Source organism: Kitasatospora sp. MAA19, assembly GCF_029894125.1.
GTDB lineage: Bacteria > Actinomycetota > Actinomycetes > Streptomycetales > Streptomycetaceae > Kitasatospora.
Genome location: NZ_JARXYZ010000016.1, coordinates 114,615 through 170,124 on the forward strand (window position 1 = coordinate 114,615; position 55,510 = coordinate 170,124).

The window sequence follows — 55,510 nt, forward strand, 5'->3', positions numbered from 1 at the left end:
TGGCGACCTCGGCGTAGTGCGCGCGGACGGACGCGTGGTCGGCCCGGTAGGCGTTCGGCGGCAGCAGCAGCACGGACCCGGCACCGGCCTCGGCGGCGTTCTCGGCCCAGCGGCGGGACTCGGCACTGCCGTAGGCGGCCACGCCGGGCATGACCCGGGAGCCGTCACCGGCCGCCTCGACGGCCACCTCGACGACGCGGGCGCGCTCCTCGGCGGTGAGCGTCTGGTACTCGCCCAGCGAGCCGTTGGGGACGACGCCGTCGCAGCCGGACTCGATCAGCCAGCGGACGTGCTCGGCGTACGCGTCGTAGTCGACGGAGAGGTCCGGGCGCAGCGGGATCGTGGTGGCGACCATGATGCCGCGCCAGGGCCGGGTGGTGTCGCGCGGGGTGTTGGACACGATGAGCTCCTTGGTGAGGTGTGACATTTTATTAGAGGGGAGGGGCCGGAGACAAGAGTCCCCGGCCCACAGGTTCGAAAACCGGCCCTAGGGCCGGACAGGCCCTAGCCCTCGCCGGACGGCCCGGCCGCCAGCTGCGAGAGCGGCACCGGGCAGGCCAGCGGCCGCCGGTCCGGCCCAGGCTCACCCGGACCGGCCAGGCAGGCCACGGCCGGACCGCACATCCGGCCCTGACACCAGCCCATCCCGGCCCGGGTGAGCAGCTTGACGGTGCGCGGATCGCCCGCGCCCAGCTCGTCCACGGCCTCCCGGATCCTCGCGACCGGCACCTCCTCGCACCGGCAGACGTCGGTGTCCGGCCGCAGCCAGCCCGTCCAGCCGGGGCCGGGCCGGTGGGCCGCGGCCATCAGCTCGGCGAACTTCCGCAGCCGGGTCCGGCGGCGCAGCAGCGCGGGCTTCGGCACCCGGTCGGCCACGGCGTGCGCGGCCAGTTCGCCCTCGACGATCGCGAGATCCGCGCCGCCGACGCCGTTGGTCTCCCCCGCCGACCACAGGCCGGGCACGGTGGTGCGCAGCCGGGCGTCGACCCGGAGTCCGACCGCGCCGTCCGGTGCGGTCCGGGTGGCCGCGCCGAGTTCGGTCGCCAGGTCGATCTGCGGCAGCAGTCCGTGGCCCACGGCGACGGCGTCACAGTCGATCCGGCGCTCCGTGCCGGGCACCGGCCGCCACTCGGCGTCCAGCCGGGCCACCGTGACGGCGGTGACCCGCTCGGTCCCGTGCGCCTCGACGACGGCGCTGCGCGGACGCAGCCGGACGCCGTGCCGCAGCAGCACGCCCCCGTGCCCGGCGCCCTCGACGAGCTTGGCGGGGACGGCCGCCAGTACGCCCGGGCGCCGGGCGTAGCCGAGGTAGTCGGTGGCCTCGACCACCGCGGGCACCTCGGCCCCGGCGGTGACCAGCGAGGACGCCGCCGCGAGCAGCAGCGGCCCGCTGCCGGCCACCACGATCCGCCGCCCGGGCAGCACCAGCCCGGCCTTGAGCATGGCCTGTGCGCCGCCCGCGGTGACCACCCCGGGCAGGGTCCAGCCGGGGAACGGCAGCTGCCGCTCGTACGCGCCGGTGGCGAGCAGCACGGAGCGGGCCGGGACGGTGGTCCGGTCGGCGGCCTCCGGCCCGCGCGTCACGTGCACGGCGAAGCCGTCGGCGGTCCGCTCCAGCGCCCACACCTGGTGCCCGCCGCGGAAGCGGACCCGCTCGGCCCGCTCGTGCGCGGCGAGCCGGTCGGCCAGTCCGGTGTAGACGGACCAGCCGTGGTGGAGCCGGTCCGGGCGGGCCGCGCCGAGGCCGGGCGCGGGGTGGCGGTAGTACTGCCCGCCGGTGTCGCGGCCGCCGTCCAGCAGGACGCAGCGCAGCCCGAGGTCGGCGGCGGTGACGGCGGCGGCGAGCCCGGCCGGGCCGGCACCGACCACCGCGAGGTCGTACCGGGCGGACTGCGGCGCTTCCACGGGCTCAGACGGCGAGGTCGGCACGGCCGTTGCCCTCCTGGGTGGTCACGGTGGTGCCGGGCTCGGCGGGGAGCAGGCAGGTGCGCTGGTTGGGGCGGCCGTCGACGGTGGCCAGGCAGTCGAAGCAGGCGCCGATGCCGCAGAACACGCCGCGCGGCCGGCCGCCGACCCGGGTGGTGCGCCAGGCGAGCACGCCGTCGGCCCAGAGCGCGGCGGCGATCGACTGTCCGGGCAGGGCCGGGACGGGTCGGCCGTCGAACTCGATGTGGTGGGCGGGGCCGGGCTCGGCCCCGACCAGCTCGGCGGGGGTGCGGCGCATCAGCGGCCTCTCCGTTCCGGGGGTGGTCGACAGGGGGGTGCGGGGGGTCGGACGCAGGTCGAGGAGCCGGTTCAGGCGTCCGTACCGGTGTCCGCCGGGAAGCGGTCCGCGCGGAACGGCGCGAGGTCGAGTTCCGGCCGCTTGCCGGTCAGCTGCTCGCTGATCAGCAGGCCGGTCGCCGGGGCCAGCCCGATGCCGGCGCCCTCGTGCCCGCAGGCGTGGTGGAGCCCGGGCACCCGGGGGTCCTCGCCGATCGCCGGCAGGTGGTCCGGCAGGTACGGGCGAAAGCCCCGGTAGGTGCGCATCACGGTGACGTCCGCGAGCACCGGGAACAGCGCCGCGGCCTGTGCGGCGAGCCGCCGCAGCGCCTCCTGGGAGAGGGTCCGGTCGAAGCCGACCCGCTCGCGACTGGCGCCGATCAGCACCGGCCCGCCGGGGGTGCCCTCGACCACGGCGGAGGTCTGCAGCCCGGCCGAGCCGCTGGCGACGTCGGCCACGTAGTCGGCGGCGTAGACCTTGTGCCGGACGATCCGCGGCAGCGGCTCGGTGACCAGGACGAAGCCGCGGCGGGGCATCACCGGCAGGTGCGCCCCGGCCAGCCGGGCCAGTTCGCCGCCCCAGGTGCCGGCCGCGTTGACCACGGCGGGGGCGTCCAGCCGGCGGCGGTCGGTCCGCACGCCGCGCACGGCGCCGTCCGGCCCCCGGAGCACGGCGGTGACGGTCTCGCCGGTGATCAGCTCGGCGCCCATCCGGCGGGCCTCGCGCAGCAGGTGGGCGGCGGCGAGGGCGGGCTGGACCTGGGCGTCCTGCGGGTAGTGGAAGCCGCCGGCCAGACCGGGGGCGAGGTGCGGCTCCAGGTCGCGCAGCCGCTCGGCGGGGACCTCCTCGGCGGTGACGCCGACGGCGGCCTGCCCGGCGGCGAAGGCCCGCAGCGCGTCCTGCCCGGCCGCGGTGGCGGAGACCACCACGCCGCCCTTGGGCTCGTACTCCATGGCCGCGCCGAAGCGCTCGGCGAGCTCGCGCCAGAGCCGGGTGCTGAGCAGCGCGAGGTCGAGCTCGGGCCCGGGCTCCTTGTCGGAGACCAGCAGGTTGCCCTCACCGGCGCCGGTGGTGCCGCCGGCCACCGGCCCGCGGTCGACGACGGCGACGGTGAGCCCGGCGCGGGCCGCGTAGTAGGCGCAGGCGGCGCCGACCACGCCGGCGCCGACCACGACGACGTCCAGGGGAGGTCTCTGGGTCTTCAGCACGTCGGTAATATGTCACATGCCATCCACCCTGCCAAGACCATCCGGCCGAATCCCGAACCGGACCGGAACAGCGCAAAAGCCCCGGCCCGCCGCGTCGGGCGGCGGGCCGGGGCCCCGGGCGTGTGGCACACGCCCTCACGATGCGCTACCGGCTCAGGTGATGTCGTCGATCTGCTCGTGGCGGGCGGCCGGCACCGGGGCTCCGGCCGCCGGCGCGGTCGAGGCCTCGACCATCTCGGCACCGGCCACCGGCTGCACCGAGAGGTCCAGCTGCGAGGCCTCCTCGTCGCTCAGCCCGGCATCGGGGTTCCGGCGGAGCTTGCGCTTGTCGTTGAACAACGCGATGGCCACCGCGATGAAGTAGAGCGCCCAGATCGGCGCGGCCAGGACGAGCATGCTCACCGGATCGGCACTCGGCGTCGCGAAGGCCGCGAAGACCGTGATGCCCATGACCATGCCGCGCCACCAGCCGAGCAGCCGCTTGCCGGTGACCATGCCGACCATGTTCAGCATCACGAGCAGCAGCGGGAACTCGAAGGCCAGGCCGAAGACCAGCACCATCCGGGTGGCGATGTCGAGGTAGTCCTCGGGCGGCAGGATCGGCGTGGTGTGGTTCGGGGTGAACGAGATCAGCACGTCGACGGTGGTCGGCAGGACCAGGATGGCGCAGCCCACACCGGCCAGGAAGAGCGGTGCCCCGGCGGCCATGAAGATGACCGCGTACTTCTTCTCGTGCTTGTGCAGACCGGGCGCCACGAAGGCCCAGACCTGGTAGAGCCAGATCGGCACGGTCGCGACCACACCGGCCGTCAGCGACACCTTGAGCATCCAGGTGAAACCGGCGGTCAGACCGATGTTGGAGACCTGGGCGCACTTGCCGTGGTACTGGTCGGCGGTGTCCGGCGTGCAGTGCGGCAGCGGCGTGAGCAGGAAGTCCTCGATCTTCTTGTGGTAGATCGCCGCGATGATCGTGATCACCACGATCGCCAGGACCGACTTGACCACGCGGTTGCGAAGTTCCCGCAGGTGGTCGGCGAGGGCCATCCGCCCCTCAGGATCCTTGGACGCCTTCGACGCCTTGGAGAGCTTGCTCAACCCCGGTCCTCAACTCGTGCGTCGAGGCCCGCCGGTCGACGGGCCTCCGTGGTCGCGTTCGTCACGTGCGCCGCGCTCAGTGCGGGCGGTCGCCGTCGGGCGCGGACGGCCCGGCGGTGGGCTCGGCCACCGGACGGGCCGTGCCCGACGCGCCCGGAGCGGCCTGGATGGTCCTGGCCGCGGTCGTCGCCGGACCACCGTCGACCTGCGCCGCCGGGGGCGGCGTCGCGGCGTCGCCCTCCTCGGCGCCGTCCGAGCGCATCGCCCTGGCCTCGCTCTTCAGGATCCGCATCGACTTCCCGAGCGAACGCGCCAGATCGGGCAGCCGCTTCGCGCCGAACAGCAGGACGGCGAAAACCACGACCACCACGATCGCGGTCATCGAGATACGCATGCGCGACCACCTTCACTCATGGCGACCCGTCGGGCCGCCCGCCGCGGATGGTAACCGCTGCGGATGACGCCACGACGACGGCCTCCCTAACAGGACAGCGACCCCCGTTCGCCGTGAAGCAGTGCAGGAGCCACCTGAGAGCGTAACCCGCCCGGGCCTCCCGGCAGCAGCCCCGTCCCACCGACGGCCCCACTGTGCTACCGGACCGGCCCTACCGGCCGGGCACGGCCGAGGCCAGGTCCCCCGCCGCCTCGGCCAGCGCCCGCGAGGCCGCGTCCACGCCCTTGGCCAGCGCCCGCACGTCCAGCCAGAGCCGGATCGCGAGCGCCCCGAGGACCAGCAGGCCCGCGGTGGCGAGCAGGACGGCGGCGACGAGCATCCAGGACATGCGCCCCACCCTATACGGGCCCACCTGCGGCTCCGGCCGGGTGCGCTACCCCTCGGCCGGGACGAGCCGCATGGTGCGGACCCCGGCACCGGTGAGCGCCGCGACGATCTTCTCCCCGGCCGGCTTGCGCACCGCCGCCCCGCAGAGCGGACAGCCGAAGCTGTAGTACGCCTGGGCCGGGGTACGACCGAGGGTCAGCCGGAACTCCTCGGCCGGGAGCTCGACCTTCTCCCGGCACTCGGAGCAGTACACCTTGAATCTGGTCCCGGGCTCCACCGATCAGACCTGCCGCTCCCCGCCGACCGTCGGCTCGCCGTAGGCGGCCAGCGCCTCCAGGGCGGCCGCGCGGGCCTGTCCGGCCAGCTCGGGCGGCGAGACGATCCGGCCGTCCCGGCCCAGCCGCAGCGCCAGCGGGCGCAGCTGGGAGGGGTCGGCGCTGCGCAGGGTGATCCGCAGTCCGCCGTCGGGCAGTTCCTCGGCCCGGTCGTGGGTGTAGTACTCGGCCACCCAGCGCCCACCGGAGGAGACCTCGACGACCACCTCGGGGTCGTCCGCGGACGGGTTGACCAGCCCGCCGCTCAGGTCGCGCGGCTCGCGCCGGGGCGGGTCGGCCGGGACGTCCAGCACCCGGATCTCGGCGACCCGGTCCAGCCGGAACATCCGGTGGTCCTCGGAGGTGCGGCACCAGGCCTCGAGGTAGGTGTGGCCCTCGGTGAGCAGCCGGATCGGGTCGACCTCGCGCTCGGTCATCCCGCCGCGCCCGTGCGAGTAGTAGCGCAGCCACAGCCGGCGCCCCTCGCTGAGCGCGCGGTCGATGTCCGCGAACACGTGGCCCTCCGCCTCGAAGGTCACGCCGACCCGGGCGCTGCCGGCGGCGCTCTCTCCGGCCGCGTTCTCGATCTTGACGACGGCCCGGGTGAGCGCCTCGCGGTCGCCCGCCCGCAGGCCGGGCAGGCCGGCCACCGCACGGGCGGCGACCAGCAGCGCGGTGGCCTCGTCGGCGGCCAGGCGCAGCGGCTGGGCCACGTCGTCGACGTTGTGCCACCAGATCCGCTCGCCGTCGGTGTCGATGTCGAGCAGGTCGCCGCCGCGGAAGCTGGTGCCGCACATCGGCAGCACGTTGAGGTCCCCGATCAGCTCGCGCTCGGAGATCCCGAAGGCGCGGGCCACCTCGGCCACCTCGGCGCCGGGGCGCTCGCGCAGGTAAGTGACCAGCGACAGCATCCGCCTGGTCTGGTCGATCGCGTTGCTCACGCCCGCACTCCTTCACTCAGCCCGGCGACGGCCCGCAGCCGGTCGATCACGTCGGCCCGCAGCTCCTCGGGGCCGAGCACCAGCACGTCCGGCCCGAACTCCGCGAGGTCGGCGCCCAGCCCGTTGCCGTACGGGATCTCCAGTTCGTCCCAGTCCTCGTCCACCCGCGAGCTGCTCAGCGCCTTGGTGCGCAGCGGGAAGCCCGCCCCCCGGCGGACCCGGACGGAGGCGGTGGCGGTGGCGCCCTCACCGGCGAACTTCGCGACGGTGGCGCGGACGTCCACGTGCTCGGGCACGGTGCCGAGGAACGCGCCGGACTTGGCCCGGACCTTGCCGATGATCCGGCTGAGCCGGAACACCCGGGCGTCGCCGCGGTCGCGGTCCCACCCCGCCAGGTACCAGTGCCCGCGCCAGCACTCCAGTGCCCACGGCTCGACGCTGCGCAGTTCGACGGCGGCGGCGCCGGCCTTGCGGTACTCGAAGCCGACCGCTCGGCGGTCCCGGGCGGCGGTGAGCAGCGGCTCGAACGCGGCCTCCCGGGCGGGGATGCGCGGCTCCAGGGCGGTCCGGCCCTCGGGCTCGGCGAACGGCACCCCGGCCGCGCGCAGCTTCTGCAGCGCGCCGCTGGCCGCGCCGGACATCTTGGCCTGCTGCCAGACCCGGGCGGCCAGGGTCAGCGCGGCCGCCTCCTCGGCGTCCAGCGCGATCTCGGGCAGCCGGTTGCGGTCGGCGCGGGCCAGGTAGCCGAGTTCGCCGTCCAGGGCGTTCTCGTCCACGTCGATCACCAGGCCGAGTTCCCGCAGGTCGTCCTTGTCCCGCTCGAACATCCGGTTGAAGGCGTCCTCGCTGCTGTTCTGCCAGGCTTCGCGATACGCCTCGATGGATTCCCGCAGCTCCTTCTTGGAGAGCGGACGCCTGGTGTTCATCAGGCACAGGGCGAGATTCATCAGCCGCTCTGCCTTGGCGATCGCCATCGCTGACCCTTCCGGTGTGCCGCGCCGTGCGCGGGGTGCGCCGCCGGGTAGTCGTCACCCGGCGGGACCGACCGTACCGGTAGCGGTACGCACTGCAAAAGCGGCGTCCGGCACCTGCTCCTCAGGACACGACCGTGGGCCGAACCCCCGACGGGGTTCGGCCCACGACAGCAGGCTCAGACGCCCAGCAGGTCGACCACGAAGATCAGGGTCGAGCCCGCCGGGATGAGCGGGGTCGGCGACTGGTTGCCGTAGCCCAGGTGCGGCGGGATGACCAGCTCGCGGCGGCCGCCGACCTTCATGCCGGCGACGCCCTGGTCCCAGCCCTTGATGACCCGGCCCGCGCCCAGCGGGAACGCGAACTCGTTCGGGGTCCGGTTCCAGCTGGCGTCGAACTCCTCGCCGGTCTCGAAGGTCACGCCGACGTAGCGGACCTTGACGTTCTGACCCGGCTTGGCCTCGGCCCCGTCACCGACGACGATGTCGCGGATCTGCAGCTCCGCCGGAGCGTCACCGCCCGGGAAGTCGATCTCAGGCTTCTCGTTGAGGCTCACAGTCCCTCTTCTCGTGCTTCTCGTATTCGCTTGCGGTCACGACCAAGCGGCGGACGCCCGCACCCCGGTCCGTTCCCGGACCACGGTACGGGCGCCCGCCGCCCGTACGGGTCCGGCCACGCGGCCGGACCCGAAGGTCACACGCACACCATTGTCACCCGAAAGTGGATCAGCCCTGACCGGCGTCCAGGATGTCCACCACGAACACCAGCGGCGCGCCCGGCGGGATGTCGCCCTGGCCCTTGTCGCCGTAGGCCAGCGCGGCCGGGATCACCAGCTCCACCCGGCTGCCGACGGTCTGGCCCACCAGGCCCTGGTCCCAGCCCTGGATGACCTGACCGCCGCCGACCGGGAAGGAGAACGCCTGGCCCTTGCTGAGCGAGGAGTCGAACACCTTGCCGTCCTTGAACAGCGCGCCGGTGTACTGGACGACGACCTTCTCGCCCTTCTCCACCTTCGGCCCGGTGCCCTGGATCAGGACGTGCGTCTTCAGCTCGGTCGGGTCCTTCGCGCCGGCCACCGGGGTGATCTCGGCCGGCTTCTTGCCGTTGTCCTTGACCTGCGGGAAGTCCGCCGGCGGCGGCGTGACGGTGCCGCTCACCACCGCGTCGGGCGCGCTGGAGTTGCGGATGTCGATCACGAAGATCAGGTCGTCCTTGGCCCCGATCGACATGTCGGCCTTGCCCTGGGAGCCGAACGCGGCGGCCGGCGGGGCCACCACGAGGATCCGGCTGCCGGCCTTCTTCCCGACCACGGCCTGGTCCAGCGCCGGGATCAGCGCGTCCGTGCCGGCCTGGAAGATCTGCGGCTTGCCGTTGTTGTCGTACGAGCTCGGGATGTCCTTGCCGGTGTTCCAGTCCTTGGCGGTGTAGTCCACCGAGGTCCAGGAGTTCTTGTCCACCTTGGGGCCGGTGCCCTCGGACAGCACCTTGACCACGAAGGTGCCGTCGGACGCCTCGCCCGGCACCTGGATCTCGGCCTTCTTGCCGAAGTCGCCGGCGACCGTCGGCAGCACCTTGGCGCTGTCCTTGATCGGCGGCACCGGGTCGGCGGTCGGGGTGGGCGGCGCGGACTTGGCCGCATCCGGCTTCGCGGCGGTGTCCGACGTGGAGCCGTCCTTGTTCACCAGGTACAGCGTCACGGCGCTGCCGGCCAGCAGTACGGCCAGCACCGTGCCGAGGATCACGCCCAGCCGGCCCACCCCTGGCGGGTTCTCGTCGTACCCGGCCTCCGAGGTGTCGCCCCGGCGCACGGTGGAGGCGAAGATCTGCGGGGTGTCGTCGGTCTTGGTCCCGCCCGTGGCACGCGGCTGCTCGCCGGGCTGCGCCCAGCCGGCCTGCTGCTTCAGGATCGACGGCGGGACGACGATCGACTCACCGTCCCCCGGAAGCGGGCCGCCGGGGCGCGAGGCGGCCGGGTCACCCGCAGAGCTGTCGTTCGCCGCGGTACCGGCCCCGCCCGGGCTCGGCGTCTTCTCAGTCATGACTCCCCATCCATCTCGCCACGAGGTCTTCCAGATCTGCGACCGGCGTGCTGAGCGCCGGTCTGCCGTCGCACCATCCGCCCCGGCCTTGGCGCCGGGCGGCGCCTGCCACAGTGCGAGGGCAGTATGACAGCTCAGGATGAGGGCGGACGCTTCGTTGTACGAGCGTCCGCCCAAGCGTACGGAATCCCCCGGGCGACTTCCTAGACCGCTTCCAGAATGTCGATCACGAAGACCAGCGTGGAGTTGGGCGGCACCGAGCCCTGCGCCTGGTCCTTGTAGCCGAGCCCGGGCGGCACCACGAGCTGGACCCGGCTGCCGACGGTCTGGCCGACCAGCCCCTTGTCCCAGCCCTCGATCACGCTGCCGGTGCCGATCTGCACCGCCTGCGCGCCGCCGTGCGTCCAGGAGGCGTCGAACTGCTGGCCGTTGTTCCAGAGCACCCCGGTGTACTGCACCACCAGGGTCTGCCCGGTCTTGACCTGCTTGCCCTCGCCCTTGATGAGCACCGCCTGCTGGAGGTCGGTGGGCGCGGCCTGCCCGGCCGGGACGGTGATCGTCACCGGGGCCTTGCCGTTGTCCTTGACCTGCGGCAGGTTCGCCGGCGGCTGGGTCATGGCGCCGCTCAGCGTGGAGTCCTGCGGCAGGCTCTCCATGATGTCCAGGACGAACACCACGGTGTCGCCCTTGCTGACGCCGAGCTGGGTGCTGCCCTGCTCGCCGAAGGCCGCCGCCGGCGGGGCCACCACCAGCAGCCGGCTGCCGACCTTCTTGCCGATCACGCTCTGGTCCAGCGCCGGCACCAGCTGCCCGCTGCCCGCCTGGTAGAGCTGCGGCTTCCCGCTCGGGTCGTACGAGCTGGGCAGGTCCTTGCCGGTGGTCCAGTCCTTCGCCGTGTAGTTGACCGTCACCCAGTCGCCCTTGTTGACCGCCGGCCGGTCGCCCTCGCTGACGGTGTTCACCACGAACTGGCCGCTGGGCTGGCCCTCGGGGAGGGTGATGGTGGCCTTGCTGCCGAACCCGCCCTCCGAGAGCGTGGGCATCGGCGACGCCTCGCCGACCGGCGCGGGCACCGTCGGAGGCGCGCTCGGCGCGGACGGAGTCGCCGGGCCGGCCGCCTTGGGCGAACTGCTGCAGGCGACCGCCAGCAGCAGCGGCAGGGTGAGAAGCAAACCGGCGGTGCGGCGCACGGGGGTCCTAACTGTCGTTCGAGGTCGGCTCTCCTGACTCGACGGACAGCGTATGCCCGGACGGTGTCCGGCCCCGGTAGACACCACCGGGGCCGGACACCGCCTTGATCACAAACCCGAGGTCGCCGCGGATCACATCCCGGCGATGAGCTTCTCCACCCGCTCGTCCACCGAGCGGAACGGGTCCTTGCAGAGCACCGTCCGCTGCGCCTGGTCGTTCAGCTTCAGGTGCACCCAGTCCACCGTGAAGTCCCGGCGCTGTTCCTGCGCCCGCCGGATGAAGTCCCCGCGCAGCCGGGCCCGGGTGGTCTGCGGCGGGATCGACTTGGCCTCGAAGGTCTTGAGGTCGGTGGTCACCCGCTGCGCCTGGCCCTTGCCCTGGAGCAGGTAGAACAGCCCGCGCCGGCGGTGGATGTCGTGGTACGCGAGGTCGATCTGGGCCACCCGGGGGTTGGACATGCTCATCTGGTGCTTCTCGCGGTAGCGCTCGATGAGCTTGTACTTCATGATCCAGTCGATCTCGGTGGCCACCCCGTCCAGGTTCTCGGTGCGGACGGCCTCCAGGGTCCGGCCCCACAGGTCGAGCACCCGGGCGATGGTGCCGGTGTTGATGCCCTTGCGGTCGGCGAACTCCAACGCCTTGGTGTAGTACTCCTCCTGGATGTCCAGCGCGCTGGCCTCGCGCCCGTTGGCGAGCCGCACCTGGTGGGTGCCGGTGAGGTCGTGGCTGACCTCGCGGATCGCCCGGATCGGGTTCTCCAGGGTGAGGTCGCGCATCACCACGCCGGCCTCGATCAGCCGCAGCACCAGGTCGGTGGCGCCGACCTTGAGCAGCGTCGTGGTCTCGGACATGTTGGAGTCGCCGACGATGACGTGCAGCCGGCGGTAGCGCTCGGCGTCCGCGTGCGGCTCGTCGCGGGTGTTGATGATCGGGCGCGAGCGGGTGGTGGCGGAGCTGACGCCCTCCCAGATGTGCTCGGCGCGCTGGCTGACGCAGTAGACCGCGCCGCGCGGGGTCTGCAGCACCTTGCCGGCGCCGCAGATCAACTGCCGGGTCACCAGGAAGGGGATCAGCACGTCCGCCAGCCGGGAGAACTCCCCGTGCCGGGCCACCAGGTAGTTCTCGTGGCAGCCGTAGGAGTTGCCGGCCGAGTCGGTGTTGTTCTTGAACAGGTAGACGTCGCCCGCGATGCCCTCCTCGTGCAGCCGCCGCTCGGCGTCCACCAAGAGCCCTTCGAGGATGCGCTCGCCCGCCTTGTCGTGCGTCACCAGCTCGATCACGTCGTCGCACTCGGGGGTGGCGTACTCGGGGTGGGAGCCGACGTCGAGGTACAGCCTGGCGCCGTTGCGCAGGAAGACGTTGCTGCTGCGGCCCCAGGAGACGACGCGGCGGAACAGGTACCGCGCCACCTCGTCCGGCGACAGCCGCCGCTGCCCGCGGAACGTGCAGGTCACGCCGTACTCGTTCTCCAGCCCGAAAATCCGGCGGTCCATGAGCACTCCTATCTGGTCGGAGCTGTCCGAAACCGCCTCCACGACGACTGGGCCGCCGCAGGGGCACCGGAGCCCCGTACGGCCTCCGTCCGGCCGCCGTACGGGACTCCGCAGGCACTGCTACTCCGGCGCGGTGTCCGCCGGGTTGTCCTCGTCGTCCGTCTCGGCGGACTGGTCTCCGTCGAGCAGCCGGGCGAGCTGGTTTCCCAGGATGCGCTTGAACTTGCGCTGCTGGAAGCGCTGGCGGTCGAGGACCGCGACCTCCAGTTGCTCCGGGGTGAGGGTGCGCGGGCTGCCGCCGTTGGGGTCGCGGGCGAGCGAGTCCACGGCGGCCCGGACCACCTCGGTGAGGCTCATCCCGGCGCGGTGGCGCTGGCCCAGGTAGTTGCCGATCGAGTCGGCGTTGCCGCCGACCACGACGTAGTTCTTCTCGTCGACGATCGAGCCGTCCGGGGTGAGGCGGTAGATCTGGTCCTCGTCCGTGGTGCGGCCGACCTCGGCCACGATCAGCTCGACCTCGTAGGGCTTCTCGCCGACCGAGGAGAAGATGGTGCCGAGGGTCTGGGCGTAGACGTTGGCCAGGCCCCGGGCGGTGACGTCGGCCCGGTCGTAGGAGTAGCCGCGCAGGTCGGCGTAGCGGACGCCGCCGATGCGCAGGTTCTCGAACTCGTTGTAGCGGCCGACCGCCGCGAAGGCGATCTTGTCGTAGATCTCGGAGACCTTGTGGAGCGCTCTGGAGGTGTTCTCGGCGACGAAGACGATGCCGTCGGCGTAGGTGAGCACGACCACGCTGCGGCCGCGCGCGATGCCCTTGCGGGCGTACTCCGCGCGGTCCGCCATGGCCTGCTGGGGCGAGACGTAGAACGGTGTCGACACCGGCGGTCGTCCCTTTCCTGTGAGGTGACGGCTAGAGCAGCGGGGCCTGCGGGCCGTTGGGGTGGGAGAGACGCCGGTCGGTGATCGCGACCGCGATCTCGGCGACCTCCGCGTCGGTGAGCCGGCGGAAGCCGTCCTCGGTGATCAGCGAGACGATCGGGAAGATCTTGCGGGCGAGGTCCGGGCCGCCGGTGGCGGAGTCGTCGTCGGCCGCGTCGTAGAGCGCCTGGACGACCAGGGTCGAGGCCTGTTCGGCCGTCAGGTCGTCGCGGTAGAGCTTCTTCATCGAGCCGCGGGCGAACACCGAACCCGAACCGGTGGCGGCGAAGCCGCGCTCCTCGGAACGCCCGCCGGTGACGTCGTAGTTGAAGATCCGGCCGCGGCCGAGGTCCAGGTCGTAGCCGGCGAACATCGGGACGACCGCGAGGCCCTGCATCGCCATGCCCAGGTTGCCCCGGATCATGCTGGTGAGCCGGTTGGCCTTGCCCTCCAGGGAGAGCACGGCGCCCTCGATCTTCTCGTAGTGCTCCAGCTCCAGCTGGAACAGCCGGACCATCTCGACCGCGAGGCCGGCGGTGCCGGCGATGCCGACCGCGCTGTACTCGTCGGCCGGGAACACCTTCTCGATGTCGCGCTGGGCGATCACGTTGCCCATCGTCGCCCGGCGGTCACCGGCGATCACCACACCGCCGTCGAACACCGCGGCCACGATGGTGGTCCCGTGCGGGGCCTCGACCACGGCACCCTCGGGGAACCCGCGGTGGCCGGGGATCAGCTCCGGCCTGTGCTCGGCGAGGAAGTCCAGGAACGAGGAGGACCCCGGGGTCAGGAAGGCAGCCGGTAGACGCCCGGTGCCACGAGTGTTGGCTTCCACACGATTCCTTCCAGGTAGCTTGAAGCTCGCGCTGCCCGCACCCTACCCGTCCGACGATCACTGTCCACGTGTGGAGGGGGCCGGTGCCGGGCGACCGGGTGGCCCTCGCCACCCAGCCGCCCTCGACGGTCGCGACCGTGAATTCCCGAATACCGGTGACGGGCTATTGCCCGCCCTTCTGCACGAATCCCCGGACGAAATCCTCGGCATTCGACTCCAAGACCTCGTCGATTTCGTCCAGCACCGCGTCGACGTCGTCGCCCAGCTTTTCCTGGCGCTCCTTGAGGTCGTCGGAATTCTGGGTTTCCGCGGCCTGCTCCTCGACCTCCTCGGAGGACCGGTTTGCCCGCTGCTGGCCGCCGCCGGTGTCCTTGCTCGCCATTTCCCTCACCCCGCTCGATTCGTCTGGCACGGTTTGGTCGTTGCTTGCTGCATCGACCCTATACACAAGGTGCGACTACCGCTCCCCGTTTGCCGGTGGCGCTTCCTGTCCAACACCCGCTGCCACCCCGGATGATTCCCATTCGGCGGACGTTCACCCATGGTGATCGAAAAGTTACCCGCCGGAGAGGACCCGGAGCAGGTCCTCCGCGGTGCGGCAGCGGTCCAGCAGCTCCTTGACGTGGTTGCGGGTGCCGCGCAGCGGCTCCAGCGTGGGCACCCGCTGCAAGGAGTCCCGGCCCGGCAGGTCGAAGATCACCGAGTCCCAGGAGGCCGCCGCGACGTGGTCGGCGTACTGCTCCAGACAGCGCCCGCGGAAGTACGCCCTGGTGTCCTCCGGGGGCTTGGAGACGGCCCGCTCGACCTCCTCCTCGGTCACCAGCCGCTCGAACCGGCCACGGGCCACCAGGCGGTTGTAGAGGCCCTTCTCGGGCCGTACGTCGCTGTACTGGAGGTCGACCAGGTGCAGCCTCGGGTTCTCCCACCCCAGGGCGTCCCGGCTGCGGTAGCCCTCCAGGATCTCCCGCTTGGCGATCCAGTCCAGCTGTTTGGAGAGCGACATCGGATCGCGCTCCAGCCGGCCGAGGACGTCCTCCCAGCGGGCCAGCACGTCCGTCGTCTGCTCGTCCGCGTCGTTGCCGAAGCGGTCCTCGACGTACTTGCGGGCCAGCTCGAAGTACTCCAGCTGGAGTTGGACGGCGGTGAGCTTGCGCCCGTTGCGCAGGGTGATCAGGTGCTTGAGCGTGGGGTCGTGGGAGACCCGGTGCAGGGTGCGCACCGGCTGGTCGACGGCGAGGTCGGCGGCGATGAAGGAGTCCTCGATCATCGACAGGACCAGTGAGGTGGTGCCCAGCTTGAGGTAGGTGGAGATCTCGGAGAGGTTGGCGTCCCCGATGATCACGTGCAGCCGGCGGTACTTCTCCGCGTCGGCGTGCGGCTCGTCCCGGGTGTTGATGATCGGGCGCTTGAGCGTGGTCTCCAGGCCGACCTCGACCTCGAAGTAGTCGGCCCGCTGGCTGATCTGGAAGCCGTGCGCCGAGCCGTCCTGGCCGATGCCGACCCGGCCGGCGCCGGTGACCACCTGGCGGGAGACGAAGAACGGGGTGAGGTGGCGGACGATGTCGGCGAACGGCGTCGCCCGCTTCATCAGGTAGTTCTCGTGGGTGCCGTACGAGGCGCCCTTGTTGTCGGTGTTGTTCTTGTACAGGTGGATGTTCTGCCCGTTGGGCAGCTCCAGCGCGCGCTGCGCCGCGGCCGCCATGATCCGTTCCCCGGCCTTGTCCCAGAGCACGGCGTCGCGCGGGTTGGTGACCTCCGGCGAGCTGTACTCGGGGTGCGCGTGGTCCACGTAGAACCGGGCCCCGTTGGTGAGGATGATGTTGGCCAGGCCGATGTCCTCGTCGGTCAGCTGGCTGGCGTCCGCCACCTCACGCGCCAGGTCGAAGCCCCGGGCGTCACGCAGCGGGTTCTCCTCCTCGAAGTCCCAGCGGGCCCGCCGCGCCCGGTGCATCGCCGCCGCGTACGCGTTGACGATCTGGGACGAGGTGAGCATGGCGTTGGCGTTGGGGTGCCCGGGCACGGAGATCCCGTACTCGGTCTCGATGCCCATCACGCGCCGTACGGTCATGCGGCCCTCCTTGCCCGGTGCGCCGCCCCCCACGGGCGGAGCACGCCGACGTACCGCTGAAACAACACCGACGCCGGCGGTCTGCCCGCGGACGGTGGGTCGAGCCTAGAACCCGGCGCCGACGGGCGGGCCCCGAGACGCGCCGTCCGGCTGCGGGGCCGCGAGGCGCCACAGCCGGACGGGGTGCGTGCTGTTCCGGGGACCGCCGGGCGGCCCGGTCACCGCGTGCTTACAGGTACTGCCCCGTGTTGGCGACAGTGTCGATCGAGCGGCCGGACTCGGCGCCCTGCTTGCCGGTGACCAGCGTGCGGATGAAGACGATCCGCTCGCCCTTCTTGCCGGAGATGCGGGCCCAGTCGTCCGGGTTGGTGGTGTTCGGCAGGTCCTCGTTCTCCTTGAACTCGTCCACGCAGGCGGCGAGCAGGTGGGAGACGCGGAGTCCGCGCTGACCGTGGTCGAGGAAGTCCTTGATGGCCATCTTCTTCGCGCGGTCGACGATGTTCTGGATCATCGCGCCGGAGTTGAAGTCCTTGAAGTACAGGACCTCCTTGTCACCGTTGGCGTAGGTGACCTCCAGGAAGCGGTTCTCCTCGGTCTCGGTGTACATCCGCTCCACGACCGCCTGGATCATCGCCTCCACCGTCGCCTCGACGGAGCTGCCGTGCTCCTTGAGGTCGTCCGGGTGGAAGGGCAACGAGTCCTTGAGGTACTTGGAGAAGATGTCCTTCGCGGCCTCGGCGTCCGGGCGCTCGATCTTGATCTTGACGTCCAGGCGGCCGGGCCGCAGGATCGCCGGGTCGATCATGTCCTCGCGGTTCGAGGCGCCGATGACGATGACGTTCTCCAGGCCCTCCACGCCGTCGATCTCGGCGAGCAGCTGCGGGACGATGGTGTTCTCCACGTCCGAGCTGACGCCGGAACCGCGGGTGCGGAACAGCGACTCCATCTCGTCGAAGAAGACGATGACGGGCGTGCCCTCGCTCGCCTTCTCCCGGGCCCGCTGGAAGACCAGGCGGATCTGCCGCTCGGTCTCGCCCACGTACTTGTTGAGCAGCTCGGGGCCCTTGATGTTGAGGAAGTAGCTCTTCCCCTGGGGGCGTCCGGTGACCTCGGCGACCTTCTTGGCCAGCGAGTTGGCGACCGCCTTGGCGATCAGCGTCTTGCCGCAGCCGGGCGGGCCGTAGAGCAGCACGCCCTTGGGCGGGCGCAGCTCGTACTCCTTGAAGAGGTCGGCGTGCAGGTACGGCAGCTCGACCGCGTCGCGGATCAGCTCGATCTGGTTGCTCAGACCGCCGATCTGCCGGTAGTCGATGTCCGGGACCTCTTCGAGGACCAGCTCCTCGACCTCGGACTTCGGGACCACCTCGTACACGTAGCCGGAGCGGGGCTCCAGCAGCAGGGCGTCCCCCGCCCGGATGGTGAGCTCACGCAGCGGTTCGGCGAGGCGCACCACCCGCTCCTCGTCGGTGTGGCCGACGACCAGGGCGCGCTCGCCGTCCTCCAGGATCTCCTTGAGGGTGACGATCTCGCCGATGCGCTCGAAGGCCATCGCGTCCACGATGTTGAGGGCCTCGTTGAGCATCACCTCCTGGCCGCGCCGCAGTTCGTCGAGGGCGACGTTGGGGCTGACGTTCACGCGGAGCTTGCGCCCCCCGGTGAAGATGTCGGCGGTGCCGTCCTCGTTGGCCTCGAGGAAGGTGCCGAAACCGGCCGGGGGCTGTGCCAGCCGGTCCACTTCCTCCTTGAGGGCCACGATCTGGTCGCGGGCCTCACGCAGGGTGGAGGCGAGCCGTTCGTTCTGGGCGGTCACACCGGCCAGGTTGGTCTGGAGCTCGACGATCCGCTCTTCGAGGATCCTCGAATTGCGCGGCGAGTCGGCGAGCTTGCGGCGCAACACGGCGATTTCCTGCTCAAGGTACGAGACCTGAGCGGTCTCGTCGGAACCACGAGCGGGCCTGCCGGTGCTGCGGTTGTAGTCGTCATCGTGGGCTGCCACGGTCCTCACCTCCTCCGGGGAGCTGGACGCTTCCAGACCCTACCTGGGACCAGGGGTCCGTAAACCCCTAGATCAAGAAAGATGGAACGGGCGTGTCCGATCTTCGCCCCAGCGTGCTTCCCCTCTGCTAAGGGGATACCCACCGCGCACCACCCAAAGCGGACCAGATGTATCGTCGAGCGAAGTGATATCCGATCGCGACCGCGCAGCCAGGTCCGATCGTTGTACGAATGGCGGGATTGCCCCAGGAATAGGGCGACCCGGGACAGAAACGGCAGGGACCATGTCGGTAACCGAGCAGACGGCCACGACGGCCGAGCAGCTGGAGGTGTGGATCGACCAGGATCTGTGCACCGGCGACGGCATCTGCGCGCAGTACGCGCCCGAGGTCTTCGAGCTGGACATCGACGGCCTCGCCTACGTGAAGGGGCCGGACGACGAGCTGCGCCAGCAGCCCGGGGAGACCGCCCCGGTGCCGCTGACGATCCTTCAGGACGTGGTGGACTCGGCGAAGGAGTGCCCCGGCGACTGCATCCACGTGCGCCGGGTCTCCGACCGGGTCGAGGTGTACGGGCCGGACGCGGACTGACGCGTCCTCCCGTCAGGTCTGGCTGACCGGGGCGGCGGTCTGGGATCGTTCCCAGCCGCCGCCCTTGCGCGTCCAGGTGAGATCGAGTGAGATGTCGGGACGGAACCGCGGCACGTCCTCGCTCGAATACCCCTGCGCGTGGCCGGTGATGGCGCCGTCGGAGCGCAGCGCGAGCCGTCCGACGGTGAGGTTCTCCCGCTCGGAGAGCAGCGTGGTCAGCACCACCGGGTGGGCGCCGGGCCCGAATCCGAGCAGGTAGACGGCGTCCGGTGGGGTGCCGGTCTCGGCCGCGCAGTGCGCGGCGACCACCGTGCCGGGCCGTCCGTCGCCCAGGTCGGCGGGCATGCCGATGACCGTCTCGATCGGGAACGGGCCACATTCCAAAGGAAGTTGGGCCTTGGCCGGGTCGGGGGCGGCGCTCGCGGCGAGGGCCTTGGGAGTACTGCGGACGGGCACCGGGGTGCCGGTGGCCGGCGCGGCCGCGAGGGCGGCGGCCACCACCGCGCCGCAGCCGGCCAGGGCGAGGGCCCAGTGCCAGGGGGCGGTGCGCGCGGGTTCGGGCCCCGTGCGGCCCCGCGGTGTCTGCTGTCCAGCCGTCATCCCGACCGCGGTCTCCACCAGGCGTCCCCTCCAGTGCTCCCAGGAGCTGGTCTGCGTGCGCGAGCATCGTCCCACACGTCGGCGACCGGAATGCCGAGGGGTGGCACGAGCAGGCTCGTACCACCCCTGGGCGAAGCGATCCGGGTCAGCCGAGGTCGGGCTGCTCGGTCTCGGTGGCGCGGGCGGCGGCACGGGCCGCGGCGCGCTCCTGCAGGCTCGGCTCGGAGCCCCCGTTGTCGTAGTCCTCGCCGTACGCGCCCTTGGCCGGGCGGCGGCGGCGCAGCGGCGGCTCGACGCCGTCGGCGAGGCGGCGGGCGGTGAGCAGGAAACCGGTGTGGCCGATCATCCGGTGGTCCGGGCGGACGGCCAGGCCCTCCAGGTGCCAGGTGCGGACCATGGTCTCCCAGGCCTGCGGCTCGGTGAAGGTGCCGTGCTCGCGCAGCGCCTCGACGGTCTTGGACATCTGCGTGGTGGTGGCCACGTAGCAGCAGATGAGGCCGCCGGGGACGAGCGCCTTGGAGGCGACGTCCAGGCACTCCCAGGGGGCGAGCATGTCGAGGATGACGCGGTCGACGTCGGTCTCGACCAGGTTGTCCTGCAGGTCGCCGACGGTGAGCTTCCACGCCGGGTGCGGCCCGCCGAAGTAGCGCTCGACGTTGCTCTGGGCGATGTCGGCGAAGTCCTGCCGGCGCTCGTAGGAGGCCAGCATGCCGGTGTCGCCGACGGCGCGCAGCAGGTAGGTGGAGAGCGCGCCCGAGCCCACGCCGGCCTCGACCACGCGGGCGCCGGCGAAGATGTCGGCCATCGCCAGGATCTGCCCCGCGTCCTTGGGGTAGATCACGGCGGCGCCGCGCGGCATGGACAGGACGTAGTCGGGGAGCAGGGGGCGCAGCGCAAGATACGGGACGTTCCCCGTGGTGCGCACGACCGTGCCCTCGGGGGCGCCGATCAGCTCGTCGTGCGGGAACGCACCCTTGTGGGTGTGGAACTGGTTCCCGGCCTGGAGCGTGAACGTGTAGTGGCGGCCCTTGGGGTCGGTCAGCTGGACCTGGTCCCCGACCTGGAAGGGCCCGCGTCGGCGGGTGGCACCGGTCGGTTCGGACATGCGGACAATCCTAAGGGAAGCGGACCGGCCCGCCTGACCAGGCCCCGGTCAGCGGCCGCTGACGGCGGCGGTGAGGCGCTGCTCGATGTCGGTGAGCGCGACGACGCCGAACACCCGGCCGTCCGTCTCGACGACCAGGTACTCCCCGGCCGGGGTGGCCTGGACGGCGCGCAGCAGGTCCTCGCCGCCGAGGTCGGCGTCCAGCCGCAGGCCGGGTTCGAGGTCGCGGGCGAGCGGGCCGACCGCGACCCACGGGCGGCGGTGCTCCGGCACCCCGCGGACGGCGGACTCGCGGACGATGGCGATCGGATCGCCCCGGCCGTCCACCACCACGACCGCGCCGGCCTGGGCCTCGCGGGCGCGGCGCAGCGCCTCGCCGAGCGGGGTGTCGGCGGTGACCTCGACGGTCCGGCGGGCGAGGTCGCGCAGCCGCAGGCCGGGCAGCACCTCCTTGAGCCGGGCGTTGCGCAGGCTTCCGGTGGCGCCGTTCCAGATGATCGCGGCGAGGACGGCGGCCAGCACCGCGTCCACCAGGGTGTCGGTGGTGGTGCGCTCGATCCCGCGGGCGGAGCTGACCAGCGGCAGGCCGATCAGGACGACGACGGCCAGCGCCCGGCCGACCCAGGCGGCGGCGACCGTGCCGGTCATCGCCTTGCCGCTGATCGCCCAGACGACCGCCCGCAGCATCCGGCCGCCGTCCAGCGGCAGGCCGGGCAGCAGGTTGAACGCGGCGACCACCAGGTTGGAGACCATCAGCCCGGTGAGCAGCACCCCGGGCACGGTGGAGAGCTCCACGGCCTGCAGCCCGAGGTAGAACAGGCCGCCGAGCACCAGCGAGAGCAGCGGGCCGACGAAGGCCAGCCAGAACTCGCGCCACGGGGTCCCGGCCTCGTTCTCGATCTCGGAGACGCCGCCGAAGAACTGCAGCTGGATCCGCCGCACACCGAGTCCGTAGCGCAGCGCGACCAGGGTGTGAGCGAGCTCGTGCACCAGGACGGAGGCGTAGAAGGCGACCGCGAAGAAGAACGCGAGCAGGTACCGGGCGGCGCCGAGCTCCGGCAGGACGTCGCCGAGCTGGCCGCCGAACACCCAGGTGATCAGCGCGGCGATGACGAACCAGGACGGGGTGACGTAGATGGGCACGCCGAAGGGGCGGCCCATCAGGAGGCCGCCGCCGCGCTCGGGCGGCTGGGGCGGGCGCCCCGGGGGGCGGCTGCCGTCGTCTTGCGGTGGCTGGTCGGAGGTCTGCTGCCCCCTGCTGTCGCTCACCGTGATCCCTTCGGTCGTCTGCCCCGTCGTGCCCCGGTGCGCCCACGCTACGTGATCGCGGCGCTCCGGCGGCGCGCGCCCCTCTGTCAGGCTTCATACCCACTGTGCCGACCGGTGTGGCAGCACCGTGGCAGCGGGATGACAGCGAAGGGCAATAGGGTCGGAGGCATGCAGCAGACCGACACCACCAGTGCCGCCGGGGCCCCGGCGCGCCCGGCGGCGCCCCCGACCGGCCTGTCCCCGTCCCGTGCGGGGGACTTCCTGACCTGTCCCCTGCTGTACCGGCTGCGGGTGATCGACCGGCTGCCCGAGCCGCCGAGCGCGGCGGCGACCAGGGGCACGCTGGTGCACGCGGTGCTGGAGCGGCTGTTCGACAGCCCGGCGGCCGAGCGGACGCCGGAGCAGGCGCTGGGCCTGCTGCGCCCGCAGTGGGAGCGGCTGCTGGGCGAGCGTCCGGAGCTGGGCTCGCTCTTCCCGGACGACCCGGACGGCGCGGCGCTCACCCGCTGGCTGGCGGACGCCGAGAAGCTGGTCGGCCAGTGGTTCCGGCTGGAGGACCCGACCCGGCTGCACCCGGTGGAGCGGGAGCTGTACGTGGAGACGGCCCTGGAGTCGGGGCTGCTGCTGCGCGGCTACATCGACCGGGTGGACGTCGCCCCGACCGGTGAGGTCCGCCTGGTGGACTACAAGACCGGCCGGGCGCCCTCGCGGGACTTCGAGGGCAAGGCGATGTTCCAGATGAAGTTCTACGCGCTCGTGGTGTGGCGCTGGAAGGGCGTCATCCCCAAGCGGCTCCAGCTGGTCTACCTCGGCGGGGGCGGCGACGTGGTCAGCTACGACCCGGACGAGGCCGACCTGCTCGCGGTGGAGCGCAAGTTGCGGGCACTCTGGGAGCGGATCACCCACGCGGTGGCCACCGGGGACTTCCCGGCGACCCGCAACCGCCTCTGCGACTGGTGCGACCACCAGGCCAGCTGCCCGGAGTTCGGCGGCACTCCCCCGCCGTACCCGCTGCCCGTGCAGGTCGGCACATCGAGCCGTACGTCTGACGAAGACGATCCCACGGGGGATCTGATGAGCAAGGAGTCCTAGTGACGATCCGAGTGCTGCTGGTCGACGACCAGCCGCTGCTGCGCACCGGTTTCCGGATGATCCTGGAGGCCGAGTCCGACCTGGTGGTGGTCGGTGAGGCCGGCGACGGTCAGCAGGCGCTGGACCAGGTGCGGGCGCTGCAGCCCGACGTGGTGCTGATGGACATCCGGATGCCCAGGATGGACGGCGTCGAGGCGACCCGCAGGATCGCCGGCCCGGGGCGGGACGGCCCGGCCAAGGTGCTGGTGCTGACCACCTTCGACCTGGACGAGTACGTGGTGGAGGCGCTGCGCGCGGGCGCCAGCGGCTTCCTGCTGAAGGACGTCCCGGCCGAGGAGCTGGTGCAGGCGATCCGGGTGGTGGCGGACGGCGCGGCGATGCTGGCGCCGAGCATCACCCGCCGGCTGCTGGACATGTACGCCACCAAGCTGCCCTCGGGCGAGGAGGCGCCGCCGCAGGCGCTGGGCGCGCTGACCGAGCGCGAGCTGGAGGTGCTGAAGCTGGTGGCGCGCGGGCTGTCGAACGCGGAGATCGCGGCCGAGCTGTTCGTCAGCGAGACCACCGTGAAGACGCACGTCGGCCACGTGCTGACCAAGCTCCAGCTGCGCGACCGGGTGCAGGCGGCGGTGTACGCGTACGAGAGCGGGCTGGTGCGCCCGGGCGCCCTGTAGGGCTTGTCCCGGACGTGCCGGCGGCCCGCCCGCTTTCCCCGTGCACCCTGGGGGAGAGCGGGCGGGCCGCCGTGTCGAGGGACCCTACTTGCTGCTGCGGCTGATCTCCCAGAAGCGGAACACGCCGGTGGTGTCGACGGTGGACTCGACGCCGGTGATCGACGAACGGGCCGCGAAGAAGGCCTTGTTCTGGTACAGCGGGATGAGCGGCGCGTTCTCGGCGACGATCTGCTGGATCTGGGCGTAGCCGCCCGCCGCGGCGCTGCGGTCGGCCTGCTTCTGGCCGTCCGGCACCAGCTTCTGGCTGATCCGCGGGTCGTCCCAGCCGTGGTGGTAGGCGCCGCCGTCGACGAGCATCGGGGCGGTGTAGTTGTCGGGGTCCGGGAAGTCGGCGAACCAGCCGATGACGTACGCCTGGTAGCGGCCCTCGGCCCAGCCCGCCCGGTACTTGTCCCAGTCCGGCTCCTGCTGGACCGTCACCTGGAACAGGCCGCCGGCCTCCAACTGCTTCTTCAGCATGTCGGGCTCGGCACTGCCGGCGCGCGAGCGCGACCAGGAGAGGGTGAGCTTGACCGGGGTCTGCACCTTGGCGTCGGTGAGGATCTTCTTGGCCTTGCCGGCGTCCTGGTCGCCGTAGCGGTCGAAGAAGGCGGTGGTGTGGCCGGTGACGCCGGCCGGGACCATCGAGTACAGCGGCTGGACGGTGCGGGCGAAGACGTCGCGGGCGAGCGCCTTGCGGTCGATCAGCTGGGCGGCGGCCTGGCGGACGGCGAGGTTGCCGCCGACCGGGTCCTTGGTGTTGAAGACCAGCGAGCGGGTGTCGTTGCTGTCGCCCTCGACGACCTGCAGGTCGGTCTTGCCGCCCTGCTGGTCGGAGTGGATCTGGGCGGCGGTGTTCGGCTCCAGGCTGTTGTCGGTGAGGTCGACGTCGCCCTTGTCCAGCGCGGTCTTCAGGTCGGCGGGCTTGTCGAAGTACCGCACGGTGAACTTGCTGTTCCGCAGCTTGGCTTCGCCGCTGTACTTGTCGTTGGGCACCAGCACGACCTTGCCCAGCTGCTTGGCGGTGCCGTTGCCGCCGCCCAGGCTCTCGACCGAGTCGAAGCGGTACGGGCCGGAGCCGACCTGCTTGTCGTTGGGGGCCACCTTGTCGGCCGGGTAGACCTGGTGGTCGACGATGGCGCCGGCCGGACCGGCCAGCTTGGCCGGCAGGGTCGCGTCGGGCGCGGTCAGCTGGAAGATCACCTCGGTGTCGCCCTTGGCCTCGACGCTCTTGATCGAGGAGAGCAGGGCCGCCGGGCCGTTCTCGTCGTTGATCTTCTTGGTGCGCTCGATCGAGAACACCACGTCGGCGGCGGTCATCGGGTGACCGTTGGAGAACTTCAGGCCGGACCGCAGGGTGCAGTGGAACTGGGTGGCGTCGCCGCCGGGGAACTCACAGGACTGCGCGGCGTCCGGGGAGGGCGCGCTGGAGGCGGCCGGGAAGGCGAGCAGCGACTGGAAGGTGTTGCGCAGCAGCAGCCAGGAGCCGGAGTCGTAGGCGGCGGCCGGGTCCAGCACGCCGGTCAGCTGCGTGGTGCCCATGGTGATCGCCTTGCCGCCCTCCCCCTTGACGGCGTCGGTGACGGATCCGCAGCCGGCCGCCGTCACGGCGACAAGACCGGCGCAGCCGAGTACTGCCAGGCGTTCAGCTGAAGTCTTCACGGGGCGCGTCCTTCTGGGTACTGTCCGACCGGGGTCGGTGGCCCGCATCGAGTGCGCTCCGGGGTGCCGAAGGCGTGCGCGGGCCGGCGCCCGTACGACCGCGGGCGGGACGGGGTTGCCCGTCGTCGGCGGTGGCAGGGCGCGAGGGAGGGGAACGAACTGGAGTAGCGTGCCATATCGAACACGCACGACCGGTACCCGTGCAGATGACGTTTGGGACACGGCCGTTGGGGGCATCGCGACGCACCCGACGAGTTGTCAGGAAATGCCCGTTTTCTCCCCGGGCGGTCCTCCGCCACGACCGGATCGGGCCACTTACCGGCGAGTACGCCACCCTCGCAATGAGATGACAATCACACTCGCGAGGTGACCAGCGAGCGCAGCAGTTCAAGATCGACCTGCTCCAGCGAGGAGAGCACCAGCCGCCCCTGGGCCGGCTCGATCGGCGCCACCGAGGGCACCGCGATCACCGGGCAGCCGGCCGCCTCGGCCGCCCGCACCCCGGTCGGCGCGTCCTCGATCACCACGCAGCGGGCCGGCTCCGCACCCAGCCGGCGGGCCGCCTCCAGGTACGGGTCCGGGTGCGGCTTGGTGCGCGGCACCTCGTCCCCGGCGACCGTGAAGGCGAAGTGGTGGGCACCCAGTGAACGCAGCACGATGTCGATCACGTGCCGGTGCGAGGCGGACACCAGGGCGGCCGGGATCCCGTGCGCGGCAAGGGTGTTGAGGAGGCGTTCGGCGCCCGGCATGAGCGGCACGCCGCCCGCCAGCAGGTCGACGAAGCGCTGGTTGATCAGCGCCGTCAGGTCCGCCGGGGCGAGGTCCACCCCGGTGGTGCCGACCAGGTAGTCGATCACCCGCGTCATCGGGCCGCCGACCACCTGGGCCCGGTCCTCGTCGGTCAGCGCGTGGCCCAGCTCGGCGAACAGGGTCACCTCGGCCTGCCACCAGAAGTCCTCGGTGTCCACCAGTGTCCCGTCCATGTCCAGCAGCACCGCCTGCAGGCCGCGGCCGTCCCCGTGGTCGAGGACCCGGGTGGCGGTGGAGGTGGTGGTCATGGCGGGAGTCCTTCCGTCGGTACCCCCGGGGCGCGCCCGAGCGCACCCTGGGGATGGCACAGGCCGGCCCGCTGGTGAGCGGACCGGCCCGTTCAGGATCATCAAGGATACGCCCGTACCCCCCGGAAGGAGCGAACGCAGCAGGGCACCGGAGTTACCGGGCGTTGAAGTACTTCGCCTCCGGGTGGTGGATCACGATCGCGTCGGTGGACTGCTCCGGGTGCAGCTGGAACTCCTCGGAGAGCACCACGCCGATCCGCTCGGGCCTCAGCAGCTCGGCGATCTTGGCGCGGTCCTCCAGCTCCGGGCAGGCCCCGTAGCCGAGCGAGAACCGGGCGCCCCGGTACTTGAGCGCGAACATGTCCTTGACGTCCTGCGGGTCCTCGCCGGAGAAGCCCAGCTCGTAGCGGACCCGGGCGTGCCAGAACTCGGCCAGCGCCTCGGCCAGTTGCACCGACAGGCCGTGCAGCTCCAGGTAGTCGCGGTAGGAGTTCCCGGCGAACAGCTCGTTCGCCGCCTCCGAGATCCGGTTGCCCATGGTGACCACCTGAAGGCCCACCACGTCCCGGATGCCGGACTCCTCCGGGCGGAAGAAGTCGGCCAGGCAGAGCCGGCGACCGCGCCGCTGGCGGGGGAAGGTGAAGCGGGTCCGCTCGGTGCCGTCCTCGTGGAAGACGATCAGGTCGTCGCCCTTGGAGTTGGCCGGGTAGTAGCCGTAGACCACGGCCGCCTCCAGCCAGCCCTCGGTCTGCAGCCGGTCCAGCCAGGCCCGCAGCCGTGGCCGGCCCTCGGTCTCCACCAGCTCCTCGTAGGACGGCCCGTCGCCGCTGCGGGCCGCCTTCAGGCCCCACTGACCCTTGAACAGCGCGTCCTCGTCCAGCCAGGAGGCGTAGTCGGCGAACGGGATGCCCTTGACGATCCGATCGCCCCAGAACGGCGGAGCGGGCACGGTGTTGTCGACGGCGACGTCGGAGCGGATCTGGCCGAGGTTGACCTCCGGCTCCTCCTCCGCCACCTCGATCCGGGCGTGCCGGCGCTGCTTGAGCTCCGGCAGGGTCGCGCCCGGCACCCCGCGCTTGACGGCGATCAGCGCGTCCATCAGCCGCAGGCCCTCGAAGGCGTCCCGGGCGTAGCGGACCTCGCCCTCGTAGATCTCGTGCAGGTCCTGCTCGACGTAGGCGCGGGTGAGCGCGGCGCCGCCCAGGATCACCGGGTAACTCGCGGCCAGCTTGCGCTGGTTGAGCTCCTCCAGGTTCTCCTTCATGATCACGGTGGACTTCACCAGCAGGCCGGACATCCCGATCACGTCCGCCTTGTGCTCCTGCGCGGCGTCCAGGATCGCCGAGACCGGCTGCTTGATGCCCAGGTTGACCACGTTGTAGCCGTTGTTGGACAGGATGATGTCCACCAGGTTCTTGCCGATGTCGTGGACGTCGCCCTTGACGGTGGCCAGCACGATGGTGCCCTTGCCCTCGCTGTCGGACTTCTCCATGTACGGCTCCAGGTGGGCCACCGCGGTCTTCATCACCTCGGCGGACTGGAGCACGAACGGCAGCTGCATCTGGCCGGAGCCGAACAGTTCGCCGACCACCTTCATGCCGGACAGCAGGGTGTCGTTGATGATCTCCAGCGCGGGCCGCCCGGCCAGCGCCTCGTCCAGATCGGCCTCCAGGCCGTTGCGCTCGCCGTCGATGATCCGGCGCTGCAGCCGCTCGTCCAGCGGCAGCGCGGCCAGCTCCTCCGCCTTGGAGGCCTTGACCGAGGCCGAGGAGACGCCCTCGAACAGCTCCAGCAGGTGCTGCAGCGGGTCGTAGCCGTCCCGGCGGCGGTCGTAGACCAGGTCGAGGGCGGCCTCGCGCTGGTCCTCGGGGATCCGGGAGATCGGCAGGATCTTGGAGGCGTGCACGATCGCCGAGTCCAGGCCCGCCTCCACGCACTCGTGCAGGAAGACCGAGTTCAGCACCACGCGGGCGGCCGGGTTGAGGCCGAAGGAGATGTTGGACAGGCCCAGCGTGGTCTGCACGGCCGGGTGGCGGCGCTTGAGCTCGCGGATCGCCTCGATGGTCTCGATGCCGTCCCGGCGGGACTCCTCCTGGCCGGTGGCCAGGGTGAAGGTGAGGCAGTCGACCAGGATCGAACCCTCGTCGACGCCGTAGTCGGCGGTCAGCTCGGCGATCAGCCGCTCGGCGATCTCGACCTTCTTCCCGGCGGTGCGGGCCTGGCCCTCCTCGTCGATGGTCAGCGCGATCAGGCCGGCGCCGTGCTCGCGGGCCAGCGAGGCGATCCGGCCGAAGCGCGAGTCCGGGGCGTTGCCGTCCTCGTAGTTGACCGAGTTGAGCACCGCGCGGCCGCCGAGCGCCTCCAGACCGGCTCGCAGCACCTGCGGCTCGGTGGAGTCCAGCACGATCGGCAGGGTGGAGGCGGTGGCCAGCCGGCCGGCGATCTCCTTCATGTCGGCGACGCCGTCGCGGCCGACGTAGTCCACGCAGAGGTCCAGCAGGTGGGAGCCGTCCCGGATCTGCTCGCGGGCGATCTCCACGCAGGCCTGCCAGTCGCCGGCCAGCATCGACTCGCGGAACTTCTTCGAGCCGTTGGCGTTGGTGCGCTCGCCGATCGCCAGGTACGAGGTGTCCTGGCGGAACGGCACCGCCTGGTACAACGAGGCCGCCGAGGGCTCCGGCTGCGGGGTGCGCGGGGTGACCGGGCGGCCCTGCACCCGCTCGACCACCTGGCGCAGGTGCTCGGGGGTGGTGCCGCAGCAGCCGCCGACCAGCGAGAGGCCGTACTCGCGGGTGAACACGTCGTGCGCGTCGGCCAGTTCGGCCGGGGAGAGCGGGTAGTGGGCGCCGTCCTTGCCGAGCACCGGCAGGCCCGCGTTCGGCATGCAGGACAGGCCGATCCGCGCGTTCTTGGCCAGGTAGCGCAGGTGCTCGCTCATCTCGGCCGGGCCGGTGGCGCAGTTGAGGCCGATGTAGTCGACACCGAGCGGCTCCAGGGCCGTCAGCGCGGCGCCGATCTCGGAGCCGAGCAGCATGGTGCCGGTGGTCTCCACCGTCACCTGCACCAGCACCGGCAGGTCCAGCCCGGCCTCGGCGAGGGCGCGCTTGGAGCCGAGGATGGCGGCCTTGGTCTGCAGCAGGTCCTGGCTGGTCTCGACCAGCAGCGCGTCGGCGCCGCCGGCGATCAGGCCGGCCGCGTTCTGCTGGAAGCCGTCGCGCAGCGTCTCGTACGGGGCGTGGCCGAGGGTGGGCAGCTTGGTGCCGGGGCCGATCGAGCCGAGCACCCAGCGGGTGCGGCCGTCGGCGGCGTGCGCGTCGGCGACCTCGCGGGCGATCCGGGCGCCGGCCTCGGACAGCTCGAAGATCCGCTCCGGGATGTCGTACTCGCCGAGCGCGGAGAAGTTGGACCCGAAGGTGTTGGTCTCGACGCAGTCCACGCCCACCGAGAAGTAGGCCTCGTGGACGGAGCGGACGATGTCGGGCCGGGTGACGTTGAGGACCTCGTTGCAGCCCTCCAGGTTCTGGAAGTCCTCCAGCGTCGGATCCTGTGCCTGGAGCATGGTGCCCATCGCACCGTCGGCGACCACCACCCGGGTGGCGAGCGCTTCACGCAGCGCGTTCGCGCGGCTCTGCTGAGTGATGGACGGATCGGCTGCAGTGGCCATGGGGCTTCTCCCTGGTGCGACGGCTGTCGGCTTTGCGGGCCCGCTTACTCGGGCCCGCACGTGGCCAGCGTATCCGGCCCGCGCCCCGGCCTGCGGCGGCATTCCGTATCCTGAGCGTTCGAGCGCAAGGGGGGAGCAACCGCGTGGCCCGATTCCGGACCTTCGCACGGCGCACGGCGGGGGCCCTGGCGGCCCCGTTCCGAGCGGCGCGCAGACGCTGGCGGAGCTGGTCCTGGTGGCGCCGGGCGCTGCTGGCGCTGGGCCTCGCGGTGGCCGTGCCGGCCGCCGCACTCGGCTCGGCCTTCGTCGCGATCCGCTTGCAGTACACCGGCGACCCGTCCGCCGAGGCCCGCACCCGCGGCCGGGACGCGCTCTGGCTCGGCCACGCCTGGGTGGACGGCCGCAGGACCGAGGCCGACGTCACCGCCCTGGTGCGGCAGCTGGCCGGCACCGGCATCCGCGACCTGTACGTGCACACCGGCCCGCTGGAACACGACGGCTCACTGCCGCCGACCGTCCACCCCAGGGCCCGCTGGTTCACCGACACGGTGCACCGGGCGCTGCCGGACGTCCGGCTGCAGGGCTGGCTGGGCGACGAGGTCAAGCCGGAGAAGGACGCCCTGGACCTGGAGGACGCCCCCACCCGGGAGCGGGTCACCGCCTCCGCCCGGCAGGTGCTGGACCTCGGTTTCGACGGCGTGCACTTCGACATGGAACCGATCCGCCCCGGCAGCGCCGGCTGGCTGGCCCTGCTCGACCAGGTCCGCCCGGTGACGGCCGCGCGCGACGCGAAGCTCTCGGTGGCGGCCCCGCAGATCGATCCGGTGCCCGGCCTGCACACCGCCGGCATCCTGCTCACCGACCACGGCAAGTGGTGGGACCAGGCCTACTTCACCGAGACCGCCCGGCGGGTCGACCAGGTCGCCGTGATGACGTACGACACCAGCATGCCGACCGAGCCGCTGTACGGCGGCTACGTCGCCCTGCAGACCGAGCTGGCGCTGGAGGCCACCCCGGCGGGCGTGGACCTGCTGATCGGGCTGCCGTTCTTCTGGGACGACAAGTGGGGCCACCGGGGTGACGCCGAGACCGTGTCCGCCGCCGTCCGGGGCGTCCGGTTGGGCCTGGGCCGTCAGGACCCCGGGCGGCGGAACTTCGGCGTCGCGCTGTACGTGGACTTCGCCGCCACCCCGGAGCACTGGGCGGCGTACCGGCGCGGGTGGGTGGAGGTCTAGTCCACGGGGCCCCCGGGGCGAGGGAGCGCCCTCGCGCTGTGTGGCCGCTCCGGCACGGTCCGCACCCGCCCCGGGCGGCTGACGCACCGTCAGCCCGTGCCGTCCGGATATCCGCTGGATCGGGGCGGTCCGCTCCCCCAGACTGTCCCGGTGCCCGGCCGCGGTGCGCATCAAAGCCCGTAGGCTGGGCAGGTAGGGACCATGGGGCGAGGCGTTCCATGGGTGACGAGAGGTTCGACAGTCGGCAGCCGACCCGTCGGCGCCCCGGCAGGCCAGCCGAGGCGGCGCCGGTCCGACCGCCGGCCGGAGGGAGACGCTGGGTGATCGAGCTGGAAGATGTTCCCGAGTTGATCGACCCGGTGATGGTCTGCGCTTTCGAGGGCTGGAACGACGCGGGCGACGCCGCCTCCGCGGCTCTGGCGCATCTGGACGAGACCTGGGGCGGCAAGGTCATCGCCGCCCTGGACGCGGAGGACTACTACGACTTCCAGGTCAACCGGCCCACGGTCTGGCTGGACGGCGGCATCCGCCGGATCACCTGGCCCACCACCCGGCTCTCGGTGATCCGGGTGACCGAGCCGACCACCCGGGACCTCGTCCTGGTGCGCGGCATCGAGCCGAGCATGCGCTGGCGGTCGTTCTGCAACGAACTGCTCGGCTTCGCGCACGAGCTCGGCATCGAGCTGGTGGTGATCCTGGGCGCGCTGCTCGGCGACACCCCGCACAGCCGCCCGGTGCCGGTCAGCGGGGTCACCTCCGACCCGGAGCTGGCCCGCCGCCTGGACCTGGAGGAGAGCCGCTACGAGGGCCCGACCGGCATCGTCGGGGTGCTCCAGGAGGCCTGCACGCATGCCGGGGTACCGGCCGTGACGCTCTGGGCCGCCGTGCCGCACTACGTCGCGCAGCCGCCGAACCCCAAGGCGACGCTGGCCCTGGTCAACAAGCTGGAGGACCTGCTGGACCTGCGCATCCCGCCGGGTGAGCTCGGCGAGGACGCCCGGGCCTGGCAGCTGGGCGTGGACCAGCTGGCGGCCGAGGACAGCGAGGTGGCCGAGTACGTCCAGCAGCTGGAGGAGGCGCAGGACACCGCGGAGCTGCCGGAGGCCTCCGGCGACGCGATCGCCCGCGAGTTCGAGCGCTACCTGCGCCGCCGGGAGAACGTCGGCCCGACCGGGGAGAAGCCGGTGTCCGGGCACGCCACGGCGGAGCGGCCGGCCGAGCCGGAGGCCCCGGGGGCGGCCCGGGAGAGCCAGGACGGCGACGAGGAGTAGCCCCACGCTCCGAGAGACGCCGAAGGGGCGTCAGGACACCTGGTCCTGACGCCCCTTCGGCGTCTCTCGGAGCGGTTGCCGGCCGTCGGCCGTCGGTCAGAGCGCGACGCCGAGCAACGCGTCCACGGTGCGGCTGACCAGGCCGGGCGCGCCGATGTCCGGGCCGCCCTCGGTCTCCTGCCGGGCCGCCCAGCGGTCGACGGCTGCCAGCGCGGCGGGCGCGTCCAGGTCGTTCGCGAGCGCCGTGCGGACCTCGCCGAGCAGTTGCTCGGCGGCCGGGCCGTCCGGCCGGGAGACCGCGGCCCGCCAGCGGGCGAGGCGCTCGACGGCCTCGTCCAGGGTCGCCTTGGTCCACTCCCAGTTCTCGCGGTAGTGGCGCGAGAGCAGCGCCAGGCGGATCGCCGCCGGGTCGACGCCGTCGCGGCGCAGCGCCGAGACGAAGACCAGGTTTCCGCGGGACTTGGACATCTTGTGGCCGTCCAGGCCGACCATGCCGGCGTGCACGTACGCCTTGGCGTACGGGTGGGTGCCGGTGGCCACCTGGGCGTGCGAGGCGCCCATCTCGTGGTGCGGGAAGGAGAGGTCGCTGCCGCCGCCCTGGATGTCGAAGGACATCCCGAGGTACTGCAGCGCGATGGCGACGCACTCGATGTGCCAGCCGGGGCGGCCGTGGCCGAGTTCGGTCTCCCAGGCGGGCTCGCCCGGGCGGGCGGCGAGCCAGAGCAGGGCGTCCAGCGGGTGGCGCTTGCCGGGGCGGTCCGGGTCGCCGCCGCGCTCGGCGAAGACCGGGCGCATGGCCTCCCGGTCGAGGCCGGAGACCTGACCGAAGTGCGGGTCGGAGTCGACCGAGAAGTAGATGTCGCCGTCCACCTCGTAGGCGGCGCCGCTCGCGAGCAGCTTCTGGACCAGCGGGACGATCCACGGGATCGACTCGACGGCGCCGATGTAGTGCGCCGGCGGGAGCAGCCGCAGGGCGGTCATGTCCTCGCGGAACAGGGCCGTCTCGCGCTCGGCCAGCGCGGTCCAGTCCTGCCCGGTGGCGACGGCGCGCTCCAGCAGCGGGTCGTCCACGTCGGTGACGTTCTGGACGTACAGGACGTCGTGGCCGGCGTCCTTCCACACGCGCTGCACCAGGTCGAAGGCGTTGTAGGTGGCGGCGTGGCCCATGTGGGTCGCGTCGTAAGGGGTGATGCCGCAGACGTAGATCCGGGCGGTGCCGTCCTGCGGCACGACCTCCCGGACCGTACCCGCTGCGGTGTCGAAGATACGAAGGGGGAGCCCCTGACCAGGCAGGGCGGGAACCTCGGAGGCGGGCCAGGCATGCATGGAACTGACTTTAACCTTGCGAACATTTGAAAGCCTAACCAGTACGCAAGATCGACTGGATTCGCTTCCTGTCGTTGCCGGACCGCTTCCCGACTGATAAAGAGCGGGTCCGACGAGCCCGCCGGAGGTCTTCGGGCACGGGTGAGCGCCCGGCCGGCCCTGCCGCCGACCGGGCGCCCGGCACCCCGGGGGACGCGGCCGGAGCCGCTACGACCGCTTCCAGAGGGCCGGCACGTTCGGCGGCTCCCAGCCGACCAGGGCGGTGTGCGCCTGGAGGCAGGCGTAGGAGGCGCCGGAGTAGGTGACGCGATCGCCCGCGTTGTACGGGGTCCCCGCCTTCCAGCTGCCGCTCGGCGGCGTGCTGGGCGTTCCGGTGGGGGTGGCGGTGGGCGTCGGGCTCGGCGTGCCCGGGGTCTGCGGCACGTCCAGGACGAAGTCGAAGCTGCCTTCGCGGGCCGGGCCGTTCTGGCGGACGTTCATCAGCAGCCGGGCGTCGTAGATGGTGTCCGTGCTGTTGCGCGGCTCGCCCGGGAAGTAGAGCTGGGTGGTGATCACCGGGCGGCTGGGCGCCTGGAGCTTGACGTGGAGGTGCCGGGTCCGGCCCGGGTAGAGGCCGGGGACGATGGTGTCCAGCTTGAAGACGCCGTTCGCGTCGGTGAACTGGTGGCCGCGGAAGGTGTAGCCGCCGTTGTCGTAGGCGCCGTTGTCGTCGGCCTGCCAGAAGTCCAACAGGACGCCGGGGATCGGCCGGCAGGCGCGGCCGAAGACGTAGCCGCTGACGGTCAGCCGGGTGCCGGGGCCGTCGTCGACCAGGGAACTGCGCAGCGGGGAGTCGGGCTTGAAGTAGGGGCCCTCGGTCTGCTCGATGGTGGGGTCGTCGCCGTCGTGGCACTCGGGGGTGAAGCCGGGGGGTCGGCCGGTGCCGGCCTGCTCGCGGGCCAGCGCGACACCGCCGCCGACCAGCAGCGGGGCTGCGCCGAGCATGGCTGCGGCCTTCAGGACGGTCTTTCGGCTGATCATGCCGTCGGGGCTGGGCATGCGCCCTCTCCTTTGGGATGGGGGTGACGGAGCCGGGATGGGGTGGAGGTGAGGCGGTCCTTGCCATGGCGGGAGCATGACAAGGACCGGACCGGTCACCCGTCCGCGTGCGCCGGACCGGCCACCGGTGGCCAGCAGCAAAGTTACGGGCCTTCCGGAGCCGCCGCGATGGACGCGATCCGGGGATCGTGGTGATTTCCGTCGACCCTGGCCCGGAACTCCCCCGGCGTCATCCCGGTCTCCCGCCGGAAGAAGCGGCAGAAGTAGGCGGGGTCGGCGAATCCCGCCTCCTTCGCCACCTGGCGAATCGTCAGATCCGTGCAGGCCAGCAACCGTTTGGCCTCCAGGGTCTGCTGGCGGCGGATCAGCCTGCCCGGGGTGCGGCCGGTGGCCTGCTTGACCAGGGTCTGCAAGTGGCCCGGCGAGACGCCGAGTTCCTGCGCACTGGAGGCCACCGAGTGGCGCACGCCGCCCGGCCTGGCGATCAACCGGGTGAAGGCGGCGGCCAGTTCGGTCGGCCGACCGGGCAGTGACGGCCGGTCGGCGCGCTCGGCGGCGCGCAGCGCCCGGATGATCAGGATGTGCAGGCTGGCCCGCAGCACGCCCTGGAAACCGGGCTGCCCGGCCCGGTACTCGTCCTCCATGTCGGCGAGCAACGCGCCGATCGGCCCGGCCCGTTCGCCGAGGCCGAGCGCCGGGCGGGTCGCCAGCGCACGTAACGCGGCGAGGTCCTGCGGGTTCCTGAGCAGGAAGTCCTCGTCGAACAGGACGACCTGGCCGGTGAGTTCGTCCGCGTCCGACCAGTAGTGCACCTGGCCGGGCGTGATCACGCACAACTGCGGTGGCGCCAACGGCTGGTGGACCAGGTCCAGGACGTGGGCGCCGCGGCCGCCGGTGACGTGGACGATCTCGTAGAACGAGTGCCGGTGCGGGAAGCCCGCGCGGGAGAGCGGGCCGATCGTGTCGAAAGTGCCGATGGCGAACGGCAGCAGGGCCTGCAGCCGGTGCAACGGCAGGTCCGGCGTGGTTCGGGGGGTGGGGGTGGTCCGTCGCGCGTCCATCGGAGCAGTGTGCGACCGATTCACGTGACAGGTCCAGACCATCAACCGGCCCGTTACCTTCGCCGGTGCTACACCGGCGGCCAGGGGATCGCGGGCCAGTCCTCGGAGGGCAGCGGGTGCCGGCCGGTACGGCGAAGTCCGGCCACCCGATCGCGGGTCGCCTCCAGTTCGGCGGCGGTCAGGTGCGGGGCCAAGCGCTCGGCCAGTTCGCCGTCCAGCCGCTCGGCGAGCCGGGCCAGCACCTCCAGCGCCTCGGCGGGCAGCGGCTCGCCGGCCCAGCCCCAGAGCAGGGTGCGCAGCTTGCCCTCGGTGTTGAAGGTGACGCCGTGGTCGATGCCGTAGACCCGGCCGTCGGCGGCCGGGATCAGGTGGCCGCCCTTGCGGTCGGCGTTGTTGAGCACCGCGTCCAGCACGGCGAGCCGGCGCAACCGCTGGTCGTCGTGGTGCACCAGCAGCGCGGTGCGGCCCTCGCCGACCTCGGCCCGCACGATCGGCAGCCAGCCCTCCTCGGGGCCGCGCGGGTCCTGGAGGGCCAGCAGCGGCTCGGCCTCGTGGTCCGGCTCGACCCACAGCTGCACCATGCCGGGCCCGTGCGGGCCGTCGCGCAGCACGGTGGGCGGGACCAGCGCCCAGCCGGTCGCGGCGGACACCTCGTACGCGGCGACCTCGCGGCCGGCCAGCGTGCCGTCCGGGAAGTCCCAGAGCGGGCGCTCGCCGGCCACCGGCTTGTAGACGGCCTGCGCGCTCAGCGAGCCGTGCGTGACGGTGCAGTACAGCGCGGCGTTGGAGGCCTCGGTGAGGCGGCCGTGCACGGTCAACTCGCCCTCGCGCAGCAGCTCCAGCGCGGTGGGCACGTCGGCGGCGAGGGCGGCGGCGGCCGCCGGGTCCGCCTGGGGCGGCGTCTCGGTGTTCAGCGCCGGTAGCCGTTCGCGCGCGGGCACAGGTGGCCCTCCGGGTCGAGCGGCAGGTTGCAGAACGGGCAGGGCTTGCGACCGGCCGCGACCAGGTCCAGGGCCCGCTTGGCGAACACCCGGGCCATCGCGCCGGACAGCCGCACCCGCAGCATGTCCGGGCCGCTGTCGTCGTCCTCGAAGACCGCCGCGGTGCTGTCCTCGTCGTCGTCCTCGCCCTCGATCAGCGCCTGCGCCTCGACCACCAGGCAGCCGTCCACGCCGTCCCAGGCCAGGGCCATGGTGCCGACCCGGAACTCCTGCTCCAGCGGCAGGTCCAGCGGAGCGGTGTCGAGCAGGTCCTGCGGGGCGGCGGCCGGGATGGAGACGTCGCCGCCGCTGCGCCGCAGCGCCTCGTCGAGGACCTCCTCGATCCGCTCGGCGAGCGCCGCCACCTGGGTCTTCTCCAACAGGACGCTGGTGATCCGGCCCCGGGCGCTGGCCTGCAGGTAGAACGCCCGGGCGCCGGGCTGGCCGACAGTGCCGGCCACGAACCGTTCGGGCTGGTCGTAGAAGAAGACCTGACGGGGCACGCTCTCGCTCCGGATCGTGTCGTTCGTGGGGATCACAGGGATCGCTGGGAGGTCATGGCTCGGGCTGCCGTTCGGCGGCCCGCGCACGGGCTCGCCACGCGGCGGGGCTCGTTAGTCACCCTACGACCTCCGGGCCCCCGTCGGGGAGCCGAGCCGGACTGGCACCGGCCAGCTCAGGCGGTGCCGCCGGGTGGTGCGGGGCCTGACGATCGGCTCGGGGCGGCGGGTCGTGTCGGCGGGCGGTCGCCTCGGGCGGCGGGCCGCCGCGGCGGGCGGTTCGCCTCAGGTGGTGCCGCCGACCACCGCGTCGCCGGCCGGGGTGGCCGGGGCGGCGCCGGTGCGCGGCGCGAGCGAGGCGAGGTCGCCGGTGTCGCCCATCCTCAGCACGAAGGGCCGCTGCGGGGTGTAGCGGATCGCGGTGACCGAGCAGGGCTCGACGCTGATCCGCTGGAAGTGGTCCAGGTGCAGGCCGAGCGCGTCGGCCACCACCGCCTTGATCACGTCCCCGTGCGAGCAGGCCACCCAGACCGCGTCCTCGCCGTGCTCGGCGGCGATCTTCTCGTTCCACTCCCGGACCGCGCTCACCGTGCGGTGGCTCAGCTCGCGCAGCGACTCCCCACCCGGGAAGGCCGCGGCGGCCGCGTGGTCCTGCACGGTGCGCCAGAGCGGTTCCTTCGCCAGCTCGGCCAGCGGCCGGCCGGTCCACTCGCCGTAGTGGCACTCGCCCAGCCGTTCGTCCTCGGCCGGCGGTCCCAGCTCGGGCCGGGCCGCCAGCAGCGGCTCCAGGGTCTGCCGGCAGCGCTCCAGCGGACTGCTGACGACCCCCGCCAGCGGGATCCCGGCGAGCCGGCCGGCCAGCGCGGCGGCCTGCGCGCGCCCGGTGTCGTCGAGGTCCACGCCGGGCGTCCAACCGGCCAGGATTCCGGCGGTGTTCGCGGTCGAGCGGCCGTGGCGGACGAGCAGCAGGGTGGGCATGGGGCTTAGCCTACGGCCTCCGGGCGCAGCCGTGGGGCGGGGGTGCGGGCGCGGGCGCGGGGCCCGACCGTGGGGCGCGGGCGGGGGTGCCGGTCCCGCAGCCGTGCTGGCCCGGCTTCACACCGGACGCCCCGTCCCGGGCCACAATGGCCCGCATGATCGTCCACTGTGCCAGCTACCACGACGGCCACCGGATCGAGGCCCCCGACGACCTCGCCGGCGCGCTCGCCGCCGCCCGCGCGGCCGGGCCCGGCGGCTTCGTCTGGATAGGCCTGTTCGAGCCCACCGCCGAGGAACTCCACCACGTCGGACGGGAGTTCGCCCTGCACCCGCTCGCCGTCGAGGACGCCGTCAGCGCCCACCAGCGCCCCAAGGTCGAGCCCTACCAGGGCTCCCTGTTCGTCGCCCTCAAGACGCTCGGCTACCACCCCGGCGCCCACGCGGTGACCATCGGCGAGGTGATGGTGTTCCTCGGCGCGGACTTCGTGATGACCGTCCGGCACGGCGCCGACACCCCGCTCTCCGGCCTGCGGGCCCGACTGGAGAAGCAGCCCGAACTGCTGCGGTACGGGCCGAGCTCGGTGCTGCACTCGGTCCTCGACACCGTCGTCGACGGCTACGTGGACGTGGCCACCGGGCTGCAGGCCGACCTGGACGAACTGGAGGCGGACGTCTTCGCCCCCGGCCGGGTCGGTCGCGACACCGCCGGCCGGATCTACGGCTACAAACGCCAGGTGATGACCGTCCGCCGCGCCACCGGCCCGCTGCTGGAGCCTGCGCTGCGCCTGGCCCGGGGCGGCGAACCGTACGTCCGCCCGGAGACCCTGCCCTACCTGCGGGACGTCGCCGACCACCTGGCCCGGGTGACCGACCAGGTGGACGGCATGGACCGGCTGCTGTCCGACATCCTCAACGCCAACCTGGCGCAGGTCAGCGTGCAGCAGAACAACGACATGCGGAAGATCTCGGCCTGGGCGGCGCTGGCCGCCGTGCCGACGATGATCGCGGGCGTGTACGGGATGAACTTCGTCGACATGCCCGAACTGCGCCAGCCCTGGGGGTACCCGGCGGTGCTGTCACTGATGGTGGCGGTCTGCCTGGTGCTGCACCGGGTGTTCAAGCGGCACGACTGGCTGTAGTGCCGCTCGAAGACCCGGGTACCGCTTCGCCGGGCGCCGGTTCACCGGCCACCTGCTCGCCGGTGACGCCGGGCGCCGCTACGCCAGGCCGGCGCGCTCCAGCGCCTCGACGCCCGTGCGCAGCGCCTGGATCCGCTCGTCCAGGGTGAAGCCGGACGGGGCCAGGGTGAGCGTGGTGACGCCGGCGTCGGCGTAGGCCTGCATCCGGTCCGCGATCCGGGCGGTGTCGCCGATCAGCGAGGTGGCGTCGATCAGCTCGTGCGGGACGGCGGCCGCGGCGCCCGCGTAGTCCTTGGCCAGGTACTTCTCCTGGATCTCGTCGGCGGCCTGCTCGTAGCCCATCCGCCGGGTGAGCTGGTTGTAGAAGTTCTTCTCCTTGCTGCCCATGCCGCCGATGTACAGCGCGGCGTAGGAGCGCTGGGAGTCGACGCCGGCCTTGATGTCCTCGCCGACCGCGATGGTGACGGTCGGGCAGAGGTCGAAGCCGTCCAGGCCCTGCCCGGTCTTGGCGCGGCCGGCCTTCAGCGGGTCGAGGGAGAGCGCGGCGTGCTCGGGCGAGAAGAAGATGCCGAGCCAGCCGTCGGCGATCTCGCCGGTCTGCTCCAGGTTCTTCGGGCCGATCGCGGCGATGTACAGCGGGATGTGCTCGCGCACCGGGTGCACGGTGAGCTTGATCGGCTTGCCGGGGCCCCCGGGCAGCGGCAGCGTCCAGTGCGCGCCCTCGTGGACCAGCCGCTCGCGGGACATCGCCTTGCGGATGATCTCCACGTACTCGCGGGTGCGGGCGAGCGGCTTGTCGAACTTCACGCCGTACCAGCCCTCGGAGACCTGCGGTCCGGAAACGCCGAGGCCGAGCCGGAACCGGCCGCCGGACAGGGTGTCCAGGGTCGCCGCGGTCATCGCGGTCATCGCCGGCGTGCGGGCGGGGATCTGGAAGATGGCCGAGCCGACGTCGATCCGCTCGGTCTTGGCGGCGACGAAGCTCAGGACGGTCGCCGCGTCCGAGCCGTACGCCTCGGCCGCCCAGCACACCGCATAGCCGAGCCGGTCCGCCTCCTGGGCCACGGCGATGTTGTCGGCGTCCATGCCGAGTCCCCAGTAGCCGAGGTTGATTCCGAGTCGCATGTGCCGAACCTTCCAGTCGGTGAGGGTTGGTGGCGAGGGTAGCCGCGCACTCACCGGTCATGCTACTGACCGGTAGTGGTGGTCCGGGTCACACCCGCCGGCCCCCGGTGGCCGGTGATCGTTCTGCGGGTCGCCACCTCTGCCCGGGCACCGGCCGCTACGCTCAGCCGACGTGGGGAGCGCTCTTCCCACCTGCGCGTTTTCAGGGCCACCGGCGCTCCCGGTGCCACCGGCCAGAGGAGGGCCCGTCCGATGGAAAAGCGACACCTCGGCCGTACCGGTCTGCAGGTCTCCCGGCTCGGGCTCGGCACCATGACCTGGGGCCGCGACACCGACGAACACGAGGCCGCCGAGCAGCTCAAGGACTTCGTCGACGCCGGCGGCAACCTGCTCGACACGGCCGACGTGTACGCCGACGGCGGCGCCGAATACCTGATCTCCCGGCTCACCGACAGCCTGATCCCCCGCTCCGAACTCGTCATCGCCACCAAGGCCGGCAGCGTGCCGGAGTCCACCCGCCGCTTCGACGGCTCGCGCGGACACCTCCTCTCCGCGCTCGACGCCTCGCTGCGCCGACTCGGCACCGACTACGTCGACCTGTGGCAGGTGCACTCCTTCGACCCCATGACGCCCGTCGAGGAGACGCTCAGCGCCCTCGACATCGCCGTCTCCTCCGGACGCGCCCGGTACGTCGGGGTCTGCGACTTCAGCGGCTGGCAGCTCGCCAAGGCCGCCACCTGGCAGCGCTCCCACCACGGGCGCACGCCGCTGGCCGGGGCCCAGCTGGAGTACTCGCTGCTCCAGCGCGGCATCGAACGCGAGGCGCTGCCCGCCGCCCAGGACGCCGGGGTCGGGCTGGTCGCCTCCTCGCCGCTCGGGCGCGGGGTGCTCACCGGCAAGTACCGGCACGGCGTCCCGCAGGACTCGCGCGGCGCCTCGCCGTACCTGTCCGGGTTCGTCCAGCCGTACCTCGGGGAGCGCTCGCGGCGGATCGTCGACGCCGTCGCCACGGCCGCCGACGGGCTCGCCAGCAGCCCGCTCGCGGTCGCCCTCGCCTGGGTCCGGGACCGGCCCGGGGTGGCGAGCGCGCTGGTCGGGGCCCGTACGGTGGCCCAGCTGCAGGCGGCGCTGTCGGTGGAGGCGCTTACGCTTCCGGGTGAGATCCGTGGTGCGCTGGACGACATCTCGTCGCCCGTGCACCGCTACCCGGACCAGGGGTGGAGCGAGCTGTAGCCCCTCGTCCTGATGAACAGGCAGTGGAGTGACCTTTGGAGCGGACGATGAGTGACACGGAGAACGGCGCTCCGGAGGAGACCACCGGGGGCTCGGCCAGCTCGGCCGGCTCGGCCCGCCCGGTGGACAAGGCGGCGGCGATCGCCGAGTTGGCGCAGCGGATCCGCAGCGTCGGCCCGCAGGCCGCACCGCCGGAGGGCGGGGACCGACCGGCCGTCGCCGAGGACGCCAAGGGCGCCGAGGCCCCGGCCACCGCGCCGGCCACCACGCCGACTCCGGGCCCGGCTCCGGGCCCCGGGGAGCTCGACCGGCAGCGCGCCCAGGCGCTCAAGGACACCGCCGAGGTGCTGACCGCCGGGGGCGCCCCGATGGAGCTCGCGGCCGCCGCAGTGGCCGAGTTCGGCGACGGCGCCGCCGAACAGCTGCGCTCCGACCCGTGGGCGGTGCTGTCCCTGCCCGGCGTCCGGCCCGACCACGCGGACGGCTTCGCGCGCGGCCTGCTCGGCCCCGCCGCCGGCCCCGGCGACCCGCGCCGCGCCCAGGCGCTGGTGCCGTGGCTGCTGGAGCAAGCGGCGCTGCGCGGCCACTCCGCCGTGGAGGTCGCCGAGATCGCGGCCGGACTCGACCGCCACGGGCTGCCGGACTCGGCCGCGGCGATCCAGGCCGCCGTCCTGGACGGGCGCGCGATGCCCTTCCAGGAGGAGCTGACCGGACCGGAGGCGCACACGGCGGGCGGGGACGAGGACGAGGAGCCGCCGACCCGGACGCTGCTCGCCCTGGAGCGGCTCGCGCTGGCCGAGGAGAGCCTCGCGGACGGGCTGGTCCGGCTGATGTCGACCTTCGTGCCGGGCGAGGACTCGGAGCCGGACGAGGACTCGGTACCGGACGAGGGCCCGGAGCCGAGCGAGGAGGCTGACGCCGGCGAGGGCTCCGACTCGGGCGAGGCCGCCGACTTGAGTGAGGACGCCGACTCAGCGGCGCGCTCCGGCTCGGGCGAGCACGCCGACTCGGGCGAGGCCGCTCCGCGGGCCCCCGCCATGCCCGGCCCGACCGCGTGGGCGGCCGCCGGTGAAGCCGCGCCGTCCTCCTCCGCCACCGCCCTGATCCAGGCCGTCGCCGACAGCGCCCTGGTGCTGCACACCGGCGGCGAGGCCGCCCGGGCCGAACCCGCCGCACTGCTGGCCGCAACCCGCGGCCTCGGGCTGCGGGCCTGGGCCGCCACCTGGACCGACCAGGGCCGGGAGTCCTTCGCCGCGCTCACCGACGCCCCGGCCGCCGTGGTCACCCTCGCCGACCTGCTCTCCGGCGCCGCCGGGCCGGGCCGCTCCTCCGACGGCACGCTCGCCCTGGACGTCCTGGTCGTCCTCGACGCCCCGCTGCTGGACGTCGAACTGGCCGCCACCGTCCTGGAGTCGCTCGCCGACGGCACCCGCCTGGTGCTCAGCGGTGACCCGGGCCAGCTCTGGTCGGCCGGCCCCGGACGGTTCTTCGCCGACCTGCTGGCCGCCAAGGTCTGCCCCGCGGTCGCCTCCCGCACCCCGGACTTCGGCCCGATCGGCGAGCTGGTCTCCGGCATCGGCATCGGCGAACTCCAGCCGGTCGAGGCGCCGGACAAGGAGGTGGTCATCCTGACCGCCAAGGACGGCGGCGAGGCCGTCCACCGCGCCATCCAGCTGCTCACCGACTCCATCCCGCGCGCCCTCGGCATCCCCGCCGAGCAGGTGGTGCTGCTCACCCCGGGCCACGGCGGCCCGGCCGGCACCCGGGGCCTGAACGCCGCCGCGAAGGCCCGGCTCAACCCGGGGCCCGGCCGGTTCGGCGGCTTCGACCCGGGCGACCGGGTGGTCGAATCCCCCGCCCCCGGCATCACCCGCCCGGCCCGGGTACTGGACGGCGACGCCACCGGCCTGCACCTGGAGTACGCGGACGGCTCGCGCCGGACCGTCCCGCCCGCCGAGGCCGCCCGGCTGCGGCACGGCTGGGCGCTGACCGTCCACCAGGCGCTCGGCCGCCGTTGGCCGGGCGCGGTGGTCGTGCTCCCGGAGGACGCCGGCCCGGTGCTCACCCGGCAGTGGGTCTACACCGCCTTCGGCCGCGGCGAGCGGCACCTGTCCGTGGTGCACGCGGCGGGCCCGGCGCTCGCCCAGGCCGTCGCCGAGCGCCCGGCACAGCCGCGCACCACCCGGCTGCGGGCGATCCTCGCCGAGAACGCCGCGTCGGCGTACTGATCCGCGCACACCGGTTGACACTCCGGTCCGAACCCGCCGGACCGAAAACACAGCGGGCGGGCCCCACACCCGGTGGGGTCTGCCCGCTGCGGTCCGAGCCGGTCAGTCGTCGGGGTCCTCGTCGTCGTAGACCTCGCTCACGTCGAACCGGCAGATCAGCATCTGCGGGTCGGCGTGCTCGAAGGGCTCCGGCAGCCACTCCCCCGGCTCGGTCGGCTCCGCCGCCGCGACCCAGAGCGTCGAGTCCGCCTCCTCCAGGCCGAACTCCTCGCTGCGGGCGGCGATCTCGTCCGGCTCGTACTCGCCGAACAGCACACCGATCGCGGCGTTCACCCCGCTGGTGCCGCCCCCGCCGGGGGTCAGCGACTCGTCGAGCCGCTCGGCCTGGGCGCGCAGCCGCTTGGGGTCGGCGACGTGGTAGTCCCGGCGGATCAGCACGCTGATCGCCTCGGGCTGTTCGGGGCCGTGGTAGCCGCCCGGGCCCTCGTCCCCGGGGATCTCGAAGGGGGTGACCTCGTCGTAGACCTCGTAGAGGAGTTGGTCGTAGGCGATGGCCGCCGTCGCGAGCTGCTCGTAGGCGGCGGACACAGCGGGATCATCCGCTGCGCTGGGGCTTGACACCGCTTCCAGATGACGGTCGATGGCGGCCTTGACCGCCTCGGCGGCGGCGCGTACCTCGGCAATGGTGGGCTGCGCGGCATCAGACATGGTGCAGACGCTATCTCCCCGCGGTGTCGGTACGCACAGCGGTTGTCACCTACACCCGCGATTTCACCGCAACTTCCCCCCTGATGTCCGATCCGCGTGGTTCTGTCCCCGCGCATGCCCGGCGCAGAGGGCGTGCGGCCGGGCCCGACGAGGCCAATCGGGTGCCGCTTCGCGCGCCGGGATCGGGGTATCCCGTCCACAGGAACAACGGAACTGATGCACTGTCAGCCGGGCCGGTCCGGGCTGGTCCCGTCGGGTCGGGAGGACGGCGGGAACGACGGCAGGGAGGACGACCGGAAATACCCGGTCCGGCTGTCCGAGGCAGGTCGTAGGCTTGCGTGCAGGTGATCCTCAGGAGGAGCGTTTTGACCCCACCGAAGCCGGTCCGGCAACCGGAGTACGAGTACCAGTCGCTGCGGATGCCGCGCGGCACCACGCGCAACGCGGCACGCCAACTGCTCACCGAGCACGCCGAGTACGGACACTGGGAGCTCGACCGGTTGCGGCTGTTTCCCGACGGGAGCCGGACGGTCCGGCTGCGACGGCGGATCATCCGACAGGTCCGGAGCTGGTGACGGGCGGGCGCGCCTGAGTCCGCCCGTCACGGCGGGGGCGTACGGGCGGGGGACGTACGGGCAGATCCGCCTCGGGTGGGGAGCGGCCGGGCGGGGTGAGCCCGACCGGGAACGTGACTGCCCCGGCGGGGACTTCACGCCAGGCCTCATGCCCGGCCATCACCCCGAGACTCCACTCCGGGCTTTCACGCGCCTGCGGCCGCCCGATGGACGGGCGGCCGCGGGCGCGTCGCGCGCTCCGGCGGCGCTGCGGGGTGCGACCTACCGGCGGCTCAACGCGCGCCGGCGCGGGCGCGGCGGTAGAGCACGCCGCCGCCGAGCAGCAGGGCGAGGCCGGCGGCGCCGAGTAGTTCGACGTCACCGGCGCCGGTGGAGGCCAGCTGGCTGCCGACGGCGGTGCTCGGCGAGGCGGCTGCGGTGCGGGCCGCGACCGGGACGGCCTGACCGCTCGCGACCGGCGCGGCGGCGGGGGTCGAGCCGCCCCCGGGGGTGCCGGTTCGCGGGTTGCCCGGGGTTTCCGCGCCGCCGGTCTGCGGCGGGGCGGACGGGCTGTGGTCCTCGGGGCAGTCGTCGGTCGGCTTCGAGGCCGGGACGGAGTGGGCGACGTTGCCGCAGTCGTTGCCGAAGGCGGGGTTCCCGACGCCGACCACGTCCACGGAGTTGCCGCAGGCGTTGACCGGGACGTGCACCGGGGCCTGGACGCTGTTGCCGGAGACCACACCGGGCGAGTTGGCGGCGACACCGGAGGCGGACGCGCCCGAGGCGGACGTACCCGCGCCGGTGCTGGAACTGGAACCGGCGCCCGTGTGGGAGCCGCCCGGCTTCGCGGCCTCGTGGTGGCCGCTGACGTTGGCGCAGCGGTTGCCGTAGGACGGGTTCAGCACGCCGATCACGTCGACGGTGTTGCCGCAGGCGTTGACCGGTACCTCGACCGGCACCTGCACCGAGTTCCCGGAGGCGACACCCGCCGAACCGGCCGCACTTCCCTGCGCCTCGGAGCCCGCGTAGGCGTAGCCGGCGGTCGAGGCCAGGACACTGCCGGTGGCCACGACCGTGAGGATCCCCTTCTTGGCTACATTCCTCATCTTTTCCCCTGACGTATCGAGAACGACGTGACGACCTTGACGCGACTACCCTCCGAAAGTCGGAATTTCCGCATATCCAGATATCCGGCAAGGTCTTCGACTGCACAGGGATTAACGAGAGGGCGACGGGGAGGTTGAGCCGAACGAGCCCGCTTCACCCGATCGAGCGAGGCCCCCGCCCGGCCCGCGACTCCTCAGCTCCTCGACTCCGCGACTCCGCGACTCCGCGACTCCGCGACTCCTCAGCGTCCAATCCCCGGACATGCGAACGGCCCCCTGTGCGGCGCGTCCGCCGCACAGGGGGCCGAGTGAGTCGGCTCAACGAGCCTCAGGGGCTCGGAGCGTGGCTCAGAAGTTGGCGCAGTGGTTGCCGAACGCCGGGTTCAGCACGCCGATCACGCTGACGGTGTTGCCGCACAGGTTGATCGGGATGTGCACCGGGACCTGGACCTGGTTGCCCGCGACGACACCCGGGGAGCCGGCGGCCACACCCTCGGCGGCGGCACCGCCGTGAGCGGACGCGACACCGGCGGCGGCGATCACCAGGCCACCGGTGGCGGCGGCGACAGCGGCGATCTTCTTGACCTTCATCATTCCTCCTGTATGGACAACGCAACCCGTTCGGCGGGCTACACAGGAATGAACGACGGTGCGGCAAACGGGGTACGGAACAGATTTGCCATTCACCCGCAACGGTGAGGTCTCGCACACATACTCGACACGCATTCCCTTGCAGAATCGTTTCTGATGATCTCCCCCGCCTCGTCCCAAATCATTAGCTCGGACAATGCGGACGGCCCGTCCTCGGCACCCCGGGAACGGGCCGTCCGCACCAGCTGCCGCGCAGGTGCCCGGCAGGTGCTCAGCAGGCGTCGAGGAACCGGTCCAGCACCCGGACGCCGAACTTCAGCCCGTCCACCGGCACCCGCTCGTCCACGCCGTGGAACATCCCGGCGAAGTCCAGCTCCGGCGGCAGCTGCAGCGGCGCGAAGCCGAAGCAGCGGATCCCGAGGTCCTGGAACGACTTCGCGTCCGTCCCGCCCGACAGGCAGTACGGCACCGCGCGGGCGATCGGGTCCTCCGCCCGCAGCGCCGTCTGCATCGCCTCCACCAGCGCACCGTCGAAGCTGGTCTCGATCGCCCGGTCCGAGTGCAGGCTCTCCCGCTTCACGCGCGGGCCCAGGACGCTGTCCAGCTCCGCCAGGAACTCCTCCTCGTAACCGGGCAGGAAGCGCCCGTCCACGTGCGCGGTGGCCTGGCCGGGGATCACGTTCACCTTGTACCCGGCACCGAGCATGGTCGGCTGGGCGGTGTTGCGCAGCGTGGTGCCGATCATCTTGGCGATGCCGCCGAGCACGCGCAGCGTCTCGTCCATGTTCTCCGGGTCCAGCTCGACCCCGAGGGCGTCCGACAGCTCGTCCAGGAAGGCCCGGACGGTCTTGGTGATCCGCAGCGGGAACTTGTGCCGGCCGAGCCGGGCGACCGCCTCGCACAGCTCGGTGATCGCGTTGTCGTCGTTCTCCATCGAGCCGTGCCCGGCCCGGCCCTCGACCGTCAGGCGCATCCAGTGCATGCCCTTCTCGGCCGTCTCCACCAGGTACAGCCGCACGTGGTCGTTGACCGTGAAGGAGAAGCCGCCGACCTCGCCGATGCCCTCGGTCACGCCCTCGAACAGCTCCGGGTGCTTGTCCACCAGGAACCGCGCCCCGTACGTGCCGCCGGCCTCCTCGTCCGCGACGAACGCCAGCACCAGGTCGCGCGGGGGCTTGCGTCCGGTGCGCAGCCGGTCGCGGACCACCGCGAGGGTCATCGCGTCCATGTCCTTCATGTCGACCGCGCCGCGCCCCCAGACGCAGCCGTCCGCGATCTCCCCGCCGAACGGGTCGTGCGTCCAGTCCGCGGCGTTGGCCGGCACCACGTCGGTGTGGCCGTGGATCAGCAGGCCCGGGCGGGAACGGTCCTCGCCCTCGATCCGGACCACCGTCGAGGCGCGTCCCTTCGCCGACTCGAAGATCTGCGGCTCCACCCCGAACTCGGCGAGCTGCTCGGCGACGTACTCCGCCGCCTTGCGCTCCCCCGGGCCGGAACCGTCCCCGTAGTTGCTGGTGTCGATCCGGATCAGATCGCGACAGATCCCGGCGACCTCCGACTCAGCCGTCACCCTCGGCGTCGCCGACTCGCTCCGCTCGCTCACGGTCACTCCTCGTCTCTGGCCCGCACCGACGCACCAGCGCGCCATCCCCAGGACCTGCACCCGGGCCGTACGAGCACGTCCGCCCATCCTCCCCCAGCCCCCGGGCCGGATCCACCCCCCGCACACCCCCGAAACCCCCTGGTCACGCCCCCGCCACACACACCCCCTTGCCTCCGCCACCACCCCCGATCCCCCACCCGGAACCGTTTTGGGAGCCCAAGCCGATCTTTGCTACAGTTACATCTGTCAGCGCGGCCGACGAGAGAACGAAAGCCGCAAAGACGACACCCCGTCCGGGTGGCGGAATGGCAGACGCGCTAGCTTGAGGTGCTAGTGCCCTTTATCGGGCGTGGGGGTTCAAGTCCCCCCTCGGACACCATAAATGCGGGTCAGGAGATATCCTGGCCCGCATTTTGCGTTGGGCGTGGCCTGGGCGGCGCCCGGGCTGCGGGGGCGGTTCGGGCGCCGCGTCAGGTGGGGGCTACCTGGTGTGGAGGCGGCGGGCCGGGCCTACCGGAGGGCGGCTGCGGTGACGGCCTGGGGCGAGCGGGTGCCCCGCCGCCGTCACTGCGCCCTTCCTCGGGCTGCCGGAGCACCCGTCCCGGATGGCTCAGAAGGCTCCGGACGCCGGACGGCACCGCCGATCCGGTGGGTGACGATCAGTCCGGCGAGCCGGCGCAGAGTCGGACCACCAGCGCTGTGGCGAGTGCGGTGAGGCCGCCGAGGAGCATGACCGTGGAGGTCGAGGCGGTGTCGACCACGGCGCCGCCGAGCAGCGCGCCCAGGGAGATGGTGGCCTGGAAGGAGGAGGTGAAGACGACGGTCGCCGCCTCCGGCGCGTGGGGTGCCGCGGTGCGGAACCAGAGCTGGGAGCAGACCGGGACGGCGCCGTACGCGAGACCCCACAGGAGGAGGAGTACGGTCGCGCCAGGTGTGGTCCGCCCGAGGACGGGGAGCAGCAGGGTCGAGGCGGCGAGCAGGCAGGAGGCCGTGACGAACGCGGGGCGCAGGGCTCGTGCGGCCCAGGTGCCCACGAGGAAGTTCCCCGCGATGCCGGAGACGCCGTAGGCCAACAGGAGCACGGTGACGAGGTTCGGGCCGGCGTGGGTGACGTCCTGCAGGAACGGCGTGACGTAGGTGTACGTGCCGAAGTGGGCCGTCACGACGAGGAACGTCACCGCGATCCCGGTGCGTGCGCCCCTCGTCCGGAACAGGCCGCGCAGCACGGACAGGCTGGTGCTGGTCTGCGGCGGCAGCGGGGGCAGGGACACGGCGAGCGCGGCGAAGACGATCAGCGTCAGCGCGGCCATGGCCGCGAAGGCGGTCCGCCAGCCGGCCAGGTGGCCGAGGAAGACCCCGGCGGGCACGCCGAGGACGGAGCCGAGCGGGACGGCCGAGAAGATCACGGCGTTGGCCCTGGCCTGCCGGGCTTCGGGCACCAGGCGCGGGGCGAGGCCGGCGCCGATCGACCAGAAGGCGCCGATGACCACGCCGAGCACGATCCGGGCCACCAGCACCGCCCAGTAGGCGGGGGCCAGCGCGTTGAGGAGGTCGGCCAGGACGAGGGCGAGCATCAGCACGCAGAGCATGGTGCGCCGGTCGGTCCGCCGGGTGGCGACGGTCACCACGGGGGCGGCGACGGCGGCCACGATCCCGGGCAGGGCCATCATCAGCCCGGCCGTGCCGTCCGAGATCCGGAACGAGGCGCCGATCGGTGTCAATAGGCCGATCGGCAGGATCTCGGTGGTGACGAGGGAGAAGATACCGGTCATCACCGAGACGACGGCGAGCCAGCCGCGCGCCGGGACCCGGGCGGAGGCTGCGGGGGCGGGCGGGGCGGCGACCACCGGGTCGGGGGCGGGCGGGGCGGAGCGGGGGGAAGGGGGCACGGCGACGGTCCTGTCTGACGATCAGCGGGTGTCTCCGGACGAGTCCACCAGCCCTCCCGGGCCCCGGTCTGGCGTGATTGCGACGTCGACCGTGACGCTGGGACCTCGACATTCGGCGGGTCGGCCGGGTAAGGGTGGTGCCGGGCGCGCCAGCCCCGTGGAGCGCCTGATGCCTGGGAGGAAGCCGATGTCCGCACCTGTTCAGCACCACCGGTTCGCCGTCGACGAGGACGGCAACGACCTGGGGTACGTCCTGTCCCTGCCGGACGGGTACGACGGGGGCCCCGGGCCGTGGCCGCTGCTGCTGTTCCTGCACGGCGCCATGGAGCGCGGCGAGGACCTGGCGGCACTCGCCGCGCACGGGCCGGTGCGGCAGATCGCCGACGGGGCGAAGCTGCCGTTCGTGGTGGTGGCGCCGCAGTGCCCGGCCCACAGTTCGTGGGTGGCGGAGTTGAGCACGCTGGCGGCCCTGGTCGAGGACGTGTCGCGGACGTACCGGATCGACCCGGACCGGCGGTACGTGACCGGCCTCAGCATGGGCGGCGCCGGGGCGTGGGCGCTCGCCGCCCGGTACCCGCGCCGGTTCGCCGCGGCCGTACCGGTCTGCGGGTCCTGGCTGCAGGAGGCCGCGCCGCGCCTCGCCGCCCTCCCGGTGTGGACCTTCCACGGCGACGAGGACGACGTCGTCCCGGTCGAGCACACCGACCGACTGGTCGCGGCGCTGCGGGAGTTGGGCGGTCCGGTGCGGTTCACCCGCTACCCGGGAGTCGGCCACGACTCCTGGACGCGGACGTACGACGACCCCGAGGTCTACGCCTGGCTGCTCGCCCAGTCCCGCAGCGCGGGCTGAGGACGCGGGCCGGGCGGACCGGGGGCCGGGCGGCACCGGTGCCACCGACCTTGGGCCCGTCCGGCCCTGGCTCCACTGCCCCTGACTCCGCTGCCCCCGGTTGCGCCGGCTACTGCTGCGGGCCGGTCGCCTGGCGGGGGCGGGTGGGGCGCGGGACGGCGACGGGCAGGGCGTGCCCGGTGCGGTCGTCGGTGTGCCAGGACTGCGACTGGAAGGCCAGGAACACCGCCGCCCAACGGTTCTCCGACGGCAGGTGGATGAGCAGCGCGCCGTCCTGGTACACCCCGTCGTCCGCCCGGAACCGCCCGCCGTTGCCCTGGTTCATGTGCACGTCGTGCACGCCGTTGCCGGGCAGGAAGCCGAACACCTTGTCCGGGACGCCGGGTTCGGGCCCGAAGCGCTGCCCGAACACGTACACCGCGGCCACCGGGTCGGCGATCGCCCGCTGGACGTGCCGGTCGAGCAGGTCGGCGAGGTCGTTGTCCGGGCCCGGGAGGTCGGGCGGCAGGACGCGCATCGCCGCAGGGTCGAACAGGCGCCCGCGGACGAAGTCCAGGCTCGCCGTACCCGGCCGTGACGGGAGCGGGTGCCAGCCGCTGCCGGCCGGCGGGAGGGCTGCGGTGGCGGGGTGCCGGAAGTCCTCGACCGCGAGGTAGCGCAGGTCGGCGGGGGCCTGCTGGGAGAGGACGTTGACCGCCGCGCGGAAGTCGGTGCCCTGCGCATCGCGCAGGTGGATCTGGTAGTGCGGGGTGTCGGTGGCGCCTTCACGGCGCCGGTCGACGGCGGTGCCGGCGAGCACGCCGTAGTCACGGATCGGCATGGGTGCGGTTCCTCGGTTCGCTGGTTCCCCGCCGGCCGGTCGGCCGGGGCTTCCTCCGTTATCGCGCACCCCGCCGACCGGGTTCCGGCGCATCCCCAGGTGTTCATCTCCCGTCCGCTGAAAGGGCTTTCGCGCCGCGGGGCGTTGGCGTCCGGGCCGGCGGCAGGGGCCGAAGCCGGGCGTCGGCAGTCGGTCGGGTCACCGGCCTGGCGGGAGGCCCGGTCAGCTGGCCGGCGCCGCCGCGCCCCGGTCGGCCGGGACGGGACCACGCCTGCGCCGACCCCGGACCAGCTCGCCGGTGACGAAGGCCGTCACCGCCGCGACGATCAGCAGCGGCATCTGACGCAGGGCGGGGCCACCACTCTGCTGCTGGGGCGTCCCCGGCATCGCCGCTCCTTCGCGCTCCCGGGGCTCGCGGCCCCCGTCCTGCGACCGAGTCTCGCCCGGCGGCGGGGGGAGCGCACGGCGTGCGGCCGTCAGCCGGGCGCCGGGCGGCCGTGGTGGCGCCGTACGGGTGAGGGCGTGAAGCGTGAGGCGGTGAAGCGTGAGGCGGTGAGGCGGCCGGCGCGAGGACAGACCCCTAGGTGCACTGACCACGGAGGTTGGTGACGGGGCTCACGGAACAGAACACCTAGACCCAATACCAGTGACTTAGTAGTCCCAGGGTCGCCTGACCGTGACGGGTGGGTTGATCGGGGCGGTCTTGTGGTGCGGCGCGATGGTGACTGCTTCGACCGGGTCTCGGGTGGGTTGCGGCCAGAGTGTGTGGTCGGCCCGTTTGACGCCGAAGTTGGACATCTTGCGTTTGACGACGCGGGCGTTGGACCGTCTGCGGCGGGTGGGCAGGCGGTGGCGGGCTATCTCGCGCAGCCCGTCGGTTAGGGCTGCGGCTAGGCGGTCAGGGGGAAAAGGCCGCCTGCGCGGCGACTTGGCGTCGTGCGAGGCGGAGGGTGCGGGTGAAGGAGAGCCGGTCGGGGTCCTCGCCGATGTCCTGGGCGGCGGTGTGCATGAGCTGGCGGATCGCGTGGTGGACGAGCATGTGGCCCCAGACCTCCTGCTCGACGCCTTCGGGTGAGCGGGAGCGCAGAACCTGGGCGGGGCCGCGCTGGTGCGTCTTCAGCTCGTCCAGCGCGGTCTCGATCTCCCAGCGCTCGTTGTAGCGGACCGCCAACTCTGTTGCGGGTGCGGACTCGTGGTCGAGGATGGTGGTGATCAGCCGGTAGGGGGCGGTGTGCTGCGGGCGGCCGGGGTCGTCCAGGGTGTACTCGATGACCCGCACGACGGCCGCGTCGGCGCGCTTGCGGTCCCCGGCGGCGGCGATGTCGGACAGGTAGGAGCCGTCGGGAAGCTCCTGCCGCACGGGCAGGACCGCGTTGGACTTGATACGCCAGAGCAGGTCCGCTCCGCCGGCCGACGCGGCCCGCCACTGCTCCAGGCCGGCGAAGCCCCGGTCGGCCATCAGCAGGTCGTCGGGCCCCAGAGCGTCGAACAGCTCTCGCGCGAGCACGGACTCGGCGGTGGTGAACGGGCCCAGGGTCGCGTGGGTGATCGCGTGGGTGCCGCACTCCGCCAGCGCCACCACCCGCACCTGCGGGAACGCGGACCGCTCGCCGCGATGGGTCTTGGGACGGCCGAACCGTGCGTCGTTCTCCTCGCTGTCCGGCACGTCGAACGTCGTCCCGTCGATGGCCATCAGGCGCCAACGCCCGTACCACGCACCGGGAGTTGCCTCAGTCGCGACAGGGCCGGCGGTCTGTTCGAACAGCACCTTGAGGACCTCGGGCCCGAGCTTGACCCGGGCTCGGGAGATCGCCGCGGTCGTCGGAACCTGCCACGACCCGGACCAGCGCCTCGCCCAGGCCAGCCCCTCGGTCAGCAGCCGCGCGACCTCCTCATACCCCTGCCCGGAGAACAGGCACATCGCCAGCACGAAATAGACGACCACCCGTGGCGGCAGCAGCCGCTGGCGCTGACCGGTCCGGCCACACTCCTCCACGATCCGGTCCACCAGCTCCGGCGGGAACGTCCGCGTCAGCAGTCCGATCGCGATCCGATCCGACAGCCGCTCGTCCGTCGACGGCTTGACCTGCCCAGGGCGTGGCATACGGGCACCTCCTGGACAGGCAGCCTACCAGCAGAGACCCTTAAGTCACTGGTATTGCACCTAGACCCGCTGGACGTCGCCGAGCGCGCTCTCGATGCCCTGGACCATCCGCCACAGCGGCGCCCGGCGGCTGGCGACCAGCACCACCACGTCGTCCGCCCCGGCCTCGCCGTCCGCTCCGCCCTCGGCCGGGCGGTCGCGCCAGGTGCCGGTGACGAAGGCCATCGCCGCGTCGACCTCGGCCACCCAGTCGCTCTCCCCGCCCGATCGCAGCCAGGTGCGCAGAGCGTGGTTGTGCGCGGAGACCACGGCGGCGGCGATCACGTCGGCCCGCAGCGGGCCGTCCGGACGGTCGGCGAACCGGCCGCGCAGGTAGGCGGCGAGGGTGTGCTCGTAGCGCCAGACCACCGACAGCTCGTACGCCCGCAGGCCGGGCACCTTGCGGGTGAGGCGGTAGCGCTGGACGGAGAAGGAGGGCTGCTCGGCGTACATCCGCAGGACGAGCCGGGCCGCGTCGCAGGCGTGCTTGACCGGGTCCTCCTCGCCGGTGCCGGACTCCAGGAACTCCGTCATCTCGGCGAGGCTGCGCTCGTGGTCCGGGAAGACCACGTCCTCCTTGGCCGGGAAGTAGCGGAAGAAGGAGCGCCGGCCGACCCCGGCGAGCGAGACGATGTCGTCGATGGTGGTCTGCTCGAAGCCGCGTTCCAGGAAGAGCTCGAAGGCGGCGGCGACCAGCGCCTCGCGCATCGCCGGCTTGGCGGGCCCGTCGTTCATGGGCAGGTCCTGCTCTTCCTTCTCGCTCATTCTCGGAACATAGCATCGGCCCCGAACGGCCGGACCGGTGCCCGGTCCGGCCGTCGGTACACCTCGGAGCCGCCGTTACGGCAGGTTGCGGGCCATGACGATGCGCTGGACCTGGTTGGTCCCCTCGTAGATCTGGGTGATCTTCGCGTCCCGCATCATCCGCTCCACCGGGTAGTCCCGCGTGTACCCGTACCCACCCAGCAACTGCACCGCATCCGTGGTGATCTCCATCGCCGCATCCGACGCGAAACACTTCGCCGCCGCCCCGAAGAACGTCAGATCCCCGTCCCCACGCTGCGACTTCGCCGCCGCCGCATACGTCAACTGCCGCGCCGCCTCCAGCTTCATCGCCATGTCCGCCAACATGAACTGAACACCCTGGAACTCCGCGATCGCCTTCCCGAACTGACGACGCTCCTTCACATACCCCGCCGCGTAGTCCAACGCCCCCTGCGCGATCCCGATCGCCTGCGCCGCGATCGTCACCCGCGTGTGGTCCAACGTCCG

52 protein-coding genes, 1 tRNA gene and 1 pseudogene (1 of these 54 running past the window's edge) are annotated in these 55,510 nt (G+C 72.5%); 11 read left to right on the forward strand and 43 right to left on the reverse strand.

The genetic code is table 11. The features are described from left to right. The 20 genes and pseudogenes from P3T27_RS24005 to arc all read right to left on the reverse strand — a co-directional run. Positions 1-400, reverse strand: partial view of a dihydrodipicolinate synthase family protein gene (locus P3T27_RS24005; RefSeq protein ID WP_280681779.1) — the 5' end (the start) only. 509 nt of this gene lie to the left of the window's left edge; only the first 400 of its 909 coding nucleotides appear in the window; the start codon lies at positions 398-400; its stop codon lies beyond the left edge, outside the window. 104 nt (positions 401-504) lie between these two features. Further along, the gene (locus tag P3T27_RS24010) at positions 505-1,905 is read right to left on the reverse strand and encodes an NAD(P)/FAD-dependent oxidoreductase (RefSeq protein WP_280681781.1); all 1,401 of its coding nucleotides are present in this window, start codon (positions 1,903-1,905) and stop codon (positions 505-507) included. A 4-nt stretch (positions 1,906-1,909) separates the two neighbouring features. Further along, positions 1,910-2,224 carry a (2Fe-2S)-binding protein gene (locus P3T27_RS24015; RefSeq protein WP_280681783.1) on the reverse strand — a complete coding sequence of 105 codons (315 nt, stop codon included), beginning with the start codon at positions 2,222-2,224 and terminating at the stop codon, positions 1,910-1,912. Between the two features lie 71 nt (positions 2,225-2,295). After that, positions 2,296-3,471 (reverse strand): FAD-dependent oxidoreductase, encoded by a 1,176-nt coding sequence (locus tag P3T27_RS24020; RefSeq protein ID WP_280681785.1) that lies wholly within the window; start codon positions 3,469-3,471, stop codon positions 2,296-2,298. A gap of 153 nt (positions 3,472-3,624) precedes the next feature. Next, positions 3,625-4,566, reverse strand: a complete 942-nt coding sequence (gene tatC / locus P3T27_RS24025; RefSeq protein WP_280681787.1) for a twin-arginine translocase subunit TatC — start codon at positions 4,564-4,566, stop codon at positions 3,625-3,627. Positions 4,567-4,642: 76 nt separating this feature from the next. Beyond that, positions 4,643-4,960 carry a Sec-independent protein translocase subunit TatA gene (gene tatA / locus P3T27_RS24030; RefSeq protein ID WP_280681789.1) on the reverse strand — a complete coding sequence of 106 codons (318 nt, stop codon included), beginning with the start codon at positions 4,958-4,960 and terminating at the stop codon, positions 4,643-4,645. A gap of 211 nt (positions 4,961-5,171) precedes the next feature. Further along, a complete protein-coding gene (locus tag P3T27_RS24035) occupies positions 5,172-5,348 on the reverse strand; it encodes a hypothetical protein (RefSeq protein WP_280681790.1) in 177 nt (58 codons plus the stop codon). A gap of 45 nt (positions 5,349-5,393) precedes the next feature. Then, positions 5,394-5,624: a hypothetical protein gene (locus P3T27_RS24040; RefSeq protein WP_280681791.1), complete on the reverse strand. Its 231-nt coding sequence runs from the start codon at positions 5,622-5,624 to the stop codon at positions 5,394-5,396. 3 nt (positions 5,625-5,627) lie between these two features. After that, positions 5,628-6,572, reverse strand: a complete 945-nt coding sequence (locus P3T27_RS24045) for a WYL domain-containing protein (protein ID WP_280681883.1) — start codon at positions 6,570-6,572, stop codon at positions 5,628-5,630. A gap of 26 nt (positions 6,573-6,598) precedes the next feature. Further along, complete coding sequence (locus P3T27_RS24050) at positions 6,599-7,576, reverse strand: WYL domain-containing protein (protein ID WP_280681792.1); 978 nt, start codon at positions 7,574-7,576, stop codon at positions 6,599-6,601. A 176-nt stretch (positions 7,577-7,752) separates the two neighbouring features. Beyond that, positions 7,753-8,130, reverse strand: a complete 378-nt coding sequence (locus P3T27_RS24055) for an FKBP-type peptidyl-prolyl cis-trans isomerase (protein WP_280681794.1) — start codon at positions 8,128-8,130, stop codon at positions 7,753-7,755. Positions 8,131-8,299: 169 nt separating this feature from the next. Then, positions 8,300-9,613: an FKBP-type peptidyl-prolyl cis-trans isomerase gene (locus P3T27_RS24060; protein WP_280681796.1), complete on the reverse strand. Its 1,314-nt coding sequence runs from the start codon at positions 9,611-9,613 to the stop codon at positions 8,300-8,302. Positions 9,614-9,816: 203 nt separating this feature from the next. After that, positions 9,817-10,803 (reverse strand): FKBP-type peptidyl-prolyl cis-trans isomerase, encoded by a 987-nt coding sequence (locus P3T27_RS24065; protein ID WP_280681798.1) that lies wholly within the window; start codon positions 10,801-10,803, stop codon positions 9,817-9,819. A 132-nt stretch (positions 10,804-10,935) separates the two neighbouring features. Continuing rightward, positions 10,936-12,297, reverse strand: coding sequence for a Pup--protein ligase (gene pafA, locus P3T27_RS24070; protein ID WP_280681800.1), 1,362 nt, complete (start codon positions 12,295-12,297; stop codon positions 10,936-10,938). A gap of 120 nt (positions 12,298-12,417) precedes the next feature. Beyond that, positions 12,418-13,173, reverse strand: coding sequence for a proteasome subunit alpha (gene prcA, locus P3T27_RS24075; protein WP_280681802.1), 756 nt, complete (start codon positions 13,171-13,173; stop codon positions 12,418-12,420). A gap of 31 nt (positions 13,174-13,204) precedes the next feature. Next, entirely contained in the window at positions 13,205-14,002 is a 798-nt protein-coding gene (gene prcB, locus P3T27_RS24080; protein ID WP_280681885.1) for a proteasome subunit beta, read from the reverse strand. Continuing rightward, a pseudogene (locus tag P3T27_RS24085) lies at positions 13,999-14,076 on the reverse strand (recombination endonuclease VII); the annotation flags it as partial. The pseudogene P3T27_RS24085 and the gene prcB, both read right to left, overlap by 4 nt. Before the next feature lie 134 nt (positions 14,077-14,210). Next, positions 14,211-14,429 carry a ubiquitin-like protein Pup gene (locus P3T27_RS24090; protein ID WP_280681804.1) on the reverse strand — a complete coding sequence of 73 codons (219 nt, stop codon included), beginning with the start codon at positions 14,427-14,429 and terminating at the stop codon, positions 14,211-14,213. Positions 14,430-14,603: 174 nt separating this feature from the next. Beyond that, a complete protein-coding gene (dop, locus tag P3T27_RS24095; protein ID WP_280681807.1) occupies positions 14,604-16,115 on the reverse strand; it encodes a depupylase/deamidase Dop in 1,512 nt (503 codons plus the stop codon). A 229-nt stretch (positions 16,116-16,344) separates the two neighbouring features. After that, entirely contained in the window at positions 16,345-18,111 is a 1,767-nt protein-coding gene (gene arc, locus P3T27_RS24100) for a proteasome ATPase (RefSeq protein WP_280681809.1), read from the reverse strand. Positions 18,112-18,394: 283 nt separating this feature from the next. Between arc and P3T27_RS24105 the strand changes: the two genes are divergently transcribed. Beyond that, positions 18,395-18,700, forward strand: coding sequence for a ferredoxin (locus tag P3T27_RS24105; protein ID WP_280681811.1), 306 nt, complete (start codon positions 18,395-18,397; stop codon positions 18,698-18,700). A 12-nt stretch (positions 18,701-18,712) separates the two neighbouring features. Here the strand turns inward: P3T27_RS24105 and P3T27_RS24110 are convergent, their stop codons facing one another. The 3 genes from P3T27_RS24110 to P3T27_RS24120 all read right to left on the reverse strand — a co-directional run bounded on the left by P3T27_RS24110 (position 18,713) and on the right by P3T27_RS24120 (position 21,674). Then, positions 18,713-19,300 carry a hypothetical protein gene (locus P3T27_RS24110; RefSeq protein ID WP_280681813.1) on the reverse strand — a complete coding sequence of 196 codons (588 nt, stop codon included), beginning with the start codon at positions 19,298-19,300 and terminating at the stop codon, positions 18,713-18,715. Positions 19,301-19,445: 145 nt separating this feature from the next. Beyond that, the gene (locus tag P3T27_RS24115) at positions 19,446-20,405 is read right to left on the reverse strand and encodes a tRNA (adenine-N1)-methyltransferase (protein WP_280681815.1); all 960 of its coding nucleotides are present in this window, start codon (positions 20,403-20,405) and stop codon (positions 19,446-19,448) included. A 48-nt stretch (positions 20,406-20,453) separates the two neighbouring features. Then, positions 20,454-21,674, reverse strand: a complete 1,221-nt coding sequence (locus P3T27_RS24120; RefSeq protein ID WP_280681817.1) for a site-2 protease family protein — start codon at positions 21,672-21,674, stop codon at positions 20,454-20,456. 168 nt (positions 21,675-21,842) lie between these two features. On the opposite strand from P3T27_RS24120, the gene P3T27_RS24125 reads away from it, so the two are divergent. Together P3T27_RS24125 and P3T27_RS24130 are read left to right on the forward strand one after the other, a co-directional pair. Then, entirely contained in the window at positions 21,843-22,766 is a 924-nt protein-coding gene (locus P3T27_RS24125) for a RecB family exonuclease (protein ID WP_280681819.1), read from the forward strand. Beyond that, a complete protein-coding gene (locus tag P3T27_RS24130) occupies positions 22,766-23,437 on the forward strand; it encodes a response regulator transcription factor (protein ID WP_280681821.1) in 672 nt (223 codons plus the stop codon). The genes P3T27_RS24125 and P3T27_RS24130 overlap by 1 nt, the downstream gene beginning before the upstream one ends. Positions 23,438-23,521: 84 nt before the next feature. Here P3T27_RS24130 and P3T27_RS24135 read toward each other — a convergent pair whose 3' ends face one another. From P3T27_RS24135 to metH, 3 genes are all read right to left on the reverse strand, one after another. Beyond that, on the reverse strand, positions 23,522-25,138 hold the full coding sequence (locus P3T27_RS24135) for an ABC transporter substrate-binding protein (protein ID WP_280681823.1): 1,617 nt from the start codon (positions 25,136-25,138) through the stop codon (positions 23,522-23,524). Between the two features lie 353 nt (positions 25,139-25,491). Beyond that, on the reverse strand, positions 25,492-26,196 hold the full coding sequence (locus P3T27_RS24140) for an HAD family phosphatase (RefSeq protein ID WP_280681825.1): 705 nt from the start codon (positions 26,194-26,196) through the stop codon (positions 25,492-25,494). A gap of 154 nt (positions 26,197-26,350) precedes the next feature. Next, the gene (metH, locus tag P3T27_RS24145; RefSeq protein WP_280681827.1) at positions 26,351-29,860 is read right to left on the reverse strand and encodes a methionine synthase; all 3,510 of its coding nucleotides are present in this window, start codon (positions 29,858-29,860) and stop codon (positions 26,351-26,353) included. A gap of 143 nt (positions 29,861-30,003) precedes the next feature. Between metH and P3T27_RS24150 the strand changes: the two genes are divergently transcribed. Together P3T27_RS24150 and P3T27_RS24155 are read left to right on the forward strand one after the other, a co-directional pair. Beyond that, positions 30,004-31,095 carry a hypothetical protein gene (locus P3T27_RS24150; protein WP_280681828.1) on the forward strand — a complete coding sequence of 364 codons (1,092 nt, stop codon included), beginning with the start codon at positions 30,004-30,006 and terminating at the stop codon, positions 31,093-31,095. 320 nt (positions 31,096-31,415) lie between these two features. Continuing rightward, entirely contained in the window at positions 31,416-32,366 is a 951-nt protein-coding gene (locus P3T27_RS24155; RefSeq protein ID WP_280681829.1) for a PAC2 family protein, read from the forward strand. A gap of 96 nt (positions 32,367-32,462) precedes the next feature. On the opposite strand, the gene mshC is transcribed toward P3T27_RS24155, so the two are convergent. The 6 genes from mshC to P3T27_RS24185 all read right to left on the reverse strand — a co-directional run bounded on the left by mshC (position 32,463) and on the right by P3T27_RS24185 (position 38,249). Then, positions 32,463-33,692, reverse strand: coding sequence for a cysteine--1-D-myo-inosityl 2-amino-2-deoxy-alpha-D-glucopyranoside ligase (mshC, locus tag P3T27_RS24160; RefSeq protein ID WP_280681831.1), 1,230 nt, complete (start codon positions 33,690-33,692; stop codon positions 32,463-32,465). A 207-nt stretch (positions 33,693-33,899) separates the two neighbouring features. Continuing rightward, on the reverse strand, positions 33,900-34,730 hold the full coding sequence (locus tag P3T27_RS24165; RefSeq protein ID WP_280681833.1) for a carbohydrate-binding protein: 831 nt from the start codon (positions 34,728-34,730) through the stop codon (positions 33,900-33,902). 143 nt (positions 34,731-34,873) lie between these two features. Further along, positions 34,874-35,791, reverse strand: a complete 918-nt coding sequence (locus tag P3T27_RS24170; RefSeq protein WP_280681835.1) for an AraC family transcriptional regulator — start codon at positions 35,789-35,791, stop codon at positions 34,874-34,876. 68 nt (positions 35,792-35,859) lie between these two features. Next, complete coding sequence (locus P3T27_RS24175; RefSeq protein WP_280681888.1) at positions 35,860-36,633, reverse strand: SCO1664 family protein; 774 nt, start codon at positions 36,631-36,633, stop codon at positions 35,860-35,862. A 68-nt stretch (positions 36,634-36,701) separates the two neighbouring features. After that, positions 36,702-37,274 (reverse strand): DUF3090 domain-containing protein, encoded by a 573-nt coding sequence (locus P3T27_RS24180; RefSeq protein ID WP_280681837.1) that lies wholly within the window; start codon positions 37,272-37,274, stop codon positions 36,702-36,704. 282 nt (positions 37,275-37,556) lie between these two features. Beyond that, positions 37,557-38,249: a histidine phosphatase family protein gene (locus tag P3T27_RS24185; RefSeq protein WP_280681840.1), complete on the reverse strand. Its 693-nt coding sequence runs from the start codon at positions 38,247-38,249 to the stop codon at positions 37,557-37,559. 155 nt (positions 38,250-38,404) lie between these two features. On the opposite strand from P3T27_RS24185, the gene P3T27_RS24190 reads away from it, so the two are divergent. Next, complete coding sequence (locus P3T27_RS24190; RefSeq protein ID WP_280681842.1) at positions 38,405-39,388, forward strand: magnesium and cobalt transport protein CorA; 984 nt, start codon at positions 38,405-38,407, stop codon at positions 39,386-39,388. A 78-nt stretch (positions 39,389-39,466) separates the two neighbouring features. On the opposite strand, the gene P3T27_RS24195 is transcribed toward P3T27_RS24190, so the two are convergent. Continuing rightward, on the reverse strand, positions 39,467-40,513 hold the full coding sequence (locus tag P3T27_RS24195; RefSeq protein ID WP_280681844.1) for an LLM class F420-dependent oxidoreductase: 1,047 nt from the start codon (positions 40,511-40,513) through the stop codon (positions 39,467-39,469). Between the two features lie 252 nt (positions 40,514-40,765). On the opposite strand from P3T27_RS24195, the gene P3T27_RS24200 reads away from it, so the two are divergent. Together P3T27_RS24200 and P3T27_RS24205 are read left to right on the forward strand one after the other, a co-directional pair. After that, positions 40,766-41,746 (forward strand): aldo/keto reductase, encoded by a 981-nt coding sequence (locus P3T27_RS24200; protein ID WP_280681847.1) that lies wholly within the window; start codon positions 40,766-40,768, stop codon positions 41,744-41,746. Between the two features lie 47 nt (positions 41,747-41,793). Further along, entirely contained in the window at positions 41,794-43,974 is a 2,181-nt protein-coding gene (locus P3T27_RS24205) for a helix-hairpin-helix domain-containing protein (protein WP_280681849.1), read from the forward strand. Positions 43,975-44,076: 102 nt separating this feature from the next. Here P3T27_RS24205 and P3T27_RS24210 read toward each other — a convergent pair whose 3' ends face one another. Beyond that, positions 44,077-44,682 (reverse strand): hypothetical protein, encoded by a 606-nt coding sequence (locus P3T27_RS24210; RefSeq protein ID WP_280681851.1) that lies wholly within the window; start codon positions 44,680-44,682, stop codon positions 44,077-44,079. Between the two features lie 365 nt (positions 44,683-45,047). Between P3T27_RS24210 and P3T27_RS24215 the strand changes: the two genes are divergently transcribed. After that, positions 45,048-45,257, forward strand: coding sequence for a DUF5703 family protein (locus P3T27_RS24215; RefSeq protein WP_280681853.1), 210 nt, complete (start codon positions 45,048-45,050; stop codon positions 45,255-45,257). A gap of 272 nt (positions 45,258-45,529) precedes the next feature. Here P3T27_RS24215 and P3T27_RS24220 read toward each other — a convergent pair whose 3' ends face one another. From P3T27_RS24220 to P3T27_RS24230, 3 genes are all read right to left on the reverse strand, one after another. Then, complete coding sequence (locus P3T27_RS24220; RefSeq protein WP_280681855.1) at positions 45,530-46,342, reverse strand: chaplin; 813 nt, start codon at positions 46,340-46,342, stop codon at positions 45,530-45,532. 348 nt (positions 46,343-46,690) lie between these two features. After that, positions 46,691-46,936, reverse strand: coding sequence for a chaplin (locus tag P3T27_RS24225; protein WP_280681857.1), 246 nt, complete (start codon positions 46,934-46,936; stop codon positions 46,691-46,693). 268 nt (positions 46,937-47,204) lie between these two features. Beyond that, the gene (locus P3T27_RS24230; protein WP_280681859.1) at positions 47,205-48,536 is read right to left on the reverse strand and encodes a M20/M25/M40 family metallo-hydrolase; all 1,332 of its coding nucleotides are present in this window, start codon (positions 48,534-48,536) and stop codon (positions 47,205-47,207) included. A 291-nt stretch (positions 48,537-48,827) separates the two neighbouring features. On the opposite strand from P3T27_RS24230, the gene P3T27_RS24235 reads away from it, so the two are divergent. Further along, positions 48,828-48,915 (forward strand) — tRNA-Leu (locus tag P3T27_RS24235). A gap of 280 nt (positions 48,916-49,195) precedes the next feature. On the opposite strand, the gene P3T27_RS24240 is transcribed toward P3T27_RS24235, so the two are convergent. Next, positions 49,196-50,308, reverse strand: a complete 1,113-nt coding sequence (locus P3T27_RS24240; protein WP_280681890.1) for an MFS transporter — start codon at positions 50,306-50,308, stop codon at positions 49,196-49,198. Between the two features lie 304 nt (positions 50,309-50,612). Here P3T27_RS24240 and P3T27_RS24245 point away from each other — a divergent pair, with 304 nt between their 5' ends. After that, positions 50,613-51,275: a PHB depolymerase family esterase gene (locus P3T27_RS24245; protein ID WP_280681861.1), complete on the forward strand. Its 663-nt coding sequence runs from the start codon at positions 50,613-50,615 to the stop codon at positions 51,273-51,275. Positions 51,276-51,384: 109 nt separating this feature from the next. Here the strand turns inward: P3T27_RS24245 and P3T27_RS24250 are convergent, their stop codons facing one another. From P3T27_RS24250 to P3T27_RS24270, 5 genes are all read right to left on the reverse strand, one after another. Next, complete coding sequence (locus tag P3T27_RS24250; protein WP_280681863.1) at positions 51,385-52,095, reverse strand: YukJ family protein; 711 nt, start codon at positions 52,093-52,095, stop codon at positions 51,385-51,387. Positions 52,096-52,317: 222 nt separating this feature from the next. After that, complete coding sequence (locus P3T27_RS24255) at positions 52,318-52,482, reverse strand: hypothetical protein (protein WP_280681866.1); 165 nt, start codon at positions 52,480-52,482, stop codon at positions 52,318-52,320. A gap of 511 nt (positions 52,483-52,993) precedes the next feature. Further along, on the reverse strand, positions 52,994-54,199 hold the full coding sequence (locus tag P3T27_RS24260; protein WP_280681867.1) for an IS4 family transposase: 1,206 nt from the start codon (positions 54,197-54,199) through the stop codon (positions 52,994-52,996). Positions 54,200-54,259: 60 nt separating this feature from the next. After that, complete coding sequence (locus tag P3T27_RS24265) at positions 54,260-54,946, reverse strand: TetR family transcriptional regulator (protein WP_280681893.1); 687 nt, start codon at positions 54,944-54,946, stop codon at positions 54,260-54,262. Between the two features lie 132 nt (positions 54,947-55,078). Then, on the reverse strand, positions 55,079-55,510 hold a 432-nt coding region (locus tag P3T27_RS24270), incomplete at its 5' end, for an acyl-CoA dehydrogenase family protein (RefSeq protein WP_280681868.1).

What these genes read in the sequence shown, in the direction of transcription:
- P3T27_RS24225 (WP_280681857.1), bottom strand. Translation starts at nt 46,936, where the DNA reads ATGATGAAGGTCAAGAAGATCGCCGCTGTCGCCGCCGCCACCGGTGGC.
- P3T27_RS24190 (WP_280681842.1), top strand. Translation starts at nt 38,405, where the DNA reads ATGATCGTCCACTGTGCCAGCTACCACGACGGCCACCGGATCGAGGCC.
- P3T27_RS24255 (WP_280681866.1), bottom strand. Translation starts at nt 52,482, where the DNA reads ATGCCGGGGACGCCCCAGCAGCAGAGTGGTGGCCCCGCCCTGCGTCAG.
- dop (WP_280681807.1), bottom strand. Translation starts at nt 16,115, where the DNA reads ATGACCGTACGGCGCGTGATGGGCATCGAGACCGAGTACGGGATCTCC.
- tatA (WP_280681789.1), bottom strand. Translation starts at nt 4,960, where the DNA reads ATGCGTATCTCGATGACCGCGATCGTGGTGGTCGTGGTTTTCGCCGTC.
- P3T27_RS24260 (WP_280681867.1), bottom strand. Translation starts at nt 54,199, where the DNA reads ATGCCACGCCCTGGGCAGGTCAAGCCGTCGACGGACGAGCGGCTGTCG.
- P3T27_RS24170 (WP_280681835.1), bottom strand. Translation starts at nt 35,791, where the DNA reads ATGGACGCGCGACGGACCACCCCCACCCCCCGAACCACGCCGGACCTG.
- metH (WP_280681827.1), bottom strand. Translation starts at nt 29,860, where the DNA reads ATGGCCACTGCAGCCGATCCGTCCATCACTCAGCAGAGCCGCGCGAAC.
- P3T27_RS24060 (WP_280681796.1), bottom strand. Translation starts at nt 9,613, where the DNA reads ATGACTGAGAAGACGCCGAGCCCGGGCGGGGCCGGTACCGCGGCGAAC.
- P3T27_RS24210 (WP_280681851.1), bottom strand. Translation starts at nt 44,682, where the DNA reads ATGTCTGATGCCGCGCAGCCCACCATTGCCGAGGTACGCGCCGCCGCC.
- mshC (WP_280681831.1), bottom strand. Translation starts at nt 33,692, where the DNA reads ATGCATGCCTGGCCCGCCTCCGAGGTTCCCGCCCTGCCTGGTCAGGGG.
- P3T27_RS24105 (WP_280681811.1), top strand. Translation starts at nt 18,395, where the DNA reads ATGTCGGTAACCGAGCAGACGGCCACGACGGCCGAGCAGCTGGAGGTG.
- P3T27_RS24265 (WP_280681893.1), bottom strand. Translation starts at nt 54,946, where the DNA reads ATGCGCGAGGCGCTGGTCGCCGCCGCCTTCGAGCTCTTCCTGGAACGC.
- pafA (WP_280681800.1), bottom strand. Translation starts at nt 12,297, where the DNA reads ATGGACCGCCGGATTTTCGGGCTGGAGAACGAGTACGGCGTGACCTGC.
- P3T27_RS24220 (WP_280681855.1), bottom strand. Translation starts at nt 46,342, where the DNA reads ATGAGGAATGTAGCCAAGAAGGGGATCCTCACGGTCGTGGCCACCGGC.
- P3T27_RS24245 (WP_280681861.1), top strand. Translation starts at nt 50,613, where the DNA reads ATGTCCGCACCTGTTCAGCACCACCGGTTCGCCGTCGACGAGGACGGC.
- P3T27_RS24140 (WP_280681825.1), bottom strand. Translation starts at nt 26,196, where the DNA reads ATGACCACCACCTCCACCGCCACCCGGGTCCTCGACCACGGGGACGGC.
- P3T27_RS24195 (WP_280681844.1), bottom strand. Translation starts at nt 40,513, where the DNA reads ATGCGACTCGGAATCAACCTCGGCTACTGGGGACTCGGCATGGACGCC.
- P3T27_RS24050 (WP_280681792.1), bottom strand. Translation starts at nt 7,576, where the DNA reads ATGGCGATCGCCAAGGCAGAGCGGCTGATGAATCTCGCCCTGTGCCTG.
- P3T27_RS24200 (WP_280681847.1), top strand. Translation starts at nt 40,766, where the DNA reads ATGGAAAAGCGACACCTCGGCCGTACCGGTCTGCAGGTCTCCCGGCTC.
- P3T27_RS24015 (WP_280681783.1), bottom strand. Translation starts at nt 2,224, where the DNA reads ATGCGCCGCACCCCCGCCGAGCTGGTCGGGGCCGAGCCCGGCCCCGCC.
- P3T27_RS24045 (WP_280681883.1), bottom strand. Translation starts at nt 6,572, where the DNA reads ATGCTGTCGCTGGTCACTTACCTGCGCGAGCGCCCCGGCGCCGAGGTG.
- P3T27_RS24090 (WP_280681804.1), bottom strand. Translation starts at nt 14,429, where the DNA reads ATGGCGAGCAAGGACACCGGCGGCGGCCAGCAGCGGGCAAACCGGTCC.
- P3T27_RS24035 (WP_280681790.1), bottom strand. Translation starts at nt 5,348, where the DNA reads ATGTCCTGGATGCTCGTCGCCGCCGTCCTGCTCGCCACCGCGGGCCTG.
- P3T27_RS24110 (WP_280681813.1), bottom strand. Translation starts at nt 19,300, where the DNA reads ATGACGGCTGGACAGCAGACACCGCGGGGCCGCACGGGGCCCGAACCC.
- P3T27_RS24115 (WP_280681815.1), bottom strand. Translation starts at nt 20,405, where the DNA reads ATGTCCGAACCGACCGGTGCCACCCGCCGACGCGGGCCCTTCCAGGTC.
- P3T27_RS24205 (WP_280681849.1), top strand. Translation starts at nt 41,794, where the DNA reads ATGAGTGACACGGAGAACGGCGCTCCGGAGGAGACCACCGGGGGCTCG.
- P3T27_RS24185 (WP_280681840.1), bottom strand. Translation starts at nt 38,249, where the DNA reads ATGCCCACCCTGCTGCTCGTCCGCCACGGCCGCTCGACCGCGAACACC.
- P3T27_RS24240 (WP_280681890.1), bottom strand. Translation starts at nt 50,308, where the DNA reads ATGACCGGTATCTTCTCCCTCGTCACCACCGAGATCCTGCCGATCGGC.
- P3T27_RS24165 (WP_280681833.1), bottom strand. Translation starts at nt 34,730, where the DNA reads ATGCCCAGCCCCGACGGCATGATCAGCCGAAAGACCGTCCTGAAGGCC.
- P3T27_RS24250 (WP_280681863.1), bottom strand. Translation starts at nt 52,095, where the DNA reads ATGCCGATCCGTGACTACGGCGTGCTCGCCGGCACCGCCGTCGACCGG.
- P3T27_RS24125 (WP_280681819.1), top strand. Translation starts at nt 21,843, where the DNA reads ATGCAGCAGACCGACACCACCAGTGCCGCCGGGGCCCCGGCGCGCCCG.